The sequence below is a fragment of the Rhodoligotrophos defluvii genome (genome assembly GCF_005281615.1).
GTDB lineage: Bacteria > Pseudomonadota > Alphaproteobacteria > Rhizobiales > Im1 > Rhodoligotrophos > Rhodoligotrophos defluvii.
In genome coordinates this window covers 172,553-229,380 of the sequence record NZ_SZZM01000008.1, presented here as the reverse complement: position 1 = coordinate 229,380, position 56,828 = coordinate 172,553, and the positions used below count along the sequence as shown (strand labels likewise).

The following is a 56,828-nucleotide window of genomic DNA, read 5'->3' as shown; positions in this document are numbered from 1 at the left end:
GCGCGCAGCGCCGCATCGAGAGACGTCTCGAGCCGGTCCTCCGCATTCTGCTGATTGGCTTCCACCGCCTCGCGATAGCGGCGGGCGTTGTCGATGCGGTACATGGTGATGGTGTCGACCAGATAGCGGCGGCCGTCCACCACCTGCACCCGCTTGTCGTTGCTCTCGAAGAACTGCAGCGGGCGGGGAATGTAGACCACGCTCTCGATGAGCGGGATCTTGAAATAGAGCCCCGGCTCGTCGATCTCGCGCTTGATCTCGCCGAACTGGACCACCAGGGCGCGTTGGCGCTCGTCGACGATGAACGTCGCCATATAGGCCAGCAGCGCCAATGCCGCTATGACGATCAGGACTGCGTTGCGGATGCTGGGGTTCATTGGGCGGCTCCCGTGTTGGCGGAAGCGCCCGGCTGGGCCCTGCGCTGTTGCAGCTCGGGCAGCGGCAGGTAAGGCAGCACGCCCTGGCCTGCCTGCTCGTCCAGGATCACCTTGTTGGAATCGCCCAGCACTGCCTCCATGGTCTCCAGATACAGCCGCCGACGGGTCACGTCCTCGGCCTTGGCATATTCGTTGTAGATCTGCACGAATCGCTCCGAGGAGCCCTCGGCCTCCGCGATCACCCGTCCCTTGTAGCCCTCGGCTTCCTCCCGGATACGGGCGGCCTCGCCGCGCGCCTCGCCCAAGCGGCGGTTGGCATATTTCTGCGCGTCCTCGATGAATCGCTCCTGGTCCTGCTTGGCCCGCTGCACCTCTTCGAAGGCATCGGACACGGCCGTCGGCGGATCGGCGCGTTCGATATTGACGCTGAGCAGCTGAATGCCGGCGTCATAGCTGTCGAGGGTGCTCTGCATCAGCCTGAGGACTGCTTCCTGCACCTCGCCGCGCCCGGTGGTGCGCACGACCTCGGCCGCGGTCTGCCCCACCACGTCGCGCATGGCGCTTTCAGCCACCACGCGCACGAGCAGCTCGGGCCGGGAAATGTCGAAGAGATACTGGCGGGGATTGCTGATCCGCCAGATCACCGTGAAACCGATATCGACGATATTCTGGTCGCCGGTGAGCATGAGGCCGGCGTCGTCGTTGCGGCCCGGCTGCAGGGAGCCTATGCGCATCTGGTTGGTGCGAAGGGCCGGCACGGTCTCGACCGTCTCGAAAGGCCAGAAGATGAAGTGGAGGCCGGGCGTGGTCTCGCCGGGCTTGGCCTTGCCGAACAGGAGTTCGACACCGACCTGGTCCGGCTGCACGCGGTAGGCCGCGTTCCAGAGATAGACGCCGATCAGCGCAGCGATGACCGCGAAGACGACCAGCTTGTTGGAGCCGCCACCACCCCCGCCCGGCAGAATGCTCCGCAGCCGGTCCTGGCCTCGCTTCAGGATCTCTTCCAGGTCCGGTGGGGTATTGCGCGGTCCGCCCCCTTGGGGCCCCTGCCCCCAGGGTCCCCGTCCGCCGCCCTGCCAGCCACCGCCTTGATTGCTCCAAGGCATCCGTTTCTAACCCTTCCTGCTAAATGACAAACATCTTGAAAACACATGCAGATGCGCTGTGTTGGTATAGGGGAACGGCGTGGCTAAGTCTATGGGACAGACCCGCATCGACGCCCTCCGGCCCATAAGTCTTTCGTGACCGGGATCGATCCGATTGTGACAGCCGACCGGCCCGGCCGCAAGCTGTGCCGGGCCATCCTGCCGCCGAAAGCAATTGGGGGCGCCGGAGCGCCCCCAACGCGCAAAGCCTCGGAATTGTGCTATTCGGCCGCCTGTGCCAGCCCAAGCCCGCTGATATCGATGCCCAGCCGCTTGGCCAGGCCCTCGCCATATGCGGGATCGGCCCGGTAGCAATGGACAATCTGCCGCTTGAGGATCTCCTCTGGCACGCCCTGCATCGCGGCGGCGAGATTGTCGAACAGACGCTGCCGCTCCTCCGGGCTGAACAGGCGGAACAGATTGCCGGGCTGGGTATAATCGTCGTTGCCCACCCGGTGGTTGTAGCGGTCGGCATCGCCCGAGATCCGCAGCGGCGGCTCGGCGAACCGCTTGTTCTCCACCGGCCCGCCGAAGGAATTCGGCTCGTAATAGGCATCCGGGTTAGGGTTGGTGTCGGTGAAGAACCGCATCGGCCCATCCTTGTGATAGTGATGGACGGGGCAGCGGGCCCGGTTCACCGGCAGGTGCTCGTAATGGGTGCCGAGGCGGTAGCGATGGGCGTCCGCATAGGAGAAGATGCGCGCCTGCAGCATTTTGTCCGGCGAGAAGCCGATGCCCGGCACGATGTTCGAGGGCGAGAAGGCCGCCTGCTCGATCTCGGCGAAATAGTTCTCGGGGTTGCGGTTGAGCTCCATCACCCCAACCTCGATCAGCGGATAATCCCCGTGCGGCCAGACTTTGGTGAGGTCGAACGGGTTGTACCAGGTCTTTTCCGCATCCAGCTCCGGCATGATCTGCACATACATGGTCCAGCGCGGAAAGTCCTTGGCCTCGATCGCGTTGAACAGATCCTCCTGGTAGGACTCGCGCGACTTGCCGATGATCGCCTCGGCCTCCGCATTGGTGTGATTGCGGATGCCCTGCTGGGTCTTGAAGTGGAATTTGACCCAAAAGCGCTCGTTATCCGCATTGATGAACGAGAAGGTATGCGAGCCGAAGCCGTGCATGAAGCGCGGGCTCTGCGGAATGCCGCGGTCGGAGAACAGGATCGTCACCTGATGCAGGCTTTCCGGCGAGAGCGACCAGAAGTCCCACATGGCGGTGGCCGACCGCAGGTTGGTCTTGGGATGCCGCTTTTGGGTGTGGATGAAATCGGGGAACTTGTAGGGGTCGCGCACGAAGAACACGGGCGTGTTGTTGCCGACCAGGTCCCAGTTTCCCTCTTCCGTGTAGAATTTCAGGGCAAAGCCGCGCACGTCGCGCTCATGGTCGGCCGCGCCGAGTTCGCCTGCCACGGTCGAGAAGCGGGCCAGCATGGGGGTCTGCTTGCCCACCTGCGAGAAGACGGCTGCCCTGGTATAGCGGGTGATATCATTGGTGATGGTGAGGGTGCCGTAGGCGCCCCACCCCTTGGCATGCACCGTGCGCTCCGGAATGCGCTCGCGGTTCTGATGGGCCAGCTTCTCGATGAGCTGATAGTCCTGCATCAGCAGGGGGCCGCGCTCGCCTGCGCTCAGTGAATTCTGGTTGTCCGCGATCGGCGCGCCGGCCGTCGTGGTCAGTGTTGGACGCTCCGCCATGGTCTTCTGCTCCCTTTTTTGTCCCGTTCTAGTTCTAAAGAGCAATGCGCGATCAGGTCCAATTGCGAAATCCGAAAGGGTCGATAAGATTAGCTGATCATGGTCAGCCTAAAGCAGCTCAGATACCTGGACGCATTGGAGAGCCACCGCCATTTCGGCCGGGCAGCCGAGGCTTGCCATGTCTCGCAGCCGGCCCTGTCCATGCAGATTGCTGCGCTCGAGGCCGAATTGGGCGTAGCGCTGGTGGAACGGTTGCCGCGCGAGATCGTGTTCACCCCCCGCGGGCTCGAAATCGTGGCGCGAGCGCGGGCCATCGTCATGGCGGTGAACGACCTCGTGGACCAGGCCCGCCGCAGCGACCAGGCCCTGGTCGGCAGCCTGCGCCTGGGCGTGATCCCATCCGTGGCGCCCTATCTGCTGCCCCGAATCTTGCCCCGGCTCCGGGAGGAATTTCCACAGCTGACCCTCACCCTGCATGAAACTCAGACCGCGGCGCTGCTGACCGAATTGCAGCAGGCGCGGATCGACCTGGCCCTGCTCGCGCTGCCCTCGGGCGCAGAGGGCATGGCCGAGATGCCGCTGTTCGACGACCCGTTCGTGCTGGCGCTGCCGGAGCGGCATCCGCTCTGCGCTTTCGAGATCATCGATCCCCTCGCTTTGCGCAGCGAACGCATCCTCCTGCTGGAGCAGGGCCATTGTCTGCGCGATCAGACGGTCGCCTTCTGCCAGCGCATGGATGTGCACGGGGTGGACGGGCTCGGCGCGACCAATCTCGCAACCCTTATGCAGATGGTGGCGAATGGCTACGGTGTGACCCTGCTGCCCCAGCTCGCCGTGACGAGAGAGGCTGGCGCCTGCAGCGGCATCGCCTTGCGGCCGTTCAGCGCGCCGGTTCCGCGCCGCGGCCTGGGGCTCGTGTGGCGAAGAAGCTCGCCACGCGCCGCGGATTTCACGGCCTTGGGCCAGCTCATCCTGGACACGGCCGGGGCGGCTGCAAGCGAACCGGAGCCTGCTTGATCAGGCCAGCGCCTGTTCCAAGTCGCGAATGAGGTCGTCCGCATCCTCGACACCCACCGACAGGCGCACCAGCCCATCCAGAATGCCGAGCTGCTTGCGGATCTCCGCCGGGATCGACGCATGGGTCATGATGGCGGGGTGCTCGATCAGGCTTTCGACGCCGCCCAGGCTTTCCGCCAAGGCGAAGAGCTGGGTGCGCTCGAGGAACCGCCGCGCATCGGCAAGGTCGCCCTTGAGCACGGCGGTGACCATGCCGCCATAGGCCCGCATCTGGCGCGTGGCGATGTCATGGCCGGGATGCTGCTTGAGCCCGGGGTAATAGACGTGGCTCACCTTCGGATGCTGGGCGAGATAATGGGCGATGATCATCGCGTTCTCGCAGTGGCGCTCCATGCGCAGTGGCAGGGTCTTGAGTGAGCGCAGGACCATGAAGGCATCGAACGGCGCCATCACCCCGCCCACCGCATTCTGCAGATAAGCGAGCCGCTGCCGCAGGTCGCCCTGCGGGCTATTGCCGGAGACCACCGCAATGCCGCCCACCACGTCGGAATGGCCGTTGAGGTACTTGGTTGCGGAGTGGACCACGATGTCGATGCCATGGTCGATCGGCCGCTGCAGATAAGGCGAGGCGAAGGTGTTGTCGGCAACCGAGATCACGCCGTGCTTGCGGGCAAGCTGAGCGATCGCCGAAAGATCGACGATGCGCAGCAGCGGGTTGGTGGGCGTCTCCACCCAGATCATGCGCGTCTTCGGCGTGATCGCGGCTGCCACCGCATCGATGTTGGAGACATCCACGAAACTGGTGGTGATGCCGGCGCTGCGCTTGCGCACGTTCTCGAGCAGCCGGTAACTGCCGCCATAGAGATCATCGCCCGCGATCACGTGGTCGCCGGCATCGAGCAGCTCCAGCACCGTGCTCGATGCCGCCAGGCCCGAGGCGAAGGCATAGCCGGCAGCGCCGTTCTCCAGGTCCGCGATGCAGTCTTCGAGCGCCTTGCGGGTGGGGTTGCCGGAGCGGGAATACTCATAGCCCTTGTGAACGCCGGGGCTCTGCTGGACGAAGGTGGAGCTGGCGAAGATCGGCGTCATGATCGCGCCGGTGGACGGGTCCGGCGCCTGGCCGGCATGGATCGCGCGTGTGGCAAAGCCCTGGCGATTGGAGGAAGTGGACACCGGTGCCTCTCGTATCTGTGTTCTCGCCAAGCCTCATAAGGCGCAAGCGATGACGCCGCAAGCGGCGAGCTGCCCTGTCCTCCGCAACACCTGGGCTGTCTTGTCTGGACCGGGCGTCGATCCAAACCATTGGAGCATAAGCCTAATCGTCATGTCGAGCCTTGAGCCGAGCACCGCGGGCCGCACGGCGCGACCATCCTCACTAGCCCTGGATCACCGAGTCAAGCCCGGTGATCACGTAAGGTCCTGGAGTTCAAGGCAAATCCGTCATGCCCCAGCTTGACTGGGGCATCCAGGGCCACAAGGGCACGCTTGCCGGCATCTCGGTTCTCAGCGGTTGGCGTGCAGGCGCAGGTGGTTCAGAATATCGATCTTGGTGATCAGGCCCTGAAACACGCCCTCGCGCATGACTGGCGCCACCATGCCCCGCTCCAGAATGTTGAGCACCTGTTCCAGACTGTCCGATGCCTCGACCTTGACGAGGCCTGTCGTCATCGCGTCCCTCACATGGCCGGTGAAGGCCCCGCGGTTGCGCCAGACGTGGCTCAGCAGGTCCTCTTCGTCCAGCAGCCCCACCAGCTGCCCTTCTTCCAGCACCGGCAGCTGCGAGATCTCGTGTAGCTTCATCTGCCGATAGGCCTGGGTCAGAGGTGTCTGCGGGCTCACGGTGACCGTCTGCTGCTCTGCATGTTTCCTTGCGATGAGATCGGTGAGATCGCCGGTCTGGGAAAGTTCGAGCAGTCCGTGATCCAACATCCAGAAGTCGTTGTACATCTTGGACAAATACTTATTGCCGCTGTCGCAGACCAGGGTGATCACCACCTTCGGTTCGGTCTGCTCTCGGCAATAGCGCAAGGCGGCGGCCAGGAGGGTGCCGGTGGACGAGCCGGCGAGAATGCCTTCCGCCCGCAGCAGGTCGCGCGCGGTGCGCAGCGACTCGGCGTCGCTAATGGAATAGGCCTTGGAAACCCGCGAAAGGTCGGCGATCGGCGGGATGAAATCCTCGCCGATGCCCTCGACCAGCCACGATCCGAGCTCGGTGCTCACCTCCCCCGTCTCGACATAATGGGCAAGGATTGAGCCCACCGGGTCGGCCAGCACGAAGGTGGTTGCCGGATTGTGCTTGGCGAAATAGCGGGAAAGGCCGGTCACCGTGCCGCCGGAGCCGACACCGCACACGATCGCATCGGGCACCACGCCGGCCTGCCGGCATTGGGCCAGGATCTCGGGCCCGGTGGTGGCCTCGTGCGCGGCGGGATTGGCCGGGTTCTCGAACTGGTTCACGTAGAACCACCCGTTTTCCGCCGCAAGCCGCGCTGCCATGTCCTGGTAGTATTCGGGGTGGCCCTTGCCCACGTCCGAGCGGGTATTGATGACTTCCGCGCCCATGGCGCGCAGATGGAAGATCTTCTCCTGGGCCATCTTGTCCGGCACCACCAGCACGAGGCGGTAGCCCTTCTGAGCCGCCACGAGGGCCAGCCCCAGCCCGGTATTGCCGGCGGTGGCCTCGATGAGGGTGCCGCCCGGCTTGAGCGCGCCGGAGCGCTCGGCGGCCTCGATCATGGAGCGGCCGATGCGGTCCTTGATGGATCCGCCCGGATTCTGGTTCTCGAGCTTCAGCAACAGCCGGCATTTACCCGTGTCGAGCCGAGTTACCTCATGCATCGGCGTATTGCCGATCTCGTCCAGCACCGACCGGTAAACCGCTGCGTCTCTGGTCATATCAAGCCTTTCATGCCGCGCCGCCGCGCAAGTGAACGTGCCTGGCGGCCAAGTCCTGATCGCTCTGCCATCGGACGCGGCTCACGTAAAGCTATTGCGCGCCCGTGGCCAGCCGCTCCAGGACGATCAGCGTCGTATCGGCACTTTCCCCCTCTTCCGCCGTGAAGCTTTGCCGCTCCACCTCGCGCCACTGGTTGCGTGGCAGGTCGGGGAAATGGACATCGCCGGGGGGAGAATCATGCACCCGGGTCAGATAGATACGATCGGCCAAAGGCAGCATGTCACGGAAGATGGCCGAGCCGCCGATCACCGCTATCTCGCTCACTCCCCGCTCCATCGCCTTGGCCGCGCCCAGCCGCAGCGCCGCCTCCGTCGAGCGCACCACATAGACCCCTTCCGGCGCGAAGGTCTCGGACTGGGTGATCACGATATTGTCGCGGCCAGGCAGCGGCCGGCCGATGGACTCGTAAGTCCTGCGCCCCATGATCACCGGCTTGCCGATGGTGATCTTGCGAAACCGCCTGAGGTCCGATGGCAGGTGCCACGGCAGGCCGCCCCGCGCTCCGATGACGCCGTTCTCGGCAACGGCGACCACGAAAGTGATCTTCATGAGGCTTGCCTCTCGCGCCGCGACATGTCACGCCCTGAACGTGCTGTTCCTTCTGAACGTCATTTAAGGGTCCGGGAGAGTTCTGTCCATGAAGTCGGCGCTGGTGTTCATCCACGGCCTTGGCGGTGCAGGCGAGATCTGGTTTCGCCAAGAGCAGCATTTCGCGCGCGAGCGCAACGTGCTGGCTTGGGACGCGCCGGGCTGCAAGGGCAAGCCACTGCTTCACCCCCTCACCTTCCCGGCGCTGGCCGAGGCCCTGCTCGCCGATCTCGATGCGGCGCAGATCAAACGGGCGGTGCTGGTGGGCCATTCCTTGGGCGGCATGCTGGCGCAGACCGTTGTCGCCCGGGCACCGGAGCGCGTGGCGGGGCTTGCCCTGGTGTCCACAAGCCCGGCCTTCGGCGATCCGAAAGGCGCGTTCCAGCAGCAGTTCATCCGCGAGCGCCTGGAGCCGCTCGACCGCGGCATCCCCATGGCGGATTTCGCAGGCCCCGCCACCGCAGCCATGGTCGGGGAAGATCCGGACCTCGACTGCGTGGCCTTGACGGAGAAGGCTCTGGCGGCCACACCGCCCGAGACATACCGCGCCTATATAAACCTGCTCACCACCTTCGATGCGCGCGCCACATTGGGCGCGATCGGCTGCCCCACCCTGGTCATCGTCGGCGAGCACGACAAGGCATCGCCGCCGGTGGTCTCGGAGAAGATGGCGCGGAGGATCCCGCAAGGGATTTATGTGATGGTGCCGGGCGCGGGCCACATGCTGCCCTTCGAGCGGCCGACCGTGTTCAACGCGGCCCTCGAAGGGTTCCTCGTCGATAATGGGTTGTGAGCCGGCCTACAGCGGGTTGGCGCTGAAGGTATCGCACTGACGGGGGTCGCCGGTGCTCAGGCCCTTGCGGAACCAGCGGACGCGTTGCTCGGACGTGCCATGGGTGAAGGACTCCGGCACCACATAGCCCTGGGATTCCTCCTGGAGCCGGTCGTCGCCGACCGCAGCAGCGGCGTTCAGCCCCTCCTCCACGTCGCCCTGGTCCAGCAGGTGCGTCTGCTGATTGGCCTGATTCGCCCATACCCCGGCGAAGCAGTCCGCCTGCAGCTCGACCCGGATCGAAAGCTGGTTCTGCTGTTCTTCGCTGAGCTGGCTGCGAAGGGAATCGACTTTCTGCGTTATGCCCAGGAGCGTCTGCACGTGATGGCCAACCTCATGGGCGATCACATAGGCCTGGGCGAAATCGCCCGGCGCGCCGAGCCTGTCCCGGAGTTCCTTGTAGAAGGACAAGTCGATATACACCTTCTGATCGCCCGGGCAGTAGAATGGCCCCATGGCCGTCTGGGCATAGCCGCAGGCCGACTGGATGCCGCCGCTGAACAGCACCAGGGTCGGATCCGTATACTGGACGCCCAGGGTCGGCAGGATGCGGCTCCAGGTGTCTTCCGTGCTGCCCAGCACCGCGGAGACGAAATCCTTCATCTGGTCGTTGGTCTCGCCCGCGGTCTGGGTGCCCTGCCCGGTCGTCTGCTGCGGGCCGGTGGCCACGCTGCCGTTGTTCATGCCGTCAAGCAGCACCCGGGGGTCGACGCCCAGGAAATAAGACAGGCCGAGCACCACCACCAGGCCCACGAGGCCGATGCCGCCTCGCCCGCCCACGGGAATACGCATTCCCCCGCCACTACCGTCGCCCAAGCCCCCACCGGCCCCGCGCTCGTCGTCGACGTTGGTGCTGCGACGTTGATCTTGCCAGCGCATACTCAATCCTCCGGGCGCGCACTCCGATCTCACATCGGTAGCAGAACTCTGCGCATGATTTCCTAACAGGCCGTTGAAACAAGGCCGCGCCGCAGTGCGGAGCATTGCTCCCGGAAAGTGCCGGGGGTAAGAGAGCACCATGCCCGACGAGATCGCCATAGCGCTCGCCCAGCTCAACCCCGTCGTGGGCGCCATTGAGGAGAACCTGAAGCGCGCCCGCCACGCCCGGGCCGAAGCAGCGGCGGCGGGCGCGGACCTCGTGGTCTTCAGCGAGCTGTTCATCTGCGGCTACCCGCCCGAGGACCTCGCGGCAAAGCCGTCCTTCGCCGCGCAATCGCTGCGCGCGGTCGAGGCCTTGGCGGCCGACACGGCCGACGGCGGCCCCGGTGTGGTGATCGGCACCCCGTGGCGCCAGAACGGCCATGTGTACAATGCGGTCGCGTTGCTCGACGCCGGGCGGATCGTCACCGTGCGCTATAAGCACAATCTGCCCAATTACGGTGTGTTCGACGAGAAGCGTGTCTTTGCGGCAGGGCCGGCGCCGGGGCCGGTGAACTTCCGCGGCATTCGCCTGGGCCTGCCGATCTGCGAGGACATCTGGACCGAGGAAGCCTGCGAATGCCTGCAGGAGGCCGGGGCCGAGATCCTGCTGGTGCCGAATGGTTCGCCCTTCGAGGCCGGAAAGCACGATTTTCGCATGCAGCAGGCCGTGGCGCGGGTGACGGAGACCGGCCTGCCTCTGGCCTATGTCAACCAGCTCGGCGGACAGGACGAGCTGGTGTTCGACGGCGCCTCCTTCGTGCTCAATGCTGACCGCAGCCTCGCCGTGCAGCTCCCGGGCTGGGAAGAGCGCATCACCCTCACCCGCTGGCGGCGTCAGGGGGATGAATGGCGGTGCGCTGCCGCCGAACGGGCCTTGATCGAGGAGGGTCTCGAGGGGATCTATCTGGCCTGCGTCCTCGGCCTGGGCGATTATGTACGCAAGAATGGCTTTCCCGGCGTGGTGCTCGGCTTGTCCGGCGGCATCGACAGCGCGCTCTGTGCGGCCATCGCAGTGGATGCGCTCGGGGCAGACCGGGTCAGTTGCGTGATGCTGCCCTACCGCCACACCAGCCGCACCAGCCTGGAGGATGCGGAAGCCTGTGCCCGCCTGCTCGGGGTCGGCTATCAGGCGCTGCCGATCGATGATGCGGTTGCCGCCGCCGACCAGACGCTCGCGCCGGTACTCGACGGCCATCCGTCCGGTCTTGCAGAAGAGAATATCCAGTCGCGAATGCGCGGCCTCTTGCTCATGGCAATCTCCAACGCGCGCGGGCCGATGTTGGTCACCACCGGCAACAAATCCGAGGTATCGGTTGGCTATGCCACGTTGTACGGCGACATGAACGGCGGCTTCAACCCGATCAAGGACATCTACAAGACCGACGTGTTCGCCCTGGCGAGGCTGCGCAATCAGCGGCGGCCGAAGGGCTGCAAGGGTCCGGAGGGCCGCGTGATCCCGGAACGGATCATCACCAAGGCGCCGACGGCCGAGCTGAGGCCCGGCCAGAAGGACGAAGACAGCCTGCCGCCTTACCCCGTGCTCGATGCCATTCTGCGCGGGCTGGTGGAGGAGGATGCGTCCGTCGAGGAGATCACCGCCCGCGGCTTTGACCGCGCCATGGTGGAGCGGGTGGAGCAGATGCTTTATCGCGCCGAATACAAGCGGCGCCAGGCCGCCCCCGGCGTCAAGCTCACCCGCCGTAATTTTGGCCGGGACCGGCGCTATCCCATCACCAATCATTTTCGCGATCGAGGCTGATCACCATGGCAACCAGGGTGCGCTTTGCGCCGAGCCCGACTGGCCGGATTCATATCGGCAATGCCCGCACCGCGGTGCTCAACTGGCTGTTCGCGCGCAAGACCGGTGGCGAATTTCTGCTGCGCCTCGACGACACCGACACCGCCCGCTCGACCGAGGCTTTCGCCCGCGGCATCGAGGAGGATCTCACCTGGCTCGGCCTCCAGCCGGATACGGTGTTCCGCCAGTCGGACCGGCTGGCCCGTTATGACGAAGCCGCCGACCAGCTCCGGGCAGCCGGCCGGCTCTATGCCTGCTACGAGACGCCGGACGAGCTCGAACGCAAGCGCAAGCGGCAGCTGGCCCGCGGCCTACCGCCGGTCTATGACCGCAGCGCGCTCGAGCTTTCGGCGGAGGAAAGGGCAAGTCTTGAAGCGGAGGGCCGCCGGCCGCACTGGCGCTTCCTGCTGGACGACCGGCGGGTCGAGTGGGATGACCATATCCGGGGGCATCAGTCGTTCGCCTTTGACAGCCTGTCCGACCCTGTGCTGGTGCGCCACGACGGCAGCTATCTCTACACCCTGCCCAGCGTGGTCGATGACATCGACAAGAGCGTGACCCACGTGATCCGCGGCGAAGACCACGTCACCAATACCGCCGTGCAGATCCAGCTGTTCGAAGCCTTAGGCGCGAAGGCGCCGGAATTCGCCCATCACAGCCTCCTGCTCGGCGCCGAAGGCCAGGGCCTGTCCAAGCGCACCGGCGCGCTCTCCATAGAAAGCCTGCGCGAAGCCGGCATCGAGCCCATGGCGATCGTCACCCTTGCGGCCATGCTCGGCACCTCGGAAACGGTGCAGCCCCACGCGGATATGGCCGAGCTCGTCGCCAGCTTCGATCTTGCCAAGCTGTCGCGCGCCCCGGTGCGCTTCGACGAGGCTGAGCTCAAGGCGCTCAATGCCCGCCTGATCCATGGCCTGCCTTATAGGGCGGTGGCCGACCGGCTCGCGACTCTAGGCGTGGGCGGCGGTGAGCCGTTCTGGCTGGCGGTGCGCGGTAATCTCGCCACCGTGGCGGAGGCGGCCGACTGGTGGCGCGTCGTAACGGGGCCGGTCGAGCCCGACATCGACGAGCCCGACTTCATCGCCGAGGCGGCACGCCTGCTGCCGCACGAGCCATGGGGCGCCGATACGTGGCGCGACTGGACGAACGGCGTGAAAGCTGCAACCGGGCGCAAAGGCAAGGCGCTGTTCATGCCGCTGCGCCGGGCGATCACCGGGCTCGACCACGGGCCGGAACTGGCCGGCCTCCTGCCGCTCATCGGCCGTGATCGCGTGCTGGAGCGGCTGGGAAGCAAGCAATAGACGCTGCGGTCGCTGGTACCACCCGGCCGCCGGCCCGCCCGCTCAGCCCGCCACCGGCGCCTCCACCGTGCTGATGCGGGCAACGGTCAGCCGGCCCGAGGCGCTCCAGCTATAGCGGTAGTGATCCCCTTGCAGCACCGGCAGCTGCACCAACGCCGGCTTGTAGAGACACAGGCAGGTGCCCGCCTCCCGCCGGACGCTGTCATAGACGATGCCGTTCCGGCCCGCCCGCTCCTGGGCGATCTCGCGTGCGGACATGGGCCTGTCCTTCATCTGTTGGCGTATGGGCCAGCGCAAAGCGACCCCGAAGGCCTGCGCGGCCGAATAGTCGGTGGGATGGTAGAGCTCGGGCCGCTCCTGCATGCGCCCGCGCAGGTCCACCAGCTTGGCATCCACCCGGCTCACCAGCTCGCGCATTTCGATCGCATTGGGGAAGCCACCCTCGGACAGACGCAGCCGGCGTTCCGAGTGATAGACGGTCTCCGCCACCGCCGTCTCGACCTCCAGTGACGCATACCAGGCCCCGAGGCGGCCATCGGTGAAACGGCCGCCCTTGTCGTCCGCATGCAGGAAGGCGGCCATCACCAGGCTCGCGGTCGGGCCCGAGACGATGTCGCCGGGCTCGAACAGGGTCAGCCGCTGGGTCAGGGTGGTCATGCGGTCATTGGTGAGCGCTTCCAGCGCGAAAGCCGCACGCAGGTCTTCTTCGCTGGCGGCGATATCGTCGAACACGCCCACGGTCGGGTAGCGGCTGGCGATCAAGCGGTGCATGCGCGCGGCAACCTTTGCGGTGCGCAGCGGGGCCACCCGCACCGCACCCGTCATTTCATGCCTCGCCACGCATCGAGATAGCGCCGCACCGCGAAGAGATCGTCCATGCCGCCGCGCAGCATGTGCGCAAGCGGCGAACGCCCGGCGAACGGCACGTCGTGGTTGGGGCTCTTCAGCCAGCGCATCGCGCCTTCATCGTCGGCGAACACCAGCTTGAGCGCCTTGTAGATGCCGAGCACCAGCGAGACACGTTCCAGTTGATCGCGCGACAGCACCGAAATCCGGCCGCTCTGCCAGTTGTGATAGGTCTGTCGGGCAATGCCCCCCAGGAGCACCTGCCGATCCCCGACCGACAGCTGCCAGCGGTCGGCCATATTAAGAAACAGGCGGACCGCAGGCGCAGACAAGGCCTCGCGCTGTTTCCTGACGCTGAGGTCGATGTCCGGCTGTTCTGCCAGTGCTGCAGCCGCAGCGGCTCGATGATCCACCATGACGTTCTCCAATTTGGACATTATGTACAAATTTGGACCGATGTCAAGAGACTGGGCGTCAGAGGCGCGGACTGTGGCCGGTCCGTTGAGAATCGCTGGAGTGCACAGCTGAGGAAATCGGCGCGTCAAGTTATACGAAACGCCGATAAGGAAGTGAGAATAAAGGATCGACAATTGCGGCGTGCAGCGTCATGCTCATAGGCTCAATGAAGAACAAATGGGGAAGGCTGATGAAGTTCATCGCTAAATCTCGTTGCCTGCTGGCTATGGTGGTTGCTGCGGCCGTTGCCGGCGCCACGATCGCGGTTGCGCAAACGCCCGCCTTTTTCCGTATCGGAACCGGTGGAACCGCCGGCACCTACTACCCAATTGGCGGCCTCATCGCGAACGCCATCTCGGCCACCAGCGGCCATGGCGTCGAAGGGCTGGTGGCCACCGCGGTCTCGTCCAACGGCTCGGTCGCCAACATCAACGCGATCCAGGCCGGCAGCATGGAATCCGGGTTCTCCCAATCCGACGTGGCTTATTGGGCCTATACCGGCACCGGCCTCTACGAGGGCAAGCCGAAGGTCGAGGATCTGCGCCTCATCGCCACGCTCTACCCCGAAACCGTGCACATCGTTGCGCGCAAGGATGCGAACATCAAGTCCGTGGCCGACCTCAAGGGCAAGCGGGTGTCTATCGACGAGCCCGGTTCCGGCACCATTGTGGATGCCCGCATCGTGCTGGCCGCCTATGGGCTCTCCGAGAAGGATATCCAGCCGGAATATCTGAAGCCGGGCCCGGCGGGCGACCGTCTGCGCGACAATGCGCTGGATGCCTATTTCTTCGTCGGCGGCTATCCCACCGGCGCGATTTCCGAGCTGGCCTCCTCCCACGGCATCACGCTGGTGCCGATCGACGGCGAGGGCCGCGAGAAGCTGCTGAACGAGTACAGCTTCTTCAACAAGGATACGGTGCCTGCCGACACCTATGCGGGCGTCGGCGAGACCGAGACCATCTCCGTCGCCGCGCAATGGGTGACCAGCGCCAAGCAGCCCGAGGAGCTCATCTACAACATCACCAAGGCCTTGTGGAGCGACGAAACCCGCAAGGAGCTTGATGCCGGCCACGCCAAGGGCAAGATGATCACCCTTGAGAATGCCACCACCAGCCTCGGCATTCCTCTGCATCCCGGCGCCGAGCGCTTCTACAAGGAAGCCGGCGTTCTCAATCAGTAGGAATGATTGGCAACTGCGCGCGGTCGTAACCCGTTGCAGACATGGCAGATCGTGGGCCGCATGTCGGAAGGCATGCGGCCCTTCGTGAAGCTGGGCCGCACTTTCGAGCCCGCCGGACCGGGCGCTGACACCAGCGGGGCGCGAGAGTGGCAAGCCAAGGACTTTTGATGACGAACGCGAACCAGGACGACGTTCATCTCGCCCCATTGGAGCTCGACGAGCAGAAGGCGCGCGAGCTCGAGGAGAAATTCGACTCCGAAATCCGCTTTCGCCCGCTGTCGAGGTTTCCGAGCCTCCTGGTAGGCGCCGCCCTCGTCGCCCTCTCGATCTTTCATTACTACACCGCCGGATTCGGCCTCCTCCCGGAGATGATCCACCGCGGCATTCACCTCTCCTTCGTGCTCGCCCTGGTGTTCCTCGTGTTTCCGTTCTCGAAGCGAGGCTACACGGAACCGGCGCGGGCCAGCATCCTGAGGCCGTTCGGCATCTCGATCCTGGACTGGATGCTGGCGATCCTAGCGGTGCTCGCGGTCATCCACGTGCCGCTCATCCCGCTGGACGAGCTGGCGTTCCGGGTCGGCAATCCGACCACGGCCGACGTGTTTTTCGGGGGGGCGCTGATCCTGCTGCTGCTCGAGGCGACCCGGCGCTCGGTCGGCTGGCCGTTGCCGGTCATTTCCATCCTGTTCATGGCCTATGCGCTGTTCGGGCCGCACATGCCGGGCATTCTCGTGCATCCGGGATCCACGGTTTCTCAGCTCATCGATCACCTCTACATGACCACCCAGGGCATCTACGGCGTCGCCCTCGGGGTGGTGGCGACCTATGTCTTCCATTTCGTGCTGTTCGGCGTGTTCGCCACCCGCATCGGCCTCGGGCAACTGTTCCTGGACTGCGCCGCCTGGGTAGCCGGCCGCTTTGCCGGCGGGCCGGCGAAGGTGTCGATCTTCGGCTCCGCCCTGTTCGGCATGATCTCCGGGTCCTCCGTCGCCAACACGGTCACGGTCGGCTCGCTCACCATCCCCGCGATGATCAATCTCGGTTACAAGCGCCACTTCGCGGCGGCGGTCGAGTCCGCTGCTTCGACCGGTGGCCAGATCACGCCGCCCATCATGGGCGCCGCCGCCTTCATCATGATCGAGTTCCTGGGCCTGCCATATACGACCATTATCCTCGCGGCGGTCGTGCCCGCATTCATGCATTTTCTTGGCGTGTTGGTGCAGGTGCACTTCGAGGCCAAGCGCAACGGCCTGCGCGGCTTGCGGCCGGACGAGATGCCCGACGTGAAAGCCGCCCTCAAGCGGGACTGGCCCACCATCATCCCGCTCGTCGCGCTGCTCACGGTGCTGCTGATGGGCTATACCCCTTATCTCGCGGCGTTCTGGGGGATCACCCTGTGCGTCGCCGTAGGCCTGCTCAATCCGCGCAATCGCATGGGCATCGGCGATATTCTGGCCGGCCTGCGGGATGGCGCGAAATACGCCCTTGCGGTGGGCGCGGCTGCGGCCACGGTGGGCATCATCGTCGGCGTGGTGACCCTGACCGGCGTCGGCTTCAAGATCTCCTATATCGTCACCTCCACCGCCGCGGACATGGCCGCCTGGTTCGGCACGATCGTGCCGCCTGACGTCTTCGGCCCCAAGGCGCTGACCCTGTTGTTCACCCTGATCATGACCGGCATTGTCTGCATCCTCATGGGCTGCGGCATTCCGACGACCGCCAACTACATCATCATGGCCACGATCGCCGCTCCTGCCCTCGGGCTGCTCGGGGTCGAGCCGATCGTCGCCCACTTCTTCGTGTTCTACTATGGCGTGCTCGCCGACATCACGCCGCCGGTGGCGCTGGCGGCCTACGCGGCGGCGGGCATGGCGGGCGCCGATCCGTTCCGCACCGGCAACACCGCCTTCCGCCTGGGGCTGGGCAAGGTGCTGGTGCCCTTCGTGTTCGTCTTCTCTCCATCGCTGCTGCTGGTCACCAAGGACTTCACCTGGACGGCTTTCAGTCTGGCCTTTCTCGGCTGTGCGGCAGGCATCGCCTGTCTGGGGGCGGCCCTGTCCGGCTATCTGCTGGCCAATCTGAAGGCCTGGGAACGCTTGCTGCTCGGGCTCGCCGCCATTCTGCTGGTCGCGCCGGAGCTTTATTCCACGCTTCTCGGCGTGCTGCTGATCGTGCCGGTGCTGATCCGGCAAGTCAGCGCCTATCGCGCGGGCGAGGCGGAGGCGGCCACCTGAGCCTCGGCCGCTCAGGCCTGGGCACGCCAGCGCGCCAGCCCATAGATCGCCCCACCCGCAACGAGGCCCCAGAATGCGCCGCTGATGCCGAACAGGCTGAGGCCTGAAGCGGTCACGAGGAAGGTGACCACCGCCGCCTCCCGGTCTCTCGCTTCCGCCATGGCCGCCATCAGCGCCGTGCCGAAGGCGCCGAGCAGGGCAAGGCCGGCCACCGCCTGAATGAGGATCGGCGGCGAGGCGGCCAGCAAAGCGGTGGCCGCCGCGGCGCAAAGGCCGAGCGCCACATAGGTGATGCCCGCCACGACAGCCGCCCAATACCGCCGCTTCGGGTCGGGATCGGCGTCCGGCCCCGCGCAGATGGCCGCGGTGATGGCGGCCAGGTTCATGGCATGGCCGCCGAACGGCGCCGCTAGCATCGTGCCGATGCCGGTCCAAGTGAACAGGGGGCCGGGATCGGGCCGATAGCCATTGGCGTTGAGCACCGCCATGCCGGGAATGTTCTGGGACGCCATGGTCACGATGAATAGCGGCAAGGCAATTCCGATCATGGCGGGCAGGGAGAAGCTCGGCCACACCGGCACGAGCCGCGGCCAGATCGAGCCGATCGCTTCGCCTGAAAGCTCGGTCGACAAGGCCAACAGCATGACGGTGACCAGCACCGCCACCGGCACCGCATAAAGCCGCTTGAAGCGCGCCACGATCGCCCAGGTGGCGATGATGGTCAGCGCGAACAGCGGCATCTCGCCCACCGCCTTCACCGGCGCCAGACACAGGCCCAGCAGCACGCCCGCCAGCATCGCATTGGCGAGTGGAGCCGGGATCGCGCTGACCGCCCGCCCCAGCGGCCGCCACAAGCCAGCACCGATGATGAGCAGGCCCGTCGCCGCGAATGCGCCGACCGCTGCAGGAAAGCCCCCTTCCACCGCGCCCGAGGTCGCAAGCAGTGCCGCCCCCGGCGTCGACCAGGCGAGGCTGATCGGCATGCGGCGGTTGAGGCTTAGGAAAACGGCGATGATGCCTTTCACAACCGCCACGGCCATCAGCCCGGATGCCGCCTCGGCCTGAGAGGCGCCCACCGCCTGCAGGCCGGCGATCACCACGGCGAAGGAGCTGGCAAAGCCCACCAGCGCCGCCAGCAGGCCGGCGGCGACGGCCGGCACCGATGGACCCGATTTCGCACGCTCGGCCTCCGGATTGGCGGTGCCGCTCGTCATGGCTACACCGCACCCACCAGACACAGCCGGTCCCGCACATGCATGGCGGTGAACAGGTCGAGATGGCCACCGCCACCGTTCTTGAACAGGGTGATCTCCCCCGGCGATTTCCGCCCCTCTACTCTGCTCTGGCAAAGATCGAACAGGTCGCCGATGATATCGCTCCGTTCGATCACGCCGCGCCGCAAAGGCTCGCCGAGGTCTCCCGGCTGGTCGATGCCATAGCGGCGGGAGTCGCAATAGAGCCGCGACCGCCGCACCGCTTCATCGTCGCACTCGCGCATGGCGGGCGTGAAGCTGCCCACCAGATCGAGATGTTGGCCAGGCTTGAGCCACGCGCCGCGAATATAGGGCGTGGTCGCCGCCGTGGCGCAACTTATGACATCGGCCTCACCGACGGCCGCATCCAGCTTCTCGGCAACCTCCGCGGCGACCCCGGAACCGCAGAGTTCTGCCGCAAGCGCCCGGGCCTTGCGCGGCGTGCGGTTCCACACCAGAACCCGGCGCAGGCTGGGCCTCACCGCCAGGTGGGCACGCACGAGATAGGGCGCCAGCGCCCCTGCCCCGCACACCAGCAGGGTCTCGACATCGGGCCGGGCCAGAAGCTTGGCGCCGAGGCCGGAGTCAGCAGCCGTCTTGTAGTAGGTGAGCACCGTTCCGTCGATGAGCACGGCGGGCGAGCCGGTTTCGCCGTCAAACAGGATATAGGACCCCTGCACCGCCGGCAGGCCGGCTGGTTTTCTGGGGTTGGCCGGCATCACCGTGACCAGCTTGCAGCCGAACGCTTCCCCCGGCGTCCATGCCGGCAGCACGAAGAACGTGTCCGGGGTCTCGCCCTCGCCTTCATGATGTAGTTCCGAGCGGTCATCCAACGGCTCGGGGAGCCGATGCTTGGCGGCCAACGCCTCGACCAGGCCTTCGAAGCGCAGGAGCCGGTGAACAGTCTCCGCATCGACAATTTGCATCAGGTGCCCCTATCTCGACTGGGCACGATTATAGATCGCCTCCGCGAGCTGCGAAGCCTGATAAAAGTTATATTGATTGCCGGCTCAGCTTGCCGCGGCGGTTGGGGTCGTCCGCATGACCGACCGGTCGAGCACGCCCGGCTTGTCCCACTGCCCTTCCGGCCGGATGAGCACGTAAGGGTCCGTTTCCAGCGTCAGGGCCTCGGGATGGGGCTCTACCTCGATCACGATCTCGGTATAGCGATAATCCGAGAAGACGAGCTCGCGACGCGGCTCCACCGGCTTGCCGCCGAAGCGCGACCAGAAGCTTACCAGGGGATCCTGCGCATGGCCGTAGATCTTGGTGTAGCCCTTCATCCGGCACAGCTCGATCGCCGCCTTGGCCATCGTGATGGCCATGCGCGACTTGCGATAGGCTTGCCGGACGGCAAAGCGCTCCAACTTGGCGAACCCTGCGAAATAGCGGATGCGCATGCAGGCGACCGGCTCATCGCCGATGAAGCCGAGAAGATGCGACGCCGAGAAGTCGTTCCCGTCGAACTCCTCCTCATACGGGCAGTCCTGCTCGCTGAGATAGACCGCTGAGCGGATCGCGAAGACCTTCATCAGGTCCTCTATGCAATCCGCGATCTTGATCCCGATCTCCCTCTCGTTCGTGAAGGGTGACCGTTGGCCGCTCTTCCGATAGGTGTTGAAGGAGTAGCTGGCACCGAACCTGCTCATTCCCTGCTCCATTTACGCCTTACGCCGCCATGCCACCTTACGTTTATACAACAAAAAGACTCGCTTTGCGATTGATCAATCGTCGATAACGGTACAGTGGCTTCTCGCCCCGCGCACCATCAAAAATACGCTCGAAACATAGCGCCTGCATGAGATGCAGTCCCGAGACCGACGCTGGTCTTGCATAAACGTCTGCATGGCAATAAGGCTTTCGCTTCAATATTTCCATGATTTTCGGCAATCCTGCGATCGCCTTGCCCGGGGCGACGACGCCCCAGACGTAAATGCCTGCCGGTTGCTCGCCCGGTAGACTGAGGTGAGCCAAATCCGGATCTGCGGCATTGAACTCACCCATCTTGAGTCGTTTCACCCCCTCTTGGTTCAACATCAGGAGCGCAACATAGCCCAGCGGCTTGAACTTCTTGGTCTTGTCGTACCGGCCGATCGCATAGGCGGATTCTGGATGATGCTGAAGAATCCGCTCGACCACATCGAAGCTGGCGATCTCATTTCCGAAATGCCGGACTGCAAGCTGATAGAGAACATTGACGTCTTCCTGCCGGACAGTGCGGATCTGGATGCCTTTCGGCAAGCTGTTTACGTCGAGATAATCAAGCTCTCTCGGCTTATTTACGCTCATTACCTACTTCCTGGCCCCGAAGCTCTCTATCGCACCGGCCCCCTATTGCCAAACCAGTGATTGACATTTTTCGTGTCAGGTGGCTTGGAAATAATGGTGCGCTCTTAAGAGCGAAGTCATAGACTGAGCATAAGCCCAGGAAGTGATTGAGATTTACCCATACTTCGGAGGGGCGCCTTGCTGAAAAATATGGAGCGCCGTGCTGCAGAACTGACCCACCCCGCCGATCCGGCTGCACAACCGGACTGGGATGACTTGCGCCTTTTTATCGCGGCTGCCGAGAGCGGCTCGCTGAGGCAGGCTGCGGAACGGCTCAAGATCAGCTCCTCGACGATCGTGCGGCGGATCGACAAGCTGGAAGCGACCCTGCAGGTGCGGCTGTTCGACCGCCTGCCCGATGGGGTCGAGCTCACCCCGGCGGGCGCGGCCATCCTCTCCCATGCCAAGCGCATGGAAATGACCTCCTACGAGCTGCTGCGCGCCGTCCAGGGAACCGACACCAATCCCTCCGGCCTCGTCCGCGTATCGATCACCGAGGGCCTCGGCACCTATTGGCTCGCCCCGCGCCTGGTCGAGCTGCAACGGACCAATCCGAAGCTGATCATCGAGCTGAAATGCGCCATGGAGAGCGCCGACGTGCTTCGCATGGAAGCGGATATCGGCATCCAGTTCACCCGGCCCACCAACCCCGACCTCAAGGTCACCAAGCTGGGGCGGCTGCATATCTACCCCTTCGCCTCCAGCGCCTATATCGCCGCCTTCGGCATGCCGCGCTCGCGCGAGGACATTCTGCGCCATCGGCTGGTGGACCAGAGCGCGCCGCAGTTGGAGGACGGCGTGGCGGCGCGCTTCCTCGGCATCGACAATCCCGAGGGCATCGTCGCCATCCGCACCAATGCCAGCACGGCCCATTACCACGCGGTGGAAAAAGGCGCCGGCATCGGCGGGCTTGCGACCTATGCTGCCGTACTCTCGGATGACTTGCAGCCGATCGACGTCGGTTTCCACCATTCGGTCGATATCTGGATGACCTACCACCCGGACGTGCGCAGCTCGACCCGCGTGTCGATCATGATCGACTGGCTCAAGGAGACGTTCTCGCCCCAGCGGTTCCCCTGGTTCCGCGACGAGTTCATCCATCCCCGCGAGCTGCGCCGGCTCAAACCCGACGGCTGGAAGGTCAATCTCGTCCAGCACATGCCGACCATTTTCGAGGTCAAGTCTCCTTGATCGCATCGGATCTGGAGATCTCGGGGCTTCTGCACCTATATAAGGGTGAGGATTCAGCACGAGGCCACCGTCAAGGTGGCCGCATGATGTGCGCGGGGCGGACAGGCAAGAGGCGATGACAGTTCATCCAACGGATTTGCGCAGGCAGATGGTCGACCCGTTCGGCCGCCATATCACCTATTTGCGCGTTTCGGTGACCGACCGCTGCGATTTCCGCTGTGTCTACTGCATGGCGGAAAACATGACCTTCCTGCCCAAGCGCGAAATCCTCACTTTGGAGGAGCTCGACCGGATCTGCTCCGCCTTCATCGCCAAGGGCGTGCGCAAGCTGCGCATCACCGGGGGCGAGCCGCTGGTGCGCAAGGACATCATGACCCTGTTCCGCGGCCTCAAGCGGCATCTCGACAGCGGCGCGCTCGAGGAGCTGACGGTCACCACCAATGGCAGCCAGCTCGGCCGCTATGCTGCCGAGCTTTATGCGTGTGGGGTCAGGCGCATTAACGTGTCGCTCGACACGCTCGATCCCGACCTGTTCCGCAAGATCACCCGCTGGGGCGACCCGGACAAGGTGATGGCCGGCATCGCCGCGGCACGGGCCGCCGGGCTCAAGGTCAAGATCAACATGGTGGCGCTCAGAGGCGTCAACGAGGACGAGATTGCCGACATGTTGGTCTGGTGCCACGGGCAGGACATGGACCTGACCCTGATCGAGACCATGCCCCTCGGCGATATCGATGGCGACCGGACCGACCAGTACCTGCCGCTCTCGCTGGTCAGAGCGCGCCTGCGCGAGCGCTTCACTTTGGAAGATTCCGCCCACCGCACCGGCGGCCCCGCACGCTATGTGACCGTGCGCGAGACAGGCGGGCGGCTCGGCTTCATCACGCCCATGACCCACAATTTCTGCGAAAGCTGCAACAGAGTGCGGCTGACCTGCACCGGCACCTTGTTCATGTGTCTCGGCCAGGAGGACGCGGTCGATCTGCGCGCGCCCCTGCGCGCCTCCGACGGCGACCAGCGGCTCTATGAGGCGATCGATGCCGCCATTGCCCGCAAGCCCAAGGGGCATGACTTCGTGATCGACCGCCGGCACAAGAAACCGGCGCTCAGCCGCCACATGTCGGTGACCGGCGGCTGAACGCCGGCGCCCCCCTGCCCTCAGGGGTGAAAATCCGCCTGCCCGTTCGCGCACCTTTGCGGGCGCCCCGCCCGGTCGAAACGCCGCCCGATCTGCGCCAGCCATGGCCTTAGCCGGGGCATGAGCCTGCCCATATAGGTCATGAGCGTCGGCTTCGGGTCATCCCGCGTCCAGGTGATGTGCATGTCCGCCGTGAGGCCCGCGCGTATCGCATCGCCGAGCCAGGCGAGCGCGCCCTTGAGGCCCACGTCCCCTTGGGTGACGGCGTGCCACAGGCCCGCGAGATCGCCATAGGTCCAGGCAAAATGGACCGATCTTTGCTCGCGCTGGAGCGGCACGGGGTGCTCGGGCTGCGCCTCGGCAAGCGCGAGGCAGAGCCGGGTGAGCGGCATGCCGGCAGCTTCCACCAGGGCGTAATTGGCGCCCAGGCGCGGATTGATCTCGAGGAAGCAGCGGGCGCGGGTCGTCTCGTCGAACAGGAACTGGGCACAACCGATACCAGTGTAGTCCAGCATGTGCACCAGGCGGTGGACATCGCGCGAAAGCTCTGGGATATCCGCGATGCTCGTGCCCTCGACGGCAAGGCCGCTGCCATCCACCCGGTCCGACCGCAGAATGCACACATGCTGCTCGTCGACGATCCGGCCGTTGCGGGCGGCAAAATAGACATTATAGCGGCGGCCGCTGAAATGCCGCTGCAGCAGCATCGGCCCCGCTGCCTCGAACAGCTCGGCCGGATAGCACGCGAGCTCTTCCCGGCTGGCAACCGTGATCGCCTTGAGCGTGCCGAAGCGGCTGCCCGGGGTAAGCGGCCGTATCACCAGCGGAAAGCCCACCTGTATGGCCGTCGCGTCCAGGACATCGGCATTCGATGCAACCGCATAGGGCGGGCAGTCCAGTCCGGCTCTTGTGGCGAGGTCGAGCATGCCGGTCTTGTCATGGCAGCGCCGAACGATGGCCGGGGCGGGCGTCGCCAGCCGAACTTCGCGGCTTGCCAGCGCTTTCCAGTTCGCGGCCAGCACATCGACCATGGGCTCGCTGACCGGGATGATGGCGACCACATCGCCCTGGGCGTCGATGAACGACAGCAGAGCCGCCATGAAGCCTTGGTCGCTGGGCGGCGGCGCGTCCCAGATCAGGCTGACCGCGCGGGAATACTCGAGCAGCGGCTGCTGCTTGTTGGCATTGACGGCCACCCGGTAGCCCAGGGCTTTGAGCTTGCGCGCCACCGTCAGCGCCGGCCGGTAGTTGCCGAGGATCAGCACCGTACCGGTCTCGCCGCCAGGCCGCATTGTCCATTCTGCCGGCACCCGTCCCTCCCGATCATTTATTGAGATTTCCGCGCAGCGCCTTGAGGCTTTATCCATCGGATCAGCCGGCCCGCGTATGTCATAATGGTGGGCTTCGGATCATCCTTGGCCCAGGTCACGTGCAGATCGGCCTTGACGGCCGCCGTGATCGCCCGCACCGCCCAGGCAAGCGTCTCGCCGAGGCCGATCTGGCGCCGGATGATCTCGTGGACCAGCCCCGCGAAGTCCCCGTAGCTCCAGACGAAATGGACCCGCTTCCGGCGATCCCGCCCGGCCAGCCTCGGCACCACGGGATCAGATCCTGCCAACAGCAGGCACAGATGGGTCAACGGCATGCCGGCCGCCTCGACGAAGGAGTAATTCGCCCCAAAGCGTGGGTTGATCTCAAGGAAGCAGCGGCTCCGGGCCTTCTCGTCGAAAAGGAACTGGGCGCAGCCCACCCCCGTGTAGCGGAGGGCGCGCGCGAGCGCGTGCACATCCTTCGACAGCTCCGGCACATCCGGAATGGTCTCGCCCTCGACCGTCAGGCCGCTGCCATCCGCCCGGTCGGACCGGAAGATGCGCGCATGCTGCTCGTCGACCACGCGCCCGTCGAAGGCGGCGAAATAGACGTTGTAGCGGCGACCGGTGAAATAGCGCTGCAGCAGCATGGGGCCGGCCGCCTCGAACACCGCCATCGGATAGCCGTCGAGCTCTTCGGCACTGTTGAAGGTGATGGCCTTGAGCTTGCCGAAGCGGGTGCCTGGCGTGAGCGGGCGGACCACCAGTGGAAAGCCTACTTGGCGAGCTGTGGCCGCCAGCGCAGCTGCATCCGGCGCGACCGCATAGGGCGGGCAATCCAGGCCGGCGACGGTGGCGATGTCCAGCATGCCGGTCTTGTCGTGGCACTGCCGAACAATGCCCGGCGGCGGCATGGCAAGCCGTATGTTGCGGCTGATCAGCGGTTGCCAATTGGCCACCAGCAGGTCGAGCATGGCTTCGCTCACCGGCATCACCGCGACAATATCGGGATTGGCATCGACGTAAGACAGCAGTGCCGCGGCAAAAGCCTCGTCACCCGCCGGCGGCGCATCCCAGACCTTGCTTACCGTCCGCGAGTACTCCGCAAAGGGCTGATCGGGGTTGGCGGTCACCGCCACCTGAAACCCGAGCGCGGCAAGCGTCCTGGCGGCGGTCAGGGCCGGCCGGTAGTTCCCGAGGATCAGCACGGTGCCGCCCCGGTCCCCCCGCCAGGGCAGCGCGCGTCGGCCAGGGCTCGCAGCGACCTGCGCAGCTCGGTGTTGCTCTGCGGCGAACGCTTCATCGGAGCTTGTGCGGGCCAGGTCTTTGTCTTTGGGTAAGGCGGAATTCCGCATGATCAGGTCCTCACGCGCTCTGGTGAGCGAGGCCACTGGGGACCGGCGCCGCCACCGCTTCGACAACCTGCCGCGGCACATAGACGAAGCCGTCGAACAGCCGCCGCGCGGTGCGCACCAGGGATGCACGGGCGATCGGCGAGCGATTGGCGCCCGCACGGCGGAGCTCGATCTCGATCTCGAGCTTGCCCACGGGATGCTCGATGCCGACGATGCCCGCCTCGCGAACGGGCTCGCGCACGAGCTCATGCACCACGCTGCCATCGAGGCAGGAGGCCACCGCCAGGCACAGGCCGCCGGTCACCGGATAGCTCTCATGCGCCGTCCGCGGGGTGAAATAGCGCGACAGCACCACCCCATCGCCGCGCGGCCTGGCCACCACGGCGATCTTGGGCACCACCGATCCCGACACGTCTCCGAGGCCGGCGCGCCGGCCCGCCTCGAGCCGCAATGCCTCCATCCGGTCGAAAACCGCGCGATTAGCGGTCAGAACCGCCGGAGGTTCGTTGCCGTCAAGCCCCAGGTCCTCCGCGCGCACGAACATGACCGGGACGGCGTAGTCGACCACAGAGGTCTCGACGCCGTCGATCACATCCCGGATATGGCCGGTGGGAAGCAGCGCGCCGGTGACCGCGCCTTCCGAGTCGCTGAAATTGAGACGCACCGGAGCGCCGGTGCCCGCGACGCCGTCGATGCGGCAGTCGCCCTTGTAGGTGGCGATACCGTCGGGCGTCTCTATCATCGCCTCGATCACCGCGTCGGTGTTCACATTGTAGATGCGCAAGCTTGTGCGCGGTGACTGTGCTTCGACGAGCCCCGCCTCCAGCGCATAAGGCCCGACCGCGGCGAGCATGTTGCCGCAGTTCGGCTTGGTGTCCACCTGCGCCCGCTCGACATTCACCTGCGCGAACAAATAGTCGAGATCGGCATCCTCCCGCTCCGAAACGGAGACGATCGCAACCTTGCTGGTCAGAGGATTGCCGCCGCCGATGCCGTCCACCTGCAGCGGGTTGCCGCTGCCCATGGCCGCGACCAGCACCGCATCCCGCATGGCAGGGTCGGCGGGCAGATCATTCCGGTTGAAGAACGCGCCGCGCGACGTTCCGCCCCGCATCATGACGCAGGGGATGCGGATCTGATCGACTGCAAGCTTCATCCGGCCTCTCCCGCTTGACCCGCCATCGGTCTCCGGGCGGCGCGTGCCAGTTTGGCGCGTCTGCCGTCCAATGCGATGACCGGCCCTGCGAAAGCCGTGCCAGGTGGACTACGCCCTTAGTCGACCCAGGATACGCGCCCAGCTGCGAATGCCGTGATGGAAGCTCGCCACGTCATATTTTTCGTTTGGGCTGTGGATGCGGTCATTCGGCAGGCCGAAGCCGATCAACAGGCTGTCCATGCCGAGCATGTTGCGGAAGGCGCCCACGATGGGAATGGACCCGCCGCAGCCCATCATCACCGGCGCCTTGCCGAATTCTTCCGTGAGCGCCTCGGCTGCCTTGTTCAGTTGCGGATTGTCGGTCGGGATCTCGATCGCCGGGCTCGCGCCGAAGCCGATGAACTCCGCCTTGCAATCGCTTGGGATCGCGCCGCGGACATACGCGCGGAAGGCCTCCCGGATCTTCAGCGGCTGCTGCTTGCCGACCAGGCGGAACGATACTTTGGCCGAGGCCTTCGACGGGATCACCGTCTTCGAGCCGGCGCCCGTATAGCCGCCCCAGATGCCGTTGACATCGCAGGTGGGCCGTGACCACAGCTGTTCCAGAACGGAGCGGCCGCGTTCCCCTGCCGGTATGGCCAACCCGATCTCGCCGAGGAACTGCTCGGCGGAGATATCGAGCGCGTTCCACTGGTCGCGAATCTCAGGCGGCAATTCCTCCACGCCGTCATAGAAGCCGGGAAGCGTAACCCGGCCGTCCTCGTCGTGCAGCCCGGCTAGCACCCGGGCGAGCACCCGGATCGGATTCCGCGATGGCCCGCCATAGAGCCCGGAATGCAGGTCCATGGCCGGCCCGGTGATGGTCACCTCATCCATGACGAGACCGCGCAGCCGGGTGGAGATCGCTGGCGTTTGCGCGTCCCACATGTTGGTATCGCAGACCAGCGCCACGTCCGCTTTCAGCTCTTCCGCATTCGCTTCGAGGAAGGGCAGAAGGCTGGGGCTGCCCGTCTCTTCCTCGCCCTCGAGCAAGACGGTGACATTGACCGGCAACGCACCCTCGGTCGCGAGCCAGGCGCGCGCCGCCTCGATGAAGGTCATCAGCTGCCCCTTATCGTCGGCAGCGCCGCGGGCGACGATTTGCTTCTCCCCATCCGGGCCGGTGGCGATGCGCGGCTCGAAGGGCGGGGTCACCCACTGGTCCAGCGGATCCGGCGGCTGCACGTCATAATGCCCGTAAAACAGCACCCGGGGAGCATTCGGGCTGCCTGCCGCGTTATAATGGGCGACGACCATGGGCCGGCCAGGGGTCGGCCGCACCGAAGCATCGAAGCCCAATCCGGCAAGCTCTGCCACCAGCCACTGTGCAGCACGCTCGCAGTCCTGCGCATAGGCCGGGTCGGTGGAAACGCTCGGGATGCGCAAGAGCTCGAACAGGCGGTCGAGGCTTTGATCGAGCCCCTGGTCAATATGAGACAACACGGTTGAGTCTGGCATTTTTCCCCGCATACGGTCGCGATAGCATGAAAGGGCGGCGCAACCGGTAATTATCCATTTGCAGGTCAGGGATAGTGTCAGCTGTGTTCGGGGCGAGCAAGAGGCAATCCCAGTGTCAAGCCTGACATTGGCCCATGATAGTCTGCAGGCGCATGAGCCATCCGCCGGGTGGTCCACCTGGCTCATGCGCCAGGGCTACCAGCGGCTGCTGGTGCTGCGCTCGCAGGTAGACCTCTATTATTTCTGGGAGAAGCGCTGGTTCTTCATCGTGCTCGCCGTGGGCGCGCTGATGCTGTCCTTCTCCCCGCCCACCGGTCTCAGCCGCGAAGGCTGGGTGATGCTCATCATGTCGGGCGCGGCAACCGTGCTGTTCATCACCCATCCGGTGCCGTTGCCCACGGTGGCGCTGCTGATCATCATCGGCCAGGTGGTGCTGGTCGGCCTCGATTCCGACATCGTGGCCGGCAACCTGATGACCGACTCCGTGCTGTTCATCATGGGCTCGCTCATGCTGGCCGTCGCGGTGGTCAAGCAGAAGCTGGACAAGCGCATCGCCTGGAGCATCGTGCGCATCACCGGCACGCGCACGGTGAATGTCTGCTTCGGCATCTCGGCCGTATGCGGCCTCATGGCTTCGTTCATCGGCGAGCACACGGTGGCGGCGATGATGCTGCCGGTGGGCATCACGCTCATATCGCTCACCGCGCAGAACCCGGCCCGCATCCGCAAGCTCAGCGCCTTGATCCTTTTCTCGATCGTGTTCGGCTGCACCACCGCCGGCATCGGCACGCCCTCGGGTGGCGCCCGCAATGCCATTATGATCGGCTATTGGCAGGAGTTCTTCTATAAACCCGCCGATCCTTCGACCCGGCGCTACGTGGTCGACTACCTCACCTGGATGCTTTACGGCTATCCGCTCTTCATCGCCCAGCTGTTGTTCGTCACCCCCATCCTCTATCTCACCTTCCGGCCGGAACGGCGCGATCTGGCCCGGGCGGTCGCCAAGCTCAGGCTGCAGATCGAGATGGAAGGGCCGATGCGGCCGGGCGCCTGGCTTGCGGTGGGCATTTTCCTGCTCGTCATGATCGGCTGGATCACAGCCTCGCAGATCATCGGTATGGGCACGGTCGCGCTGCTCGGCACCTGCGCCTTCCTGGTGACCGGACTGGTGAAATGGGAAGACATCAACAGCGGCGTGAACTGGGGCGTGGTTCTGCTCTATGCCGCCGCCATCTCGCTGGGTGTCGAGATGCAGGCGACGGGCGCGGCCAGCTGGCTTGCCGATCAGGTCTTCGCCCTGTTCGAGCCGCTGGGGCTTGGCCGGGGTCTGGGCCTTCTGGCCGGCATCGCCTTTCTGACCGCGGCGGTCGCCAACACCATGGCACCGGGCGCGGCTGTCGCCGTGCTGGGGCCGATCGTGCTGAAGCTTGCGGTGCCGACCGGCGCCGACCCGATCCATGTCGGCTTCATCACCGCCTTCGCCTCGGCCTTCGCCTATCTGGCGGTTGCCAGCTCGCCGGCCTCGACCATCGTCTTCTCCTCAGGCTATCTGCAGATCTCCGATTTCCTGCGCGTCGGCTGGCGCATGGCGTTGATGTCGATGATCCTGTTGCTGCTGCAGGCCGAATTCCTATGGCCCCTCATTGATCGTTGGCGTTAAGCTTCACCGGCCATGAGGATGTTCGATCAACTCAGGACAGCACTCGGCCTGTCCGCAGACAGCGGCGCTGCCACGGGCACGCTGCCGCGCCGGCGGCGGCCGCCCTCCCATCACGAGAAGGCGGTGCAGCGGGAGATCGACGAGCTGCGCCGCCGCCGGCGGGAGCGCTTCCGCATTCTCGTCTGCATCGATGGCTCGGAGGAATCCCATGAAGCGGTGCGCATGGCCGCCTATCTCGGCGGCAAGGATGAGTGCGACATCATCCTGCTCTATATCCGCCACGTGGACCACGGGCTGGCCTCGGGCGGCCTGCAGGTGCGCGTCGCCCGTCAGAACATGCTCGACTGGGGTATCGAGCTGCCCGGCATCCGCGATCTGCGTGAAGGGCTCGAGCTCCTGAAACAGGAGGGCATCACCCCCGAGGGCTGGAAATTCACCATCGCGCACACCGATGTGTGGGGCGACCCGCTGGGCGACAACAAGGTGGAATATCGCGACGAGACCACCGGGCGCAGCATCGTTCTCAAGCTCAAGACCGCACCCGACGCGGCGAGCGGCATTCTCGACCAGTACGAGCTCGGGCCCTACAACCTGATGATCCTGGGCGAGCCGTCGCGCTGGCGGCACGAGGCCCGCTCGCTGCTCTTCGGGGTCGGCGTGGTGCAGAAGGTGGTGATGCTGGCCCCCTGCTCCGTTCTGGTCGCCCGCAAGAGCAGCCAGCAGAAGACCGGCTTCTTCATCTGCACCGATGGCAGCGCCCGCTCCATGGACACCGTGAAGCGCGCCGCCGTTCTGGCCCATGCCTGCGGCGCGCCGATCACCCTTTTCGCCGTGGCACCGACGCTCAAGAACCGCGCGGCGGCGCGCGAGGCCGTGGATAACGCGCGCGCTCTGCTCAAGGGCATGCGCATCGATGTGGCACAGACCAAGGTGGCCGTGGGCGATCCGGCCGAGCAGATCATCCGCTACGGTTCGAGCCACAAGCTCATCGTGGTGTCGGACGAGGGACGCACCCGCCTGCAGCGGGTGTTCAAGGGCTCGGTTTCCTATGCGGTGGTGCGCGATGCCCGCACCTCCGTGCTGGATGTTCGCTAAGCCTCACGAAAAGCCCCGGCATCCCTGACCACCAGCGCGAACCGGTCGGCAAGCTCCGCCAGGGCGACGCGGTGGACCAGGTGCCCGCTCACCGTTTCGCCGTCCATATCGGGCAGGTCGCGCGACGCACAGGCAGACTCCACCACGGTGGTGGCATAACCCAGGTCGAGCGCCGCGCGCACGGTGGAGCTCAGGCACATGTGAGTCATGAAGCCGGCGACCACCAGAGGGCGTTGCCCGTCCTGCTGCAGCACTTCGCCAAGCGATGTCTTGGCGAAGGCATTGGGCAGCGGCTTCTCGATGACGATCTCGCCAGGAGCCGGCGCGAGGTCGCGAATGATCTGTCCTCGTGCCGCGTCCCGGTCGAACAGGCCGCCCGCCTTGCCCTTATGGGCCACGTGAATGATGCGGGCGCCGGCAGCACGCGCCTTGATCAGCAGGGCGGCCGCGGCATCGACGGCTTCGTTGATCCCGGCCAGCGGCAGGGCGCCGGATTGATATTCATTCTGATAATCGATCAGCACCAGGGTGCTGTTGGCGAGCTCGGGCGGCGCAAGCTGCGCGCCGGCCATTTGCAGCAGGGTCTTCGGTGCACTCATCAAGCATCCCCTCGACAGATCAACGGCGGACGCCGGAGGCAGCCAGCATGCCGGCGAAAACCAGCATGGCGCCCCCTGTCGCCCGCTCCTGCCACAGCTGAAGACGCGGCCGGGCGGCGAGCCAATGTCCCGCACGGGCAAAGGCATAGGCCTGAAAGAGGCACCAGACAAGCGCGCCGGCGGTGAACAGCCCGCCCAGGATCAAGAGCTGCCTGGTCATGGACCCGCGGCCGGGATCGGCGAATTGCGGCAGAAAGGCAAGGAAGAACAGCGAGATTTTGGGGTTCAGCAGATTGATGGCCGCGCCCTTGGCCATGAGGTGCAACGGCTGCACTGTCCCAATTTGGGTCAGACGCGTCTGGCTGGCGGACATGAGCATGCGGACGCCGAGATAGGCGAGATAGGCCACACCCGCCCAGCGCACCGCTTCGAACAGGATGGGGGACGCCACGAACAGCGCCACGACGCCGAAGGCGGTGGCGAAGGCCTGGACGGCCACGCCGGTCACCGTGCCGAGCGCTGCCCACAGACCACGGCGCAAGCCGCCGGACATGGCCGTGCCGCCGATATAGGCCATGTCCGCACCGGGCGCGACGTAGACCGCAAGACACGCAAGCCCGAAGGCGGCCAAAGTTGCGGGATCGATGAGCATCTTAATGCCTCACTCGATGATGATGCGCGGTGCCTTGCGGCCCTGGCTGGCGCGGCCCTCGGTGATTTGCGACCAGACCTCCCGGGCGATCTGCCCAAAGATCTGGGCATGCACGCTCTCGGGCGCGGAGACGACAATGGGCTGACCTGCGTCGGAGCGCTCGCGCACGGCCATATCGAGCGGTACCTCGCCGAGGAACGGCACGCCCAGCCTGTGCGCTTCTTCCCGCGCGCCGCCATGGCCGAAGATCTCCGACCGCTCGCCGCATTTAGGGCAGATGAAATAGCTCATGTTCTCGATAAGGCCCAAGACCGGCACGTCCACCTTGCGGAACATGTTCAGTCCTTTGCGAGCGTCGATCAAAGCGAGATCCTGAGGGGTCGACACGATGACGGCGCCGGCGAGCGGCACCTGCTGCGCCATGGTCAGTTGGGCATCGCCGGTTCCGGGCGGCATGTCCACCACCAGGATGTCCAGCTCGCCCCACGCGACCTCGCGCAGCATCTGGGTTAGCGCCGACATCACCATCGGCCCCCGCCAGACCATCGGGGTCTCCTCTTCGACCAGGAAGCCCATGGACATCACCTTCAGTCCATGACCTTCCATGGGAAGCAGGGTGCGGCCGCCGGCGGAGCGCGGCTTGCCGGTGATGCCGAGCAGCCGTGGCATGGACGGTCCGTAGATGTCCGCATCCAGCAGGCCGACCCTGAGGCCGTTGGCCTTCAGCGCCAGGGCGAGGTTGACCGCCATGGTCGACTTGCCCACCCCGCCCTTGCCTGACGCCACCGCGATGATGTGGCTGATGCCGGGCACGGCGCCACCTTGCCGCGCTGGCCGCTGGCCCGGCGCGCCGGCCGTGGCGCCGCCCGTTCGGGCAGGAGCGCCTGGGCGGGGCGAGAATGGCGGCGGATTGACCGTACGGGCGCCTGCGGCGGGCGGTTGCGGCGGGGCGGCTGGCCTGGTGCCGGAGGGGGCCTCCGCCGTGAGCGCCACCATCACCTGCTTCACGCCACTGAGCTGGCTCACAGCCTTCTCCGCCGCCTGGCGCAAGGCCTCCATCTCGCGGGCCCGTGCCGGATCGATGCTCAAGGCGAAAGTCACCGTGCCGTCACGGATGACGATTTCCGAGACGAGCCCCAAGGCAACGATATTGCTGGTGAGGTCCGGCCCGCGCACCTTGGCAAGCTGCGCGAGCACCTGGTCTTTGGTGATGTCAGTCATCGGCCCGTTGCTTTGTCACGGGTCGGCGCTGACCCTCTATATTACACGGAGCGCCCGCCGACCTCGGCCGTAATCTCGGCTGCAATCGTCTTCACCGCAAGCCCAAGACCGGCAAGCCGGCCATCGGTGAGACGTGCGCTCGGCCCCGAGACGGACAGAGCGGCCAGCGGCGCGCCGTGCTCGTCGCAGATCACGCTGGCGATGCAGCGCAGCCCGACCGCCGTCTCCTCGTTGTCGATGGCATAGCCCCGGCTGCGGATCGCCGCCATCTCCCGGCGCAGAGCGTCAATGGTGGTGAGCGTGTTCGGCGTCTCTCGCCTGAGTTCCTGACCCATGAGGATGCGGCAGGCATCGCTCTCCTTGAGATGGGCCATCAGCACCTTGCCGCAGGCGGAAGAATGCAGCAGCGTCCGCCCACCTGGGCCCACGACCGCGCGCATCATCTTCTGGCATTCGACCTGGGCGAGATAGACCACCTCGCTCCGATCGTGAATGGCGAGATTGACGGTCTCGCCCGCCTGCTCCATCAGCCGCCGCATGAACGGCCGCGCCATGGACACGAGATCGCGCGAGCGCACGAAAGCCGAGCCGACGCGGAACGATTGCACCCCGATCAGCCAGGTGGACCGCTCCTGGTCGAACCGCACATAGCGCTCGTTTTGCAAGGTGGTGAGCAGGCGGTGGGCGGTGGATGTGGGCAGGCCCACCTCGTGGGCAACCTCGCTGAGCGACAGGCCCTGCGGGTGATGCGACAGGGAGTTGAGCAGCTTGAGCGCACGGCTGAGGGACTGCACCTGACCCGAGGCGCGCAAGATGTCCTTGCTGGGAACAAGAACCTCGAGCCGCCTCCGCTCCTCCTCGGTCGACAACCTGGCAATCATATTCATGTGCGGCAGCCTTCCCTGACACTTGCGCCGATAGCCGCTCGGCGGTGAACCGTCCGAGGGCTCGCCTCTGGGTGGCTCGCCGCTCGGTTGGCCCGCCACTCGGTGCCCTGCCACTCGCAGGCTCATCGTGCGGCAACTGCGCCCCTATTTCCAACTTTTATAGTTATGAATTCGCCGGGTCAAGCTATCTGACGCGCTCGGCCACCGAGCCGGGCGGCAATTCGCGGCCCGAGGGCAACGGCGCAGCGTGATTTTCGATCCAGCTGAGGATGTCGCGGTAGACGGTCTCCCGCTGCTTGTCGTGCAGCAGCATGTGCCAGCCCTGGTCATAGTAAGCCAGGGTGCGCGGCCCGCGCAGCGAGGCCATGACCGCGGCGGTTGGGCCCTTCGGCACCAGCTGGTCATTGGCGCCATAGAGATAGAGCAGCGGCGTCTTCAGCCTGGGGGCTATGGAATAGGCCTCGTCCATGAGCGTGACCAGGCCGTAGACCGAATCGAACCGGGTCTCGCGGATATAGAGCTCGTCTTTGCCCATCGCGCGCAGCACGTCGATATTGTCGGTGGGCCAGATGTCCAGCCCGCTGCCGGTCGCGGTGGCTGCCGGCGCCGTGTGCGCGACAAGCCAAAGGGCAGATTTGTAGAGCGGGTTCATGGCCTGCCAGCCCCAGATCGCGGGCGCCACCAGGATCGCTCCGGCTGCGTCCAGCCCCTGGCTGAGCGCCACCATGGTGACCGCCCCACCCATGGACATGCCCATCACATAGACCGGCAGCTTGGGATGCTGCGCTTTGATAAGGGCTGTCACCGTCTTGAGGTCATCGACCAGCACGTCGCTGCCCGGCCAGATGCCCCGTTGCGCGGTTTTCCCGAAGCTGCGCTGGTCATAGGCGTAAACCGTGACGCCACGCTTCGCGAACCAGGGCGCAGCCAGGGCGAAGTCGCCGCTATAGGCGTTGAACCCGTGCACGGCGATCATCACTGCCTTGGGGCGCTTGGCGGCCCAGGTCGTAAGCGGCAGGCGATAGCCATCCGCCATGACGGCCGCGTCCTTTTCCAGATGCGGCTCGAGGCGGATATCGGCGCGCAGCTGCAGCTGGGGCGCGCAGGCCGTAAGCCCGCCAGCCGCCAAGCCCAGGATGAGAGCTGCTGCCAGGATGGCACGGGCGATCAGGCCGAGGCCGCCGTCAGAGGGTGACCACACCGCCATCCTCGGCCATTTCGAAGGTGATCTCGTTGCGCTTGGCGAGCACGTCGCGGCCCATATGGGTCAGCATCATGCGGCGTGCGCCGAACCTGTCCCGCCGCGCGAGCAGCGTCTTGTAGCTGAGGTGATAGGGCACGTCCTGGTCGTGAGCGTAGCACTCGCACACGAACAGGTCCGCATCCCGCGCAATCGCGTATAGCGCGTCCGTCCACTCCGTGTCGCCGGAATAGGCGAAGACCTTGCCGCCGCATTCCAGCCGCAACGCCGTGGCCGGAGCACCCGACGGATGGATCACCTCGCGGCTCTCGACCCCGATGCCGCAGATATCGCGCGGCCGGCTGCCCGGCGCGATTTCCACATAGTGGACCGCGAAACGGCGGTTGGCGGTGCTCGAACCAGGGAACATGGCCTCGCATAGCGCCCTCACCCGTACCTCCATGCCCGGGGGGCCCACGATGGTCAACGGCTCCGTGCGCCGGGTGACGAACTGGCATTCCAGCAGGAAGAAGGGCAGTCCGCCGAAATGATCGCCATGCAGGTGGCTCAGGATGATCGCACCGATCGGGTTGGGATCGATATTGAGCCGGTTCATGGCGACCAGCGACGACGCGCCGCAGTCCACCAGCACGGTCGCGGTGGCGGTCTCCAGATGAAAGCAGGTGTTGAACCGCCCGCCGCTGCCGAAGGCATCGCCGGTTCCGACGAACGTGACCTTCATCGATGCCTCGGAAGCACAAAAATGGGTTCAGGCCTTGGCGCTTGGCCGTGCGGAGACGCGGTCATGCCAGTCTTTCAAATGCGGATGCTGCTCGGTCAGCGCCAATTTGGCGAGTTTCATGAAATCGACCGCGACCAGGGCCGTGATATCGGCCACCGAGAATCGGTCGCCGGCAATGAAGGGCCGATGTTCCATCTCGCGGTTCAAAAAGTCCAGCATCCAAGCGGCCTTGTCGCGGTTTGCCTCGCCCCACGCTGGAATCTGCGGCTGCTCGAGGGGCGCCATTTTCGGATGGGTATGGCGGAACGCCTGGGCCACCGGGTCCAAGAGGCGCTGCTCGACCCGTCGCTGCCACATCTCGACCATGGCCTTCTCGAAAGGATCCCGGCCGAACAGAACGGGCTCGGGATGGAGCTCCTCGAAATAGCGGCAGATGGCGATCGTCTCGGCGATCACGCGGCCGTCGTCAAGGACCAGGAAGGGCAGCCGTCCGATAGGGTTAAGCCTGAGCATCTCTTCCGTGAAATGCTCCTTGGCATTGATGTCGACCTGGACGCGCTCGACCGTGATGGCCTTCTCGGCGAGAAAAACGCGCACGCGGCGGGGATTGGGCGCCCTGCCCTCCTCATAAAGCTTCATGGAGTCCCTGCTTCATTGCTCAGCTGCCGAAAATACGAATGAAATTGATGTTACTTCGTTAACCAGCTCCGGGAAGCGCTTCTTAATCCCCTCAGCCCTAGCATGCCCATACGGCACGCGCTGATCGTGATGGGGGCATCGCGATCGGCCGGCATGCCCATCAGCCATTCGGGTTCCGAGCCATCAATGACAAACAAGCCCAACTGGGCCTGCGCCCTCGATTTATCCAGATGACAGCTGAGCACCCGTCCAAGCCATCCGCGGTTCACCGGATTAACCTTCCGGCTCTTGCGGCTGAGCCACCGGCGCCCATGGCCACCATTCGCGGGAAGGTCTGGCTTCCGCTGTTCGCCGCCGATCAGTTGCGTTGGGGCTGGACGACACCCGCGCTGGCCCTGATCGGGATGTTTCTGGCTGCGCTCGCCGGCCGCTCCACCGAAGCCCTGCTTTGGCTGGCCGGCGTCTTCATCGCCAAGGGTCTTCAGCTCATCATCTGTCGCCGCATCGCAACGGCAACGTCCCCTGCGGGGAATGGCCGGCCGCTGCTCGGCTGGCTTGTGGCCGCCGGCGCGCTGCTTGGTCTGGTCTGGTCGCTGCTGCTGATAATCCTGCCCGGAGCAAATCACGACCTCCAGTTTTCCGTGGTAGGGATTGTTCTTCTTGCCGCCGCAGGCCTCGCCATGTCTGTCTTGCGCTGCGGGCTCTCGGGACGCGCCGAATTGCAGCAGGCGCCCCCCGCGCAAGATGAAGATGTAATCTCCCCAGCCGTGCTCGCGCGCGCCACGCGGTATGCCCTGCGCGATCAGGCCCGCGCGCGGGATATCGCGGTCAATGTCGCACTGGAACCCGGCCTGCCCCTGCTTGCTGGCGAGCGCGCCAGCCTGCAGCGTCTGTGGACGGTCCTTGCGGCCCGTGGTCTCGCCGGCTGCCCCGATGGAGGGCAGATCACCATGAGATGCGGCCTCAACAATCTTGGAGGTATTAGACTTACGGTTGCGAGCGACGGTGGTCATTTGCCCGAAAGCAGCAGGCTCGCAGCGGCTGGAACCCTGGCGGGCCGCCACCAGGCGTCGCTCTCTGCCGCAACGGCTGTCGGGGGCGGAACCATCCTGACCGTCGATTTTCCACCCTGGCAGACGGTCGATCCGACGCCGGTCGAACGCCGGCCGCTGGTGCCGCCGACCACAGGCCAGCGGCTGCTGATGGCCGTGACCCAATGAGCAGCCCCAGAGCATTTCGAGCGAAGTGGATACCGGTTCGCATAAAGAAAATGCGACCAAGCAAGAACTTGAGACACGGTTTCGCGGTTCGGAAAAGCGGAACGCTCTACGGCTTCGGCCCGCTCACCCCGGCTTCCGCGAAAGTGGCCATGCCGCGATGGATCTGCGCGGCGGATTTCAGCACGCCCGCCGCAAGCGCCGCACCCGTAGCCTCGCCCAGCCGCATGTCGAGATCGAGCAGCGGCTGCTTGCCCAGGCGCTCCAGCAGCCGTCCGTGGGCAGGCTCGGCGGAGCGGTGCCCGGCAACGCAATGGTCAAGCGCATCCGGCGCGATGGCATGCAGCACTGCGGCGGCGGCACAGCACACGAAACCATCGAGCACCACCGGCACCTGCCGCATGCGCGCGCCGATGATCGCACCGCATATGGCCGCGAATTCGCGCCCGCCCAGGCGCGTCAATATGGCCAAGGGATCGCCTGACGCCTCCGCGTGCAGCGCAACCGCCCGGCCGACCACCTCGGCCTTGCGGCGGATCCCCGCCTGATCGAGCCCGGTGCCGGGCCCCACCCAGTCCATGGGCTCGCCGCCGAACAAGGCCAGGCACAGGGCCGAGGCAATGGTGGTGTTGCCGATGCCCATCTCGCCGAGGCACAGCAGGTCGAGCTGGGCCGCCACTGCCTCGAAGCCATAGACGAGGGTCGCCGCGCATTCCTGCTCGCTCATGGCCGCTGTTTCGGTGATATCGCCGGTCGGCACCTCCAGCCCGAGCTCGAACACCTGCAGGCCGAGGCCCAGGCTCTCGCAGATCTGATTGATGGCGGCGCCGCCGTTCCGGAAATTGCTGACCATCTGAGCGGTCACCGACTGTGGATAAGGCGCAACCCCTTGCGCCACAACGCCGTGATTGCCGGCATAGACCACGACCATCGCCTGGCGTATGGAAGGCGGGTGCTGACCTTGCCAGGCCGCAAGCCAGGCGGCGAGGTCCTCCAGCCGGCCGAGCGAGCCGGGCGGCTTTGTGAGCGCCTTCTGCCGGGCGCGTGCCGCCTCAGCCGCTGCCTGGTCCGGTCCGGGCAGGTTGCGGACCAGGTCGCGAAGCTCGTCGAGGGGGCTGAGGTTGAGCGAATCTGTCATGAAAAAGCCGTCCGACGGTGATGATTGGGCGCGCTTTCGACAGCGCCATGGCTCACCGCTATAGCCGCTGCCGTGGCAGCTTGAAAGCTTGAGCCTTGCAGGATGGATGAAAAATGCCGCGCAGTGATGGCCGCAGCCCCTGGTTTGACCTGTCCCTCTGGATCGAAGACAGCCGCCTGGCGCTCGGCCTGCTGACGCGCCTGCCGGTGCGCGGCGCCGACTTCAGGGATGGAACGTTCACCCGTGCCATGCGCGCCTTTCCGGTCGCGGGCATAGTGGTTGGCCTCATCACCGGGCTCGCCTTTGCCATCGCCGTGGAGCTTGGGCTTTCGCCGTTTCTGGCCGCCACGGTGGCGGTTGCCGGCAGTTTGCTGCTGACCGGCTGCTTTCACGAGGATGGGCTGGCCGATACGGCCGACGGGCTCGGCGGCGGCGCAACACGGGATGCCAAGCTGACCATCATGCGCGATTCGCGCCTGGGCACTTATGGCGCCTGCGCGGTGGTTCTGGCGCTTGCCCTCAGGGTTGGCGCCATCGTGCAAATCTCCGATTTCGGCGGCTGGGCCAACGTGATCGTCGTGCTGGCGGCTGCCGGCGCCTGGTCGCGGGCCCTGCTGGTGCGGCTGTTGGGCACGACGCCACCGGCCCGCACGGATGGGTTCTCCGCTGCGGCCGGCATGCCCGAACGTCGCACCACCCGCCAAGCACTGGTCTTGGGCGGGGTCGTCGCGGGATTTCTCGCCTTCTGGAGCTTTGGTCTGTTCGCGGCCGGCGCGGCCCTGCTCCTGTCCTATGCCGTGTTCCTTCTTGTCCGTCGGCTTGCGAATGCGCAGATTGGTGGCCAGACTGGTGACATTGCCGGGGCGGTGCAGCAGGCTGGCGAGATCATTTTCCTGCTTGCCATTGCCGCGAGCCTGCCGTGACAGGATGACGTGGACCATGGACGAGACCATCATCGAGACCCCATGCGTGAAGGTGTGCGTGCTCGATCTCGAGACCGGCCTGTGTATCGGCTGTGGCCGCAGCCGCGATGAGATCGGCGGGTGGCTCGCCTTGTCGCGGGATGAGCGGCGGGCGGTGATGGCCGAATTGCCGGCGCGGCTCGTGTCCATGGCCGCGGAGCGCCGGCGCAAGGGCGGCGCAAGAGCCCGGCGGGCCTTGTTGCAGGCGGAGGCCGATCGCCCATGATCGGCTGGCTCGGCATAGGCATTCTCGCGCTGGCCGCCATCATCCTCATCCTGGTGGATGACCCTGGCGGCGCCATTGGCATCACCGATGCGGATTTCGCGCGCCTCGCCTCGGCTGCAGCCCTGCTGCTGGTCATCGGCCTGCCGCTCTTGTGGTCCTATCGCGGCAGAATCAACGTGGCGGCCCAGCACATCGCCACATGGCTGTTCATCGCGCTGGTCTTGCTCATCGCCTATACCTACCGTTTCGAGCTTTCGGCCATTGGCCAGCGCCTCGCGGGCGAGCTGGTGCCGGGCTTGCCGGCGACCCGGACCGTCTCGGTTGGCGGCGCGGACCAGCAGATCGTCACGATCCGGGCCGACGCCAGCGGCCATTTCAACCTGCATGCGGAGATCAACGGCCATCCCCTCGCCATGCTGCTCGACACGGGCGCGACGACCGTCACCCTCTCCTATGAAGACGCGCAGAGGGTCGGCATCAATCCGGCCGATCTCTATTTCAATGTACCGGTGGATACGGCCAACGGCCGGTCGCGCGCCGCTGAAGTGCGGCTGCAGTCGGTATCGGTGGGCGGGATCTCGGTGCCGGGCCTGCGCGCGCTGGTGACCCAGCCCGGCGCCATGCGCGGCAGCCTGCTCGGCATGAATTTCCTGCGCAGCCTCGGCGCCTTCGAGTTTCGCGGAAGCGAACTGGTGCTGCGCCCATGATGTTATTGGCTCCAGTCAAACGCACCGAAGGAGTATCCCATGGCCGTCACGCCGAGGCAGGATCTGGTTCCCAATACCCGCGAATATGAGGAGCTGCCGCTGGTCAAGCCGACCGGCTTCCGGGAATATGACGCGCGCTGGCTGTTCGGCCCCGAGATCAACCTGCTCGGCATCCGCTGCCTGGGGCTCGCCCTGGGCACCTTCCTCGCCGAGCGCGGGGTAAAGCCGGAGATCGTGGTCGGCCACGACTACCGCTCCTATTCCTCGTCCATCAAGCACGCGCTGATCACCGGCCTGCTCGGCTCGGGCTGCACCGTGCACGACATCGGCCTCGCCATGACGCCCATGGCCTATTTCGCCCAGTTCGCGCTCGACGTGCCCGCGGTGGCCATGGTCACCGCCAGCCACAACGACAATGGCTGGACGGGGGTGAAGATGGGCATGGACCGGCCGGTCACCTTCGGGCCCGACGAGATGGCGGCGCTCAAGGACATCGTGATGAACGGCCGCTGGCGCGAGCGGCCCGGGGGCGAGCTGAAGCTGATCCGGGATCTGCAGCAGCGCTATATCGAAGACCTCACCAACCGGCCGAAGCTCAAGCGCCGGCTGAAGGTGGTGGCCGCCTGCGGCAACGGCACGGCCGGCGCCTTCGCCCCGGAAGTCCTGAGCCGCATCGGCTGCGAGGTGGTGCCGCTCGATTGCGACCTCGACTACACCTTCCCCAATTACAACCCGAATCCCGAAGACCTGAAGATGCTGCACGCCATCGCCGACAAGGTGCGCGAGAGCCAGGCCGATATCGGCCTGGGCTTCGATGGCGATGGCGACCGTTGCGGGGTCATCGACAACGAGGGCGAGGAGATCTTCGCCGATAAGGTCGGGGTCATGCTCGCCCGCGACCTTTCGGCGCTGCATCCGGGCGCGACCTTCGTGGTCGATGTGAAGTCGACCGGCCTGTTCCTCACCGACCCCGTGCTCAAGCAGAACGGCGTCAAGGCCGACTACTGGAAGACCGGGCATTCCCACATCAAGCGCCGCAACCGCGATATCAAGGCCCTGGCTGGGTTCGAGAAGTCGGGCCACTACTTCTTCAACGCGCCCGTGGGCCGCGGCTATGACGACGGGCTGGTCTCGGCCATCGCCATCTGCGACATGCTCGACCGCAACCCGGACAAATCCATGGCGGATCTGAAGAACGCGCTGCCTCGCACGTGGGGCTCGCCCACCATGTCGCCCCACTGCGCCGACGAGGTGAAGTACGACATCGTCGACAAGGTGGTGCGGCACTACCAGAAGCTCGCGGCCAATGGCGAGCGGGTGGCCGGCCAGCCGATCCGCGAGCTTGTGACGGTGAACGGCGTGCGCGTCACCCTGGCGGACGGCACCTGGGGCCTGGTGCGCGCGTCATCCAACAAGCCCGAGCTGGTGGTGGTGTGCGAAAGCCCGGCCTCGGAAGAAATGATGAAGGCCATGTTCAAGAATATCGACATGCATCTGTCGAGCTATCCCGAGGTGGGAGAATACAATCAGAAGATCGCCTGAACGGTCCACGCTCGAGCGCGGCAAGATGCGCCGCTCTCGATCCGCATGCTTCCTTCGGTGGGGCTTTGCGACTATAACACCGCCAAATTTGCGGTATCAGAGGTAGATTGTAGCGCATGCGCAGAGATAAGGCCGTCATCGATCACACCATGATTCGCGATCTCGCCGATCTCCTCAACGAGACGGGCCTTCTGGAAATCGAGATCGAGCAGGACGGCATGCGGCTGCGCGTCTCTCGCGCCGGGCAGGCGGTCAACCATGTGGTGGCAGCCCCGGTGGCCGTGCCGGTTTCGGCGGCTTCCGGCGGCCTGGCCGAGGCTGCCGCTTCCGCGGCCACCGCCGCCGATCCCGCCAAGCACCCGGGCGCGGTCAAGTCGCCCATGGTCGGCACCGCCTATCGCGCGCCGGCACCGGGCGCCCAGCCCTTCGTGCAGGTGGGCCAGCAGGTGGCCGCAGGCGAGACGGTGCTGATCGTCGAGGCCATGAAGACCATGAACCACATTCCGGCCCCTCATGCCGGCAAGGTCACGGCGATCCTCGTCGAAGACGGCGCCCCGGTCGAATACGGCGAGCCGCTGATGATTATCGAATGACGGAAGATCGGGGCACTCCATGTTCGACAAGGTCCTGATCGCCAATCGCGGCGAAATCGCCCTGCGCATCATGCGCGCCTGCCGCGAGCTCGGCATCAAGACGGTGGCGGTGCATTCGACGGCGGACGAGAACGCCATGCATGTGCGCCTGGCGGATGAGAGCGTGTGCATCGGACCACCGCCCGCCCGCGACAGCTATCTCAACATCCCCTCTTTGCTCGCCGCTTGCGAGATCACCGGGGCCGACGCGGTGCACCCGGGCTATGGCTTCCTTGCGGAGAATGCCCGCTTTGCCGAGATCCTGGCCGACCACAACATCATCTTCATCGGCCCGAGCCCTGAGCACATCCGCACCATGGGCGACAAGATCGAGGCCAAGCGCACGGCCGTGCGCTTGGGGCTGCCGGTTGTGCCGGGGTCCGACGGCGCCGTCCGCTCCATGGACGAAGCCCGGCGCGCAGCCCAGGAGATCGGCTTTCCCGTGCTGATCAAGGCGGCCGCGGGTGGTGGCGGGCGCGGCATGAAGGTCGCCCGCAGCGAGACGGAGCTCGAGCAGGCCCTGCAGACGGCGCAGAGCGAGGCCAAGGCCGCCTTCGGCGATGATGCGGTCTATCTCGAAAAGTACCTGGACAAGCCGCGCCACATCGAGATTCAGGTGCTTGGCGACGGCCAAGGTAGTGCCGTCCACCTCGGCGAGCGCGACTGCTCCCTCCAGCGGCGGCACCAGAAGCTGTGGGAAGAGGCGCTGTCGCCGGCGCTCAATGCCAACCAGCGGGATGAGATCGGCACGAAAGTGGCCAAGGCCATAGCCGATCTCGGCTATTCCGGGGCCGGCACTGTCGAGTTCCTCTATGAGGACGGCGCCTTCTATTTCATCGAGATGAACACGCGCCTGCAGGTCGAGCATCCCGTCACGGAATCGATCACCGGCATCGACATCGTGCAGGAGCAGATCCGCATCGCGGCCGGCGCCCGGCTCGGGGTCTCGCAGAAGGAGATCAGCTTTTCCGGACACGCCATCGAATGCCGCATCAACGCGGAAAACCCGCTCACCTTCGTGCCCTCCCCCGGGCGGATCGAGTCGGTCCACGTGCCAGGCGGCCTCGGCGTGCGCGTCGACAGCGCCGTCTATGCCGGATATTCGGTGCCCCCCTACTACGACAGCCTGATCGCCAAGCTGATCGTCTCGGGCAAGACGCGCAACGAATGCCTCATGCGCCTCAGGCGGGCGCTGAGCGAATATGTCATCGAAGGCGTCGAGACGACCATCCCGCTGTTCATTGATCTGCTCCAGGAGGATGGCATAATCGACGGCAACTACGATATTCATTGGCTGGAGAAATATCTCGAGCGCCGCAAGCGCCAAATGTCGGCGTAGATGTAAGCGTCAAGGGTACCGTCGGGCGAAGGGCATCGGTCATGAGCACCATCACTCCTCAGATCCTGCTCAAGGCCTATGCGGCTGGCATCTTTCCCATGGCCGAGAGCGCGGAGGACAGCGCGCTCTATTGGATCGACCCGGAGCGGCGTGGCATCATCCCGCTGGATGCGTTCCATGTGCCGCGCCGGCTCAAGCGCACCATCCGCCAGCGGGTCTTCGAGGTGCGCATAGATACGGATTTCCCCGCCGTGATCGGCGCCTGTGCCGAACCGAAGCCGAGCCGCCGCTCCACCTGGATCAACGATCGGATCCGCGCCCTTTACGGGCAGCTGTTCCAGCTCGGCGTCTGTCATACGGTGGAATGCTGGCAGGACGGCGCCTTGGTCGGCGGCCTCTATGGGGTGCGGGTCGGCGCCGCCTTCTTCGGCGAAAGCATGTTCTCGCGCGCGCGGGATGCGAGCAAGGTGGCGCTGGTTCATCTGGTGGCGCGCCTCAATGCGGGTGGCTTCGCTCTGCTCGACACCCAGTTCGTGACCAGCCACCTCACGCGGTTCGGCGCATGCGAGATCAGCCGCGACGAATATCGGGGAATGCTGGACGAGGCGCTGTGCATGGAAGGTGATTTCCACGCCTTCCGCGAGGATGGCGATCCAGAGGCCGTGCTGGCGCTCGCCATGCCGCTCATGCCGAGCGACGAGCACGTTTAGGCGCTCGTCCCTCCATGTCCCCTCCTCCACCCATCGAGCGGCGCAGCGCCGTCTACAACTGGCCGGTGCTCACCGCGCTGCTTTCAACCGATGCAGCGATTGCCGCCTGGGCGGAGCGGCGCGGCAGCCTCGCTGTCTTCGCCTATGAATTCGTGCGCTTTGGCGCCAAGCAGGCCTGGGCCTGCCTGTTCGGCGGCATCATGCTGGCCCTGATGATCGGGACCGCCCTGTTCTACCCCCACGAGGCGGCGCTGCCTCGCTACGACTTTCTCACTCTGGCCGCCATCACCGTACAGGTCGCGCTCATCGCTACACGCATGGAAACCCTGGATGAGGCCAAGGTCATCCTGCTCTATCACGTCGTAGGCACGGTGATGGAGCTGTTCAAGACCGCCCAGGGCTCATGGATCTATCCGGACCCCGCTTACCTGCGCATCGGCGGCGTCCCCCTGTTCACCGGCTTCATGTATGCCTGTGTCGGCAGTTACATCGCCCGCGCCTGGCGGCTGTTCGACTTCCGCTTCACCGCGCATCCGCCGCTATGGGCCACATTGGCACTCGCCACAGCCATTTATGTCAACTTCTTCGCCCATCATTTCATAACCGACATGCGGCTGGCGCTGTTCGCCATCACCGCCGTGCTGTTCGGCCGCTGCTGGATCTATTTCAAGATCCACCGCCATTACCGGCGGATGCCGCTGCTTCTGGGTTTCGCTCTGGTGGCCTTGTTCATCTGGTTTGCCGAGAACCTCGGCACGCTGACGCGCACCTGGATCTATCCGAGCCAGGCGGACGGATGGAGCATGGTGGCACCGGCCAAGCTCGGCTCCTGGTTCCTGCTGATGATCATTTCCTATGTGCTGGTGAGCCTGGTCAATCCGCCACAGCCATTTCGGCGCGAGCGCCCGGTGCTTGCCCCGCAGCCTGCTCCGGCCGACGGGTGAGTGCCAGCGCGTCTTCGATCACCCCGAGGCCTGCGCCGGGCTTGTGCGCAGTCTCGCTCAGGTGCCGGCGCCAGGCGCGCGCGCCGGGCACGCCGTTGAACAGGCCGAGAATGTGCCGGGTCATGGCCTTGAGCGGTGTGCCCTTCGCCAGCTGCTGCGAAACATAGGGCAGAAAGCGCTCGATCACGTCCTCCCGTGAGAGAGTGGGCGCTGCCGTGCCGAAGATGCGTCGGTCGACCTCGGCCAGCATATAGGGGTTCTGGTAGGTGGCACGGCCGACCATCACCCCGTCCACATGGGCGAGTTGGCTCACCGCCTCGTCCAGGCTCTGTACCCCGCCATTGATGCAGATGGTGAGGTCCGGCCGGGCCTGCTTCAGCCGGTGCACGCGGCCGTAGTTCAGCGGCGGGATCTCGCGGTTCTCCTTGGGGCTCAGGCCCTCGAGCCAAGCCTTGCGTGCATGCACGATGAAATGCCGGCAGCCGGTCCGGGCGACAGCGCCGACGAAGCGGTCGAGCGCCTCGTCTTCGTCCTGGTCATCGATGCCGATGCGGCACTTCACCGTGACCGGCACGGATACGGCCGCTTGCATGGCCGCGATGCAGTCCGCGACCAGCTCCGGCTCGGCCATCAGGCACGCGCCGAACCGGCCGGACTGCACCCGGTCCGACGGGCAGCCCACATTGAGGTTGACCTCGTCATAGCCGAACTCGGCGCCGATGCGGGCCGCTTCGGCCAGCAGGGCGGGATCGGAGCCGCCGAGCTGCAGGGCGACCGGATGCTCCGCTGGATCGAAGCCGAGCAACCGGTCGCGATGCCCATGAATCACCGCCTGGGCGGTGACCATTTCGGTATAGAGCAGAGCGCGCGCCGAGATCAGCCGCAGGAAATAGCGGCAGTGCCGGTCGGTCCACTCCATCATGGGTGCGACGGCAAACCGCCAGGGGCGGATATCCGTCGATCCTGGCGCATTTCTGCGGAAACAGACCTGGTCAGCGCTGCTCATTTCGATCCATTCTCCGTGCCATTTGCTCCCGTTTCTGATGCGCAGTACGACACATGTTGTACCGGGCGGGAGAAATGTCGTACACACGGGAACCGTCATTGAGCGGCCCCGCCGCGACGGCTCGCCAGCTTACCTTGCACAAATCACCATTAAGCGCGAGGGTATCGTCACCGCGAACGCCGAACCTTTGACCGTCGCCCTCTCGCCCAGGTCTGGATAAGGAAGCGGGGGAAGGAGCCTTCTGGGCCTGGCGCGATCAAGTTTGCCAAGTCAAAGGATTTCCGCCCTAGCTGATGCCATAGATAAGTATACCAGCCACAGCCTTAAACAGATCGGTCGGACAAGGGCACAGGGGCTGCGCACGATCAAGTGGTCACCTCTTGAGAAAGAAAAAGCCGCCCGAGGGGGCGGCTGCGGAGAATGGAAGGCTTAAACGGTCGATCTTCGATTCAAGCTCTAGCTTGTGTGCAATGAATCACTCAAATGATTCACTGAATCTGGCAGGTTATTTATGTGATCATTTACAATATTATTTATATTTCCAAATTCTCTAACAATGATTCCAGCAGAATGAGGCACAGATTTACTAAACTCCACAAAATTCTGCTCTGAAATCCCGCTATTTCTATCTAATATCTTATTGATAAGATTTATACTATCTACATTTCTTTCTACAACAGAAACGTGATTATTTAGATAATCCTTTACATTGCTTGGATAGTCAAACGCTCCATGAATAGATTTAATCCCATCTAGGTATGTATTGGACGCCTCAGATATCTTATGCGCGAAGTCAGAAAACAGAACTCTAGACGAATGTTCAGGTGAAAGTGTATCTTTATACTTCTGCACAAATAAAGGCGCTTCCCGCAACAACAACTCCATCTCTCTTACTGAATTCTGCACATTATTCCATATTTCTGATAACATTGTAAACTCCTTAAACTAAACTTAAATAAATGTACCTCAATATTCGTACCACGCGTCCAGCGTAAGTAAAATTGTTGGCGAAATGCTGTCGCCGGCCGCGCTAAACGATATTCTATCCATTCTTCAACCCGGGCTGCAAGCGATATGAGCTTGCGAAGCGAGGGGCACCGTTCGCATTAGCCGCCTCCGCCTTCCTCGGCGCCAGGGGCCTGCCCTTCGAAACCGAGGGCGCCGCCGAGGCCCCCAAGCCCCCCATCACGTCGCCATCGGCTACGGCTTCGAATATGCCTCGCTCCAGACGAACCACTACCTCTCGCTCTCGGGGCAAATTCAGTGGTGAGCCGCCTTCAAAGGCCCAGCCAATCCCGGATCCGCCCATAGGCGAGCCGGGCAGCAGTCGCCGGTTTCCACAGGCCGTGCAGCGGGATGGGCTTCACGTCCGTAACCGGCATCGGCAGCGTCTCTGGCGGCTCGCCGGCGATGCGGCGCGCGAGCACAGCGCCCAGAGCCGTGGCCATGGCAATGCCGCGGCCGTTATAGCCGAGCGCGATATGCACGTTCGGGGCTGGCTCATGCATATGGATGTGGTGGTCCGGCGTGATCGCCACCTGGCCATTCCAGACATGGCTCCACTTGACGCCGGTGAGCGCGGGCCACAGCCGCTCCGCATAGGTGATGAGATGGCGGGCATCCTCGAATGCGGTAACGTCGCGCATGGGGCTGCGGCCACCCATGAGCAGGCGGCCCCAGCGGTCGAGCCGGTAGTAGATGGTGACATTGCCGGTCTCATACAGCACGGATCCGGCAGGCAGGATCTTCACCGCCAGTTCCCGCCGCAGCGGCTCGCTCGCCACGATCGTGGTGTAGACCGGCACGATACTCTGGGCAAGCCGGGGCCACAGCCCGTCCGTGTAGCCGTTGGTGGCCAGCACCAGCCGTTCCGCCCGCACCGTACCGGAAGGCGTGCGCACGGCCCAGCGCGGCCCGGCCCTGTCCGCCGCCATGGCGGGCGATGCGCCATGCACCCTTGCGCCGGCCGAGACCGCCGCCTCGGCCAGGCCGCGGGCATAGCCGAGCGGATTGACCTTGCCCCCCTGGGCGAAGCGGATGCCGCCGGGGTAGCGTCCGGTTCCCGATGCCGCCGCCGCGCCATTTCGATCCAGCCATTCGGCCTCGCCGACCAGCTCCCGCCACTCCTCGAAATACCGGACGGCCCGGGCGAGGCTTGGGCGGTTTATGGCCATGCGAAGCGTGCCGGTCTGAGCGGCCTCGCAGTCGATGGCATGGTGCGCCACCAGCGCGAACACCCGGTTCGGGGCGTCAGCGGCATGCTGCAACATGCGCCGGCCCAAGTCCTCGCCAAAATCGGCGATCACCGTGGCTGGCGTGGGATAGAGCCCGGGATTGACCTGACCGCCGTTGCGGCCCGAGGCGCCCCAGCCCGGCTCGTGCCGCTCCAGCACCAATGCGGCGATGCCCCTTTCCGCCAGATGCAGAGCGGCCGAAAGCCCGGTATAGCCGCCCCCCACGATGACCACGTCGGTGGTGCAGTCGCCATCCAGTGGCGGCGTGGGCACCGGCGGCCGCGCCGTCTCCGCATAGAGGCTGCGCGGCAGCGGCCCGCCACGATCCGGGATTGCTGAGGCCATCGGCATGGGAGCCCTCAGACGACGATCAGCTCGAGCGGCACCTTGGACAGGACGCGTGCGCCGTCCTTTTCATAGACCAGGGTGTCGATCAGCCAGGTGTTGAACAGGCTCTCCAGATTGGTGACCATGTTTTCCTCGAACACCCGGTCGAGATACTTGTCGTCCTGATAGTGGAAGTAGAAATCGCCCACCCAGTCCGGCGGCAGGCTCAGGCCCAGCTCGTAGCCGAGCACCCAGCCCGCCCCGTCCAAGAGCCCGACCTCCGCAAGATAACGGCGGATGAGGGTGTTCACCTCGCGCACGGTCATGCCGGCCTTGACCTCGTTGCGGAACAGGTCGAACACGCCGGCGGCCTTCCCGTACATGTCGAGCATGTCCCTGGTCGGCTCGCCCAGCAGAAAGCCGCGCATGATGTTGGAATGATAGCGGTTATGGACGCCGCACAGGTCGGCGGTGAGGAACTCGCCCGCCTGGATCACCTTGCGTCCCGCCATCGAATGGCCCGACGACACCGGCCGGCCGTCGCGCACCGGCACCGCGTTGAAAATAGGGATCAGGGCCGGAAATTCGCTGCCCGCCTTCATCATGGCGGCGGTGGTGAGGCCGAACAGTTCCAGCTCGGTCATGCCGGGACGGAGCTCGCGCCGGATCGTCTCGATGCCAATCTCAGCAAAGCGCGTCGCCTGCTCGATCGTGGCGATTTCCGCCGGCGATTTCACCCGGCGGGCACGCCGCAGGATGGCGCTGGCATCCACCACCCGGGTGCCTTCCGCCAGGAACGCCCCTTCGAGCATGGTCGAGATCGCGCGGTTCGGCACATAGCTCCAATATTCCATGCCGACAGTGCCGTTGAGCCAGCCCTTGGCCTTCAGCTCGCCCATGATGAAGGGCAGATTGACCGAAGCCTCGCGCGACTTGAAGAAGCGATTGTCGGTGGAAATCGAGCACTTTGCCAAGACCGGCAGCTCGGTTGGATTGTCGAAATGGATGAAGTCGTCGTGGTCCACATGGATCACGCTGCCGTAGAGCTGGGGATAGCGCATCGGCGCGTTGGCCTTATACCAGCTGGCGTAGTACCCATGCAGCCAAGCGACGTGGTCCGGCGTGGTCACGTAGAGCACGTCGATCTTCGCCTCGGCCATCAGCGCGCGGACCCGGCGGATACGGTCGAGATATTCGGAGCGGTCGAAGGCGAGCTCGGTCGCCGTGTCGGACAGCGCCTCAAAGGCGCCGGGCGCAAGGCCGTTGTAATCGCTTGTGTTTGCCATGGGTGATCCCCAGCCATTTGAGGTGTGGGCTCCGCACCCCCTCGCGCGGAGCCCGTCTTCGGAGAGCATTCAGCAGCACGCCGTCTTACGCCTGCAGCCACTCCTCGAAGCGTTTTTGCGTCGCCTCGTAGTTCTTCGCCCACCAGCTCCAGTCGATATGGAACTGCTTCTCCAGGTTGGCGGGATAGGACGGCAGGATTTCCGCCAGTTCCTTATCGAGCAGGTCGTAAGCCTTGAGATTGGTGGGTCCGTAATACATCAGCCGGGCGAAGGCTGCCTGCGGCTCGGCGCGCCCAAGCCAGTTCATGATCTGCATGGCGCCGGTCGGGTTCGGCCCACCCTTCATGGCGAGCCACGCCTCCACCTCGCCCTGATACGCCGCCTGGTTCCACTCGAAGGCGAAGGGCGCGCCATTGTCGCGGATGGTGACCGTGCCGCGACCGTTCCAGACATAAAGCAGGTCGACCTCCTGGTCCTCCATCATCTGCTGCTGCTGACCGCCGCTCTCCCACCAGCTCACGATATGCGGCTTGATCTTGTCGAGGCTGCGGAACGCCCGGTCCACGTCCAGCGGATATAGCTGGTCCATGGGCACGCCGTCGGCAAGCAAGGCGAACTCGATGGTCGGATAGGCGGTGTAGCGGCCGAAGGCGCGCGGCCCGGGGAATGTCTCGACGTCCCAGAAATCCGCCCAGGTCTTGGGGTGGTCGCCATTGGGCCAGCGGTTCTTGTTATAGGCCATGACATAAGACAGGGTGCTGCCGCCAATGGCATAATCGCCATAGGCCAGCTGGTTGGGGGTGAGCGCCGACTTGTCGACCACGTTCCAGTCGATCTTCTGACAGACACCCTTTTCCACGAACATCGGCGTGTCGAGGCCTGCGCCCAGGATGAAATCGATCTCCATCGCATTGGCCTCGTGCATGGCCAGCACCTTGGGCGTGCTATACGGGATGACTTTCACCGCCGTGCCCGATTTCTGGGTATAGGGATTGTAGTAGGCCTCGGCGATCCGGTCGTCCCACTCGCCGCCCCAGCCCATGGTGGTGACCGTATCGGCGGCCTGGGCCCGGCTGGCCAGCATGCCATGGAAGGTGGCGAGCAGGGCCGATCCCGCTGCCGCCGTGCCGAGCGCGCCGAGGAACTGCCGGCGGCTCAGCCCTTTCGTGTCCTCCAGCACCTGCCGCAGCATCGATGCGGCCTTTTTCTGTTCGTTAGCATCAAACATCACGTCTCCCTCCTCGCTTTGATCATCATGGGTACACCCCTGCCCGGGCTGCGCCGGCGTGCCGCCAAGGTCGTGACCGCAAAGGCCAGCAGCGCGAGCAGCACCAGAGTGGTGGAGGCAGCGGCAATGGTGGGCTGCAGCGAAATCCGCACCCCTTCCCAAAGCTTCACGGCCAGCGGCTTTTCGACCGTGCCTAGCAGGAACATGGCCACCAGCAGCTCCTGGGCTGACTGAAGGAAGGCGAACACCGCGCCCACGATGAGCGAGGGGGCCAGCACCGGCAGGGTGACGGTCGTGACCGCCCTGAGCGGCGAGGCACCGTGGATCCGCGCCGCCAGCTCGAGATCGGGGTCGTAGGTCTTGAGGCTGGCGAGCAGGTTCAGCACCACATAGGGGATACCGGTCACCGTATGGGCGAGCACCAGTCCGGTCACCGTGTTGACCAAACCGAGTGGGACGAAGAACAGGTAGAGCGAGATGGCCTTGATGATCGGGGGCAGGATCAGAGCCGCCATCAATAGGGACTCGAAAGCCGCCTTGAGCCGGAACGTATGGCGCGCCAAAGCGAAGGCGGCCGGCACGCCGACGGCCGACGACAACAGCGCCGCCAGGGTGCCCACCTGGAACGTGATCCAGTAGGCGCGCAGCCATTCACCGCTCGCAAGCTCGCGATACCATTGCAGGGACAGGCCAGGCGGCGGAAAGGTGAGGAACTTGCTCGCGCTGAACGAGATCGTCACCACGACGAGCACGGGAAACAGCAGGTAGCCCAGCACCAGGCTGCTGCTGATCCACAGGACCTGCTGTTCGCCCCTGCTCATGGCTCTGCCCCCGCCAGGCGCTCGAAGCCGAAGAAGCGGTTGAACAGAGCCAGGAGGCCCACCGTGACGACCAGCAGCACCACCGCCAGAGCCGAGGCGAGCGGCCAGTCCAGAAGCTTGCTGGCCAGGGTGTCGATGGACTGGGAGATCATCGTCTGCTGCGGCCCGCCGAGCAGAGCGGGCGTGATGTAGAAGCCGAGCGTGTTCACGAAGGTGAGCAGCGATCCGGCGATCACGCCGGGCATGCTGAGCGGCAGGAACACCGTGCGGAAGGCCGCGAAGGCGCTGGCCCCGTGCGCCGCAGCCGCGTCAAGCAGCGCGGGATCGATCCGCGCCATGCCCGCATAGAGGCATAGCACCATCAGCGGCAGCATCACTTGTACCATGCCGACCAGCACGGCAAAGTCGGACGAAAGGTGCGAGGTCGGCACCTGCACCAGGCCAAGGGCAACCAGGGCTTGGTTGACGATGCCGTTGCGGCCGAGCATCACCATCCAGGAATAGGTGCGCACGATGTAATCCAGCCAATAAGGCGTAGTCACCGCGAGCAGCAGCAGGAAACGCGTGAGACCCGAGGCACGCGCCAGCAGCATGGCCAGCGGGTACCCCAGAACGAGGCACACGGCTGTGGTGATGACCGAGAACCGCAAGGTGGTCCAGATCACCTTGCCATAGAGCGGGGTCGACAGCAGTTCCCGATAATTGCCGAGGGACAGGGTGCCGTCCACATAGGCGCTGCGCAGCAGCATCTGCACGGTCGGCCACAGGAAGAAGGCGGCATAGATGATGACCGCCGGGGCGAGCAGCAGCAGCACCGGACCGGCAGCATTTCTGGGCTGAGCACCGGCGCCGCTCATGGCTCAGACCTCCTCCGCGGCCAGCGCCGTGGTGGCCTGCACCGGCCAATGGACAAGGACGGTGCTGCCCGGCGCCAGGCTAGCCGCTTCGCCCGCCGGAATGCGTGCCGATACGGCCTGGCCGGCTGCATCGACCACCACCCGGACCGCCTCGCCGAGAAAGATCGTCTCCACCACGCGGCCATCGAGGCAGTTGACGCTATCGCCGTCGGGTAGCGCTTCTGCCGCTAAACGCACCGTCTCGGGGCGGAAGGCGAGCTCCACCAGCCCGGATTGCGCGCCTGCACCCGCGCGTAAAGCCTTGCCGTCGGGCAGCAGATAGTTACCGCCATTGGCTTTCGCCCGGATCAGGTTGGACCCGCCGAGGAAACGGGCCACGAACGCGTTGGCCGGCTTGTTCCACAAATCCTCGGGACGGTCGGCCTGCTGAATGCGGCCTTTGTCCATCACCGCCACCATGTCGGACATGCCCATGGCCTCGCCCTGGTCATGGGTCACGTTGACGAAGGTCGTGCCGGCCTGCCGATGGATCGATTTGATCTCGACCTGCAGCTGCTCCCGCAGCTCCTTGTCCAGCGCGCTGAGCGGCTCATCGAGCAGGACCAGCGGCGGCTTGGCCACCAAGGCCCGCGCCATGGCGACCCGCTGCCGTTGCCCACCCGAAAGGCCCGCGGGCATACGCTCGGCGAACTGGCTAAGCTGCACCATGTCCAGAACGTCGCTGACCCGGGCGCGCAGGCCGGCCTTCGTCCCGCGCATGCGCAAGGGGTAAGCCACATTGTCGAACACCGTCATGTGCGGAAAGAGAGCATAGCTCTGAAACACCATGCCGATATCGCGCTTGTGGGGAGGGATGCCCAACACCGAGTGCCCATCGAACCGCACCTCGCCCCGATCAGGCGCAAGGAAGCCGGCGATGATCCTGAGCAGGGTGGTCTTGCCGCTACCGGAGGCGCCAAGCAGCGTCACGAAGCTTCCGGCCTGCACATCCAGATTGCAGTCGCTGAGCACGACTGTGCTGCCGAACGATTTCGAGATGCCCGACAGGCTCACCGCCAGACCTGCACGAGATGGGCGGTCGGTCCTCATCTATGGCTGCTCTCGGCGGTAGTGGTTGGCATTCCTGTGTCTATGAAAGCGCGCTGTTGCCTGGAACGGCCAATGGTTGTTAGGGGACACATGCCCGGACCAGGCCGCATCGGTTGTCGTTCTCGGGCTGAATCATGCCGGCGGTGAGGGTGATGTCAAGGCTATTTATTATAATAAATACGATGGTGCGTTTCGGGTATTTGGTGTAGGCAGGGGCGGAAAAGCGAGGCAACTTGCCCTTCCGACTTGGGCGCGAGCGAGATGAGGGATGTGACGGCGAACAGCACCATGACGGTCGGGCGCTATGCGCGCCAGCGCACGCGCGCAAAGCGATCTGACCTGATCGCGGAAGAGTTGCTGCGCTGGGTGCTTCTGACGGGAAAGGCGCCTGGCGACCGGCTGCCGCAGGAAAAGGAACTGATGGAGATCTTCGGCGGCAGCCGCGGCACCTTGCGGGAGGCGCTCAAGTCGCTGGAGGTGCAGGGCCTGGTTGAGATCGTCACCGGGCCTAATGGCGGCGCGCGACTGACACGCGTCCCGGAAGACCGGGCAATGCAGCTTCTCACGCCCTACTTCTATTTCAAGGGCCTGAACGCCGAGGCCATCTACGAGGCACGGCTGGTGCTCGAGCCGGTGATGGTTCGCGCGGCCATCGACCATCTGACCGAGAGCGATTTCGCCGCGATGCGGCAGACGATAAAGGTGTGCTGCGATGGCCTCGAGGGCCGGTCCAATCCTGCCGCCCATCGGGCAGCTGAACTGCAGTTCCACCACATCATCGCCAATCGCGTGCCCAACGCGCTTCTGAGATTCTTCTGCATCTTCACCAACCATATCCTGTATTCGATGGTGACACCCAAGGCGGTGGTTCAGGGAGAGCAGCGGGCCTTCGCCCATCACGTGGTCGATGCCCATGTGGCGATCATCGAGGCCCTGGAAGCGCGCGATGCCAAGCGGGCGGCCAGTTTGATGCTCGACCATATCCGCACGGCCGCCGGCATGGTGGAGGATATGGAGATGGCCTTCCATCAGGCGATCATCGATCAGTCCATGGCCGCCAGCCTCGACCTCGTGGCAACGGTGACCGGCATGAGCGCATTCGATCCTCGTCCTCATCGGCACGCCCCCAAATCCGGGGACGGAGACCCAGCGGGCTCATCGTCGAGCGACGACGCCTCGACGAACGAGGGCTCCCGAACCTGACCCGCCCGCGGGTGTCCCGATCCCATCCGCCATTTCGTCGCGCACCAAAGAAGGACTCGCTCTCATGGACGTCTCCACCCTCGCCTGCGACCCTCTTGCCATGATC

The 56,828-nt window shown here is 65.1% G+C and carries 54 protein-coding genes (2 of these 54 running past the window's edge); 21 read left to right on the top strand and 33 right to left on the bottom strand.

The genetic code is table 11. The features are described from left to right. From hflC to E4P09_RS24735, 3 genes are all read right to left on the bottom strand, one after another. Positions 1–377, bottom strand: the start of a protein-coding gene (gene hflC, locus E4P09_RS24745) for a protease modulator HflC (RefSeq protein WP_137392326.1). Its footprint begins 616 nt before the window's first position; only the first 377 of its 993 coding nucleotides appear in the window; its start codon is at positions 375–377; its stop codon lies off the left edge, out of view. Continuing rightward, a complete protein-coding gene (gene hflK / locus E4P09_RS24740; RefSeq protein ID WP_137392325.1) occupies positions 374–1,483 on the bottom strand; it encodes an FtsH protease activity modulator HflK in 1,110 nt (369 codons plus the stop codon). Before hflK ends, hflC begins: the two co-directional genes overlap by 4 nt. A 260-nt stretch (positions 1,484–1,743) precedes the next feature. After that, positions 1,744–3,222, bottom strand: coding sequence for a catalase (locus tag E4P09_RS24735; protein ID WP_137392324.1), 1,479 nt, complete (start codon positions 3,220–3,222; stop codon positions 1,744–1,746). A gap of 99 nt (positions 3,223–3,321) precedes the next feature. Here E4P09_RS24735 and E4P09_RS24730 point away from each other — a divergent pair, with 99 nt between their 5' ends. Then, the gene (locus tag E4P09_RS24730) at positions 3,322–4,239 is read left to right on the top strand and encodes a LysR substrate-binding domain-containing protein (protein ID WP_170984634.1); all 918 of its coding nucleotides are present in this window, start codon (positions 3,322–3,324) and stop codon (positions 4,237–4,239) included. On the opposite strand, the gene E4P09_RS24725 is transcribed toward E4P09_RS24730, so the two are convergent. From E4P09_RS24725 to E4P09_RS24715, 3 genes are all read right to left on the bottom strand, one after another. Further along, on the bottom strand, positions 4,240–5,412 hold the full coding sequence (locus E4P09_RS24725; protein WP_137392322.1) for a cystathionine gamma-synthase: 1,173 nt from the start codon (positions 5,410–5,412) through the stop codon (positions 4,240–4,242). 330 nt (positions 5,413–5,742) lie between these two features. Beyond that, a complete protein-coding gene (locus E4P09_RS24720; RefSeq protein WP_137392321.1) occupies positions 5,743–7,134 on the bottom strand; it encodes a pyridoxal-phosphate dependent enzyme in 1,392 nt (463 codons plus the stop codon). 91 nt (positions 7,135–7,225) lie between these two features. Continuing rightward, on the bottom strand, positions 7,226–7,744 hold the full coding sequence (locus E4P09_RS24715) for a dihydrofolate reductase (RefSeq protein ID WP_137392320.1): 519 nt from the start codon (positions 7,742–7,744) through the stop codon (positions 7,226–7,228). 88 nt (positions 7,745–7,832) lie between these two features. Between E4P09_RS24715 and E4P09_RS24710 the strand changes: the two genes are divergently transcribed. Continuing rightward, positions 7,833–8,576, top strand: coding sequence for an alpha/beta fold hydrolase (locus E4P09_RS24710; RefSeq protein WP_137392319.1), 744 nt, complete (start codon positions 7,833–7,835; stop codon positions 8,574–8,576). A 6-nt stretch (positions 8,577–8,582) separates the two neighbouring features. Here E4P09_RS24710 and ypfJ read toward each other — a convergent pair whose 3' ends face one another. After that, the gene (gene ypfJ, locus E4P09_RS24705; protein ID WP_137392318.1) at positions 8,583–9,494 is read right to left on the bottom strand and encodes a KPN_02809 family neutral zinc metallopeptidase; all 912 of its coding nucleotides are present in this window, start codon (positions 9,492–9,494) and stop codon (positions 8,583–8,585) included. 139 nt (positions 9,495–9,633) lie between these two features. Between ypfJ and E4P09_RS24700 the strand changes: the two genes are divergently transcribed. Continuing rightward, positions 9,634–11,295, top strand: coding sequence for an NAD+ synthase (locus E4P09_RS24700; RefSeq protein WP_137392317.1), 1,662 nt, complete (start codon positions 9,634–9,636; stop codon positions 11,293–11,295). Further along, a complete protein-coding gene (gene gltX, locus E4P09_RS24695; RefSeq protein WP_428977740.1) occupies positions 11,295–12,635 on the top strand; it encodes a glutamate--tRNA ligase in 1,341 nt (446 codons plus the stop codon). The genes E4P09_RS24700 and gltX overlap by 1 nt, the downstream gene beginning before the upstream one ends. A gap of 42 nt (positions 12,636–12,677) precedes the next feature. Here gltX and E4P09_RS24690 read toward each other — a convergent pair whose 3' ends face one another. Together E4P09_RS24690 and E4P09_RS24685 are read right to left on the bottom strand one after the other, a co-directional pair. Next, positions 12,678–13,460, bottom strand: coding sequence for an RES family NAD+ phosphorylase (locus E4P09_RS24690; RefSeq protein WP_137392315.1), 783 nt, complete (start codon positions 13,458–13,460; stop codon positions 12,678–12,680). Continuing rightward, positions 13,457–13,909, bottom strand: coding sequence for an MbcA/ParS/Xre antitoxin family protein (locus E4P09_RS24685; protein WP_170984633.1), 453 nt, complete (start codon positions 13,907–13,909; stop codon positions 13,457–13,459). The genes E4P09_RS24690 and E4P09_RS24685 overlap by 4 nt, the downstream gene beginning before the upstream one ends. 218 nt (positions 13,910–14,127) lie before the next feature. Between E4P09_RS24685 and E4P09_RS24680 the strand changes: the two genes are divergently transcribed. Next, complete coding sequence (locus E4P09_RS24680) at positions 14,128–15,117, top strand: TAXI family TRAP transporter solute-binding subunit (RefSeq protein WP_137392313.1); 990 nt, start codon at positions 14,128–14,130, stop codon at positions 15,115–15,117. 167 nt (positions 15,118–15,284) lie between these two features. Continuing rightward, on the top strand, positions 15,285–17,351 hold the full coding sequence (locus E4P09_RS24675) for a TRAP transporter permease (protein WP_137392312.1): 2,067 nt from the start codon (positions 15,285–15,287) through the stop codon (positions 17,349–17,351). An 11-nt stretch (positions 17,352–17,362) separates the two neighbouring features. On the opposite strand, the gene E4P09_RS24670 is transcribed toward E4P09_RS24675, so the two are convergent. The 4 genes from E4P09_RS24670 to E4P09_RS24655 form a co-directional block, all read right to left on the bottom strand. After that, positions 17,363–18,565, bottom strand: coding sequence for a benzoate/H(+) symporter BenE family transporter (locus E4P09_RS24670; protein WP_137392311.1), 1,203 nt, complete (start codon positions 18,563–18,565; stop codon positions 17,363–17,365). 2 nt (positions 18,566–18,567) lie between these two features. Continuing rightward, positions 18,568–19,530: a bifunctional Delta(1)-pyrroline-2-carboxylate/Delta(1)-piperideine-2-carboxylate reductase gene (lhpI, locus tag E4P09_RS24665; RefSeq protein WP_137392310.1), complete on the bottom strand. Its 963-nt coding sequence runs from the start codon at positions 19,528–19,530 to the stop codon at positions 18,568–18,570. A gap of 84 nt (positions 19,531–19,614) precedes the next feature. Further along, on the bottom strand, positions 19,615–20,253 hold the full coding sequence (locus E4P09_RS24660) for a GNAT family N-acetyltransferase (RefSeq protein WP_137392309.1): 639 nt from the start codon (positions 20,251–20,253) through the stop codon (positions 19,615–19,617). Between the two features lie 43 nt (positions 20,254–20,296). Further along, complete coding sequence (locus E4P09_RS24655) at positions 20,297–20,893, bottom strand: hypothetical protein (RefSeq protein WP_137392308.1); 597 nt, start codon at positions 20,891–20,893, stop codon at positions 20,297–20,299. A 177-nt stretch (positions 20,894–21,070) separates the two neighbouring features. On the opposite strand from E4P09_RS24655, the gene E4P09_RS24650 reads away from it, so the two are divergent. Continuing rightward, positions 21,071–22,123 (top strand): LysR family transcriptional regulator, encoded by a 1,053-nt coding sequence (locus E4P09_RS24650; protein ID WP_137392307.1) that lies wholly within the window; start codon positions 21,071–21,073, stop codon positions 22,121–22,123. A 115-nt stretch (positions 22,124–22,238) separates the two neighbouring features. Next, positions 22,239–23,261 carry a GTP 3',8-cyclase MoaA gene (moaA, locus tag E4P09_RS24645; RefSeq protein WP_137392306.1) on the top strand — a complete coding sequence of 341 codons (1,023 nt, stop codon included), beginning with the start codon at positions 22,239–22,241 and terminating at the stop codon, positions 23,259–23,261. Between the two features lie 20 nt (positions 23,262–23,281). Here moaA and E4P09_RS24640 read toward each other — a convergent pair whose 3' ends face one another. From E4P09_RS24640 to E4P09_RS24625, 4 genes are all read right to left on the bottom strand, one after another. Next, entirely contained in the window at positions 23,282–24,571 is a 1,290-nt protein-coding gene (locus E4P09_RS24640) for an ATP-binding protein (protein WP_205042303.1), read from the bottom strand. Between the two features lie 17 nt (positions 24,572–24,588). After that, the gene (locus tag E4P09_RS24635) at positions 24,589–25,779 is read right to left on the bottom strand and encodes an ATP-binding protein (protein WP_170984631.1); all 1,191 of its coding nucleotides are present in this window, start codon (positions 25,777–25,779) and stop codon (positions 24,589–24,591) included. A gap of 157 nt (positions 25,780–25,936) precedes the next feature. Next, entirely contained in the window at positions 25,937–27,082 is a 1,146-nt protein-coding gene (locus E4P09_RS24630; protein WP_137392303.1) for a 4-oxalomesaconate tautomerase, read from the bottom strand. Between the two features lie 108 nt (positions 27,083–27,190). After that, positions 27,191–28,579, bottom strand: coding sequence for a M20/M25/M40 family metallo-hydrolase (locus E4P09_RS24625; protein ID WP_137392302.1), 1,389 nt, complete (start codon positions 28,577–28,579; stop codon positions 27,191–27,193). Between the two features lie 112 nt (positions 28,580–28,691). Here E4P09_RS24625 and E4P09_RS24620 point away from each other — a divergent pair, with 112 nt between their 5' ends. Further along, on the top strand, positions 28,692–30,239 hold the full coding sequence (locus tag E4P09_RS24620; protein WP_205042301.1) for an SLC13 family permease: 1,548 nt from the start codon (positions 28,692–28,694) through the stop codon (positions 30,237–30,239). Positions 30,240–30,257: 18 nt separating this feature from the next. Next, on the top strand, positions 30,258–31,334 hold the full coding sequence (locus E4P09_RS24615; RefSeq protein ID WP_170984630.1) for a universal stress protein: 1,077 nt from the start codon (positions 30,258–30,260) through the stop codon (positions 31,332–31,334). Here E4P09_RS24615 and E4P09_RS24610 read toward each other — a convergent pair. The 7 genes from E4P09_RS24610 to E4P09_RS24580 form a co-directional block, all read right to left on the bottom strand. Continuing rightward, a complete protein-coding gene (locus E4P09_RS24610) occupies positions 31,331–31,933 on the bottom strand; it encodes a cysteine hydrolase family protein (RefSeq protein ID WP_137392300.1) in 603 nt (200 codons plus the stop codon). The two genes, E4P09_RS24615 and E4P09_RS24610, sit on opposite strands and share 4 nt — an antisense overlap. A gap of 19 nt (positions 31,934–31,952) precedes the next feature. Next, complete coding sequence (locus E4P09_RS24605; protein WP_137392299.1) at positions 31,953–32,585, bottom strand: LysE family translocator; 633 nt, start codon at positions 32,583–32,585, stop codon at positions 31,953–31,955. 9 nt (positions 32,586–32,594) lie between these two features. Continuing rightward, the gene (gene apbC, locus E4P09_RS24600; protein ID WP_137392298.1) at positions 32,595–33,806 is read right to left on the bottom strand and encodes an iron-sulfur cluster carrier protein ApbC; all 1,212 of its coding nucleotides are present in this window, start codon (positions 33,804–33,806) and stop codon (positions 32,595–32,597) included. A gap of 41 nt (positions 33,807–33,847) precedes the next feature. Next, the gene (locus tag E4P09_RS24595; protein WP_205042294.1) at positions 33,848–34,693 is read right to left on the bottom strand and encodes an IclR family transcriptional regulator; all 846 of its coding nucleotides are present in this window, start codon (positions 34,691–34,693) and stop codon (positions 33,848–33,850) included. A gap of 184 nt (positions 34,694–34,877) precedes the next feature. Then, a complete protein-coding gene (locus tag E4P09_RS24590) occupies positions 34,878–35,894 on the bottom strand; it encodes an alpha/beta hydrolase (RefSeq protein WP_170984629.1) in 1,017 nt (338 codons plus the stop codon). Further along, positions 35,878–36,615, bottom strand: coding sequence for an MBL fold metallo-hydrolase (locus tag E4P09_RS24585; protein ID WP_137392296.1), 738 nt, complete (start codon positions 36,613–36,615; stop codon positions 35,878–35,880). The genes E4P09_RS24590 and E4P09_RS24585 overlap by 17 nt, the downstream gene beginning before the upstream one ends. 27 nt (positions 36,616–36,642) lie before the next feature. Continuing rightward, a complete protein-coding gene (locus E4P09_RS24580; RefSeq protein ID WP_137392295.1) occupies positions 36,643–37,254 on the bottom strand; it encodes a glutathione S-transferase family protein in 612 nt (203 codons plus the stop codon). A gap of 311 nt (positions 37,255–37,565) precedes the next feature. On the opposite strand from E4P09_RS24580, the gene E4P09_RS24575 reads away from it, so the two are divergent. After that, positions 37,566–38,474 (top strand): histidine kinase, encoded by a 909-nt coding sequence (locus E4P09_RS24575; RefSeq protein WP_137392294.1) that lies wholly within the window; start codon positions 37,566–37,568, stop codon positions 38,472–38,474. A 106-nt stretch (positions 38,475–38,580) separates the two neighbouring features. On the opposite strand, the gene cobT is transcribed toward E4P09_RS24575, so the two are convergent. Continuing rightward, complete coding sequence (gene cobT / locus E4P09_RS24570) at positions 38,581–39,609, bottom strand: nicotinate-nucleotide--dimethylbenzimidazole phosphoribosyltransferase (RefSeq protein WP_137392293.1); 1,029 nt, start codon at positions 39,607–39,609, stop codon at positions 38,581–38,583. A 113-nt stretch (positions 39,610–39,722) separates the two neighbouring features. Between cobT and cobS the strand changes: the two genes are divergently transcribed. From cobS to E4P09_RS24530, 8 genes are all read left to right on the top strand, one after another. Continuing rightward, entirely contained in the window at positions 39,723–40,532 is an 810-nt protein-coding gene (gene cobS / locus E4P09_RS24565) for an adenosylcobinamide-GDP ribazoletransferase (protein ID WP_239025357.1), read from the top strand. A 16-nt stretch (positions 40,533–40,548) separates the two neighbouring features. Further along, the gene (locus E4P09_RS24560; RefSeq protein WP_137392292.1) at positions 40,549–40,797 is read left to right on the top strand and encodes a DUF1289 domain-containing protein; all 249 of its coding nucleotides are present in this window, start codon (positions 40,549–40,551) and stop codon (positions 40,795–40,797) included. Further along, positions 40,794–41,504 carry a retropepsin-like aspartic protease family protein gene (locus E4P09_RS24555; RefSeq protein ID WP_137392291.1) on the top strand — a complete coding sequence of 237 codons (711 nt, stop codon included), beginning with the start codon at positions 40,794–40,796 and terminating at the stop codon, positions 41,502–41,504. The genes E4P09_RS24560 and E4P09_RS24555 overlap by 4 nt, the downstream gene beginning before the upstream one ends. Before the next feature lie 39 nt (positions 41,505–41,543). Beyond that, complete coding sequence (locus E4P09_RS24550; protein WP_137392290.1) at positions 41,544–43,046, top strand: phosphomannomutase/phosphoglucomutase; 1,503 nt, start codon at positions 41,544–41,546, stop codon at positions 43,044–43,046. A gap of 116 nt (positions 43,047–43,162) precedes the next feature. Beyond that, entirely contained in the window at positions 43,163–43,639 is a 477-nt protein-coding gene (accB, locus tag E4P09_RS24545; protein ID WP_137392289.1) for an acetyl-CoA carboxylase biotin carboxyl carrier protein, read from the top strand. A gap of 19 nt (positions 43,640–43,658) precedes the next feature. Beyond that, positions 43,659–45,017: an acetyl-CoA carboxylase biotin carboxylase subunit gene (gene accC / locus E4P09_RS24540; RefSeq protein WP_137392288.1), complete on the top strand. Its 1,359-nt coding sequence runs from the start codon at positions 43,659–43,661 to the stop codon at positions 45,015–45,017. Between the two features lie 41 nt (positions 45,018–45,058). Then, complete coding sequence (aat, locus tag E4P09_RS24535; protein WP_137392287.1) at positions 45,059–45,727, top strand: leucyl/phenylalanyl-tRNA--protein transferase; 669 nt, start codon at positions 45,059–45,061, stop codon at positions 45,725–45,727. 14 nt (positions 45,728–45,741) lie between these two features. Next, positions 45,742–46,671 (top strand): DUF817 domain-containing protein, encoded by a 930-nt coding sequence (locus E4P09_RS24530; protein WP_137392286.1) that lies wholly within the window; start codon positions 45,742–45,744, stop codon positions 46,669–46,671. Here the strand turns inward: E4P09_RS24530 and dusA are convergent. The 8 genes from dusA to E4P09_RS24490 all read right to left on the bottom strand — a co-directional run bounded on the left by dusA (position 46,601) and on the right by E4P09_RS24490 (position 55,519). After that, positions 46,601–47,677 carry a tRNA dihydrouridine(20/20a) synthase DusA gene (gene dusA, locus E4P09_RS24525; protein WP_137392285.1) on the bottom strand — a complete coding sequence of 359 codons (1,077 nt, stop codon included), beginning with the start codon at positions 47,675–47,677 and terminating at the stop codon, positions 46,601–46,603. The two genes, E4P09_RS24530 and dusA, sit on opposite strands and share 71 nt — an antisense overlap. A 456-nt stretch (positions 47,678–48,133) precedes the next feature. Beyond that, complete coding sequence (locus tag E4P09_RS24520) at positions 48,134–48,607, bottom strand: hypothetical protein (protein WP_137392284.1); 474 nt, start codon at positions 48,605–48,607, stop codon at positions 48,134–48,136. 347 nt (positions 48,608–48,954) lie between these two features. Continuing rightward, positions 48,955–50,256, bottom strand: a complete 1,302-nt coding sequence (locus E4P09_RS24515; protein ID WP_137392347.1) for an NAD(P)/FAD-dependent oxidoreductase — start codon at positions 50,254–50,256, stop codon at positions 48,955–48,957. Between the two features lie 14 nt (positions 50,257–50,270). Beyond that, complete coding sequence (locus E4P09_RS24510) at positions 50,271–51,524, bottom strand: M24 family metallopeptidase (protein ID WP_170984628.1); 1,254 nt, start codon at positions 51,522–51,524, stop codon at positions 50,271–50,273. An 85-nt stretch (positions 51,525–51,609) separates the two neighbouring features. Next, positions 51,610–52,752, bottom strand: a complete 1,143-nt coding sequence (locus E4P09_RS24505) for an extracellular solute-binding protein (protein WP_137392282.1) — start codon at positions 52,750–52,752, stop codon at positions 51,610–51,612. Next, positions 52,752–53,573, bottom strand: a complete 822-nt coding sequence (locus E4P09_RS24500) for an ABC transporter permease (RefSeq protein ID WP_137392281.1) — start codon at positions 53,571–53,573, stop codon at positions 52,752–52,754. The genes E4P09_RS24505 and E4P09_RS24500 overlap by 1 nt, the downstream gene beginning before the upstream one ends. After that, positions 53,570–54,430, bottom strand: a complete 861-nt coding sequence (locus E4P09_RS24495; protein WP_137392280.1) for an ABC transporter permease — start codon at positions 54,428–54,430, stop codon at positions 53,570–53,572. Before E4P09_RS24495 ends, E4P09_RS24500 begins: the two co-directional genes overlap by 4 nt. Before the next feature lie 3 nt (positions 54,431–54,433). Further along, the gene (locus E4P09_RS24490; RefSeq protein ID WP_137392279.1) at positions 54,434–55,519 is read right to left on the bottom strand and encodes an ABC transporter ATP-binding protein; all 1,086 of its coding nucleotides are present in this window, start codon (positions 55,517–55,519) and stop codon (positions 54,434–54,436) included. Between the two features lie 270 nt (positions 55,520–55,789). On the opposite strand from E4P09_RS24490, the gene E4P09_RS24485 reads away from it, so the two are divergent. Further along, positions 55,790–56,722: a FadR/GntR family transcriptional regulator gene (locus E4P09_RS24485; protein ID WP_170984627.1), complete on the top strand. Its 933-nt coding sequence runs from the start codon at positions 55,790–55,792 to the stop codon at positions 56,720–56,722. Positions 56,723–56,786: 64 nt separating this feature from the next. After that, positions 56,787–56,828 carry the start of a M20/M25/M40 family metallo-hydrolase gene (locus E4P09_RS24480; protein WP_137392277.1) on the top strand. Its footprint extends 1,092 nt past the window's final position, so the window shows 42 of its 1,134 coding nt (coding positions 1–42); the start codon lies at positions 56,787–56,789; the stop codon falls past the right edge of the window.

Bases quoted from the DNA above. Each gene is read 5' to 3' on its own strand.
- hflK (WP_137392325.1), bottom strand. From the start codon at position 1,483: ATGCCTTGGAGCAATCAAGGCGGTGGCTGGCAGGGCGGCGGACGGGGA.
- E4P09_RS24735 (WP_137392324.1), bottom strand. From the start codon at position 3,222: ATGGCGGAGCGTCCAACACTGACCACGACGGCCGGCGCGCCGATCGCG.
- E4P09_RS24730 (WP_170984634.1), top strand. From the start codon at position 3,322: ATGGTCAGCCTAAAGCAGCTCAGATACCTGGACGCATTGGAGAGCCAC.
- E4P09_RS24720 (WP_137392321.1), bottom strand. From the start codon at position 7,134: ATGACCAGAGACGCAGCGGTTTACCGGTCGGTGCTGGACGAGATCGGC.
- E4P09_RS24715 (WP_137392320.1), bottom strand. From the start codon at position 7,744: ATGAAGATCACTTTCGTGGTCGCCGTTGCCGAGAACGGCGTCATCGGA.
- E4P09_RS24710 (WP_137392319.1), top strand. From the start codon at position 7,833: ATGAAGTCGGCGCTGGTGTTCATCCACGGCCTTGGCGGTGCAGGCGAG.
- ypfJ (WP_137392318.1), bottom strand. From the start codon at position 9,494: ATGCGCTGGCAAGATCAACGTCGCAGCACCAACGTCGACGACGAGCGC.
- E4P09_RS24700 (WP_137392317.1), top strand. From the start codon at position 9,634: ATGCCCGACGAGATCGCCATAGCGCTCGCCCAGCTCAACCCCGTCGTG.
- E4P09_RS24690 (WP_137392315.1), bottom strand. From the start codon at position 13,460: ATGACGGGTGCGGTGCGGGTGGCCCCGCTGCGCACCGCAAAGGTTGCC.
- E4P09_RS24680 (WP_137392313.1), top strand. From the start codon at position 14,128: ATGAAGTTCATCGCTAAATCTCGTTGCCTGCTGGCTATGGTGGTTGCT.
- E4P09_RS24675 (WP_137392312.1), top strand. From the start codon at position 15,285: ATGACGAACGCGAACCAGGACGACGTTCATCTCGCCCCATTGGAGCTC.
- E4P09_RS24670 (WP_137392311.1), bottom strand. From the start codon at position 18,565: ATGACGAGCGGCACCGCCAATCCGGAGGCCGAGCGTGCGAAATCGGGT.
- lhpI (WP_137392310.1), bottom strand. From the start codon at position 19,530: ATGCAAATTGTCGATGCGGAGACTGTTCACCGGCTCCTGCGCTTCGAA.
- E4P09_RS24660 (WP_137392309.1), bottom strand. From the start codon at position 20,253: ATGAGCAGGTTCGGTGCCAGCTACTCCTTCAACACCTATCGGAAGAGC.
- E4P09_RS24655 (WP_137392308.1), bottom strand. From the start codon at position 20,893: ATGAGCGTAAATAAGCCGAGAGAGCTTGATTATCTCGACGTAAACAGC.
- moaA (WP_137392306.1), top strand. From the start codon at position 22,239: ATGACAGTTCATCCAACGGATTTGCGCAGGCAGATGGTCGACCCGTTC.
- E4P09_RS24630 (WP_137392303.1), bottom strand. From the start codon at position 27,082: ATGAAGCTTGCAGTCGATCAGATCCGCATCCCCTGCGTCATGATGCGG.
- E4P09_RS24625 (WP_137392302.1), bottom strand. From the start codon at position 28,579: ATGCCAGACTCAACCGTGTTGTCTCATATTGACCAGGGGCTCGATCAA.
- E4P09_RS24615 (WP_170984630.1), top strand. From the start codon at position 30,258: ATGTTCGATCAACTCAGGACAGCACTCGGCCTGTCCGCAGACAGCGGC.
- E4P09_RS24610 (WP_137392300.1), bottom strand. From the start codon at position 31,933: ATGAGTGCACCGAAGACCCTGCTGCAAATGGCCGGCGCGCAGCTTGCG.
- E4P09_RS24605 (WP_137392299.1), bottom strand. From the start codon at position 32,585: ATGCTCATCGATCCCGCAACTTTGGCCGCCTTCGGGCTTGCGTGTCTT.
- apbC (WP_137392298.1), bottom strand. From the start codon at position 33,806: ATGACTGACATCACCAAAGACCAGGTGCTCGCGCAGCTTGCCAAGGTG.
- E4P09_RS24595 (WP_205042294.1), bottom strand. From the start codon at position 34,693: ATGAATATGATTGCCAGGTTGTCGACCGAGGAGGAGCGGAGGCGGCTC.
- E4P09_RS24585 (WP_137392296.1), bottom strand. From the start codon at position 36,615: ATGAAGGTCACGTTCGTCGGAACCGGCGATGCCTTCGGCAGCGGCGGG.
- E4P09_RS24580 (WP_137392295.1), bottom strand. From the start codon at position 37,254: ATGAAGCTTTATGAGGAGGGCAGGGCGCCCAATCCCCGCCGCGTGCGC.
- E4P09_RS24575 (WP_137392294.1), top strand. From the start codon at position 37,566: ATGGCCACCATTCGCGGGAAGGTCTGGCTTCCGCTGTTCGCCGCCGAT.
- cobT (WP_137392293.1), bottom strand. From the start codon at position 39,609: ATGACAGATTCGCTCAACCTCAGCCCCCTCGACGAGCTTCGCGACCTG.
- cobS (WP_239025357.1), top strand. From the start codon at position 39,723: ATGCCGCGCAGTGATGGCCGCAGCCCCTGGTTTGACCTGTCCCTCTGG.
- E4P09_RS24560 (WP_137392292.1), top strand. From the start codon at position 40,549: ATGGACGAGACCATCATCGAGACCCCATGCGTGAAGGTGTGCGTGCTC.
- E4P09_RS24555 (WP_137392291.1), top strand. From the start codon at position 40,794: ATGATCGGCTGGCTCGGCATAGGCATTCTCGCGCTGGCCGCCATCATC.
- E4P09_RS24550 (WP_137392290.1), top strand. From the start codon at position 41,544: ATGGCCGTCACGCCGAGGCAGGATCTGGTTCCCAATACCCGCGAATAT.
- accB (WP_137392289.1), top strand. From the start codon at position 43,163: ATGCGCAGAGATAAGGCCGTCATCGATCACACCATGATTCGCGATCTC.
- accC (WP_137392288.1), top strand. From the start codon at position 43,659: ATGTTCGACAAGGTCCTGATCGCCAATCGCGGCGAAATCGCCCTGCGC.
- aat (WP_137392287.1), top strand. From the start codon at position 45,059: ATGAGCACCATCACTCCTCAGATCCTGCTCAAGGCCTATGCGGCTGGC.
- E4P09_RS24530 (WP_137392286.1), top strand. From the start codon at position 45,742: ATGTCCCCTCCTCCACCCATCGAGCGGCGCAGCGCCGTCTACAACTGG.
- dusA (WP_137392285.1), bottom strand. From the start codon at position 47,677: ATGAGCAGCGCTGACCAGGTCTGTTTCCGCAGAAATGCGCCAGGATCG.
- E4P09_RS24520 (WP_137392284.1), bottom strand. From the start codon at position 48,607: ATGTTATCAGAAATATGGAATAATGTGCAGAATTCAGTAAGAGAGATG.
- E4P09_RS24515 (WP_137392347.1), bottom strand. From the start codon at position 50,256: ATGGCCTCAGCAATCCCGGATCGTGGCGGGCCGCTGCCGCGCAGCCTC.
- E4P09_RS24510 (WP_170984628.1), bottom strand. From the start codon at position 51,524: ATGGCAAACACAAGCGATTACAACGGCCTTGCGCCCGGCGCCTTTGAG.
- E4P09_RS24505 (WP_137392282.1), bottom strand. From the start codon at position 52,752: ATGTTTGATGCTAACGAACAGAAAAAGGCCGCATCGATGCTGCGGCAG.
- E4P09_RS24500 (WP_137392281.1), bottom strand. From the start codon at position 53,573: ATGAGCAGGGGCGAACAGCAGGTCCTGTGGATCAGCAGCAGCCTGGTG.
- E4P09_RS24495 (WP_137392280.1), bottom strand. From the start codon at position 54,430: ATGAGCGGCGCCGGTGCTCAGCCCAGAAATGCTGCCGGTCCGGTGCTG.
- E4P09_RS24490 (WP_137392279.1), bottom strand. From the start codon at position 55,519: ATGAGGACCGACCGCCCATCTCGTGCAGGTCTGGCGGTGAGCCTGTCG.